Below are 57671 nucleotides of genomic sequence, written 5' to 3'. Positions count from 1 at the left end.
TAAAGTTGATGTTACAATTAGTGATTTTCAAGATTTAGAAGATACAGGAACTAAGGTTGTTGTTACACTTAAAAAAGATTAAATACAGCACCCAACTTCAAATTATATACTATGAAATTAAACGCCATAATTGTTGAAGACGAAGAAAATAGCAGGTTAATCCTTCGTAATTATCTAACGAAGTACTGTCCTAATATTTTAATTTTAGGGGAAGCGGCTAATATTGAAGACGCCTTAGTACTGATCCGTAATAATGATTTAGATGTGGTATTTTTAGATGTAGAAATGCCTTATGGTAATGCTTTTGATTTATTAGATAAAGTTGGTGATATTAATTTTGAAACCATATTTGTTACCGCTTATAACCACTATGCTATTGAGGCTTTAAATGCACACGCTTCTTACTATTTAATGAAGCCAATATCCATAGACGAACTAATAAAAGCGGTAGATTATGTAACGGAAATTAGAACAAAGGAAGAGGCTCTTCAAGATCAAATTTTAATACCTAAGACCAATACTGTAAATGGTAAGATTACAATTCCACAACAAGATGGTTTTGAAGTTTTAGAAACAGCAGATATTATGTATTGTAAAGCTGATGACAACTACACTGAAATTTTTTTAAATAACAATAAAAAGAAATTGGTGAGTAAAACATTAAAATACATAGAAGGGAGTCTTAAAGACTCCAACTTTGCCAGAGTACATAAAAGCTATTTAGTAAACGTAAATGAGATAGTAAAATACGTTAAAGGCAAAGGAGGAAGCGTAGTGTTAAGTAATGGCAAAGAGATTTTAGTTTCCGCTTCTAAAAAGTCCGATTTGTTATCTTATTTCAAGTAATTACATATGGTTATTATAACTGTTTAAATACTTAAATCTACAACCAAGCCTTCATTTGCTCTTACATTAAATACAGTATTATCTTCAAAAATTAAATATTGTCCTTTTATGCCTACTAATTTTCCCGAGTATTGCTGAGTTTTATTCAAATTGAGACTTTTAGGTTTCTCAGGATATTGAGAGACAGGGAATGAAATATGGGTTTCGGTATTATTTTCTATAAAATAAGGTAAGGCCTCTTCTGGAATATGTGATTTTAGTCGGTGTCTCCATTCTAATAAATCTTCATCTTTTATATCGTTTTTTAGCATAGTTCTCCAGTTTGTTTTGTCAGCTACAAAATCTTTTAAAGCGACTTCGGTAATGCCTGCTAAATAACGGTTGGGTACTTCTACAATCTCTATAGCTTCATGTGCACCTTGGTCAATCCATCTTGTGGGTACTTGACTTTTTCGTGTCACACCAACTTTTACATTACTAGAATTTGCTAAATACACTATATGTGGTTTTAGCTGAACATTCTTTTCGTATTCTAAATCTCTATCTTCTATACCTAAATGTGCTGTACTAAGCTCTGGTCGCATTATCCAATCTCCGGCAAGAGGTTTGTTAAAAAAACAAGTTTTACAGAAGCCTTGGCGGTAAATAGGGCGATCTAATCCACAGCTTAAACATTGATGTCCAACACGTTTTAAGTCTATGGTTTTGTTTAATAATTGATTGATGTGAATAAAGTCATTTTCAAAGACTAAATAGTACTGAATAGGTTCTAAAAATTCAGTTTGCATTTTAGTAAGGACTCCTGTATAAACCATGAAAGAAATTTAGTAAATTTAACTTTTCTTATTTAGAAAACTAAATCCGAAAATATAATTAAACGAATAATTGCAAAATGCCGTTTTAACGGCTAAAGATAGCTAATCTATGCCAATTCCTATTGTAAATTCTATTGCATCTTGGTTTTTAAAAAAACGATTTCATCAAATAGAGTTATTTCTAAAATATCCTAATGAGGTGCAGAATGAATTGTTATTCAGTCTGTTAAAACATGCTAAGGATACCGAAATAGGTAAACAATACGACTTTGATTCAATAAAATCTTATAGAGAATTTAACGAACGCATTCCAATAGTAAATTACGAAGAATTTCAGCCTTTAATTGAACGCTCACGAAACGGAGAACAAAATATCTTTTGGCCTAGACCTATAAAATGGTTTGCAAAATCTAGTGGTACAACTAATGCTAAAAGTAAATTTATTCCTGTAAGTTTTGAATCTTTAGAAGATTGTCATTATGCGGCAAGTAAAGATTTACTGTGTATGTATCTAAACAACAATGAAGACGCACAATTGTTTACTGGTAAAAGTTTACGCTTAGGTGGAAGTAAAGAGCTGTATAAAGAAAACGGTACTGTATTTGGTGATTTAAGCGCAATTCTTATAGACAATATGCCGTTTTGGGCAGAGTTTAGTAGTACTCCAAGTAATCGCGTGTCGTTAATGAGTGATTGGGAACACAAAATGCAGGCGATTGTTGAAGAAACGGTAGAGGAAAATGTGACGAGCTTAGCAGGTGTACCTTCCTGGATGTTGGTATTGCTTAATAACGTCTTGGAAAAAACGGGCAAAGATAGCCTTTTTGATATTTGGCCAAATTTAGAAGTGTATTTTCATGGAGGCGTTAATTTTAATCCTTACGTAGAACAATACAAAGCTATACTGCCATCCGATAAGTTTCGCTATTACGAAATCTATAATGCGTCTGAAGGTTTTTTTGCAATACAAGATCAAAACAATTCTAGTGATTTGTTATTAATGCTAGATTATGGCATTTTTTATGAGTTTATTCCTATGACTTCTTATGGAACGGAAGAACAAGTGGTCATTCCGTTAAGTGAGGTTAAACTTAATACCAACTATGCCGTTGTTATTACAACCAATGCCGGCTTATGGAGATATAAGATTGGAGATACTATTAGATTTGTAAGTTTAAGTCCACATAGAGTTAAAGTTTCAGGTAGAACAAAACACCATATCAATGCTTTTGGTGAAGAATTAATTATTGAAAATGCCGAAGAAGCATTGAGAAAGGTTTGTAAACATACTTCAGCTGAAATTGTGGATTATACGGCTGCACCTATTTTTATGGATGGCAAAGAAAAGGGAGCGCACGAGTGGATTATAGAATTTAAACGTCCACCTGTGGATATGGAGTATTTTGAGGAGTTGTTTGATACGTCTTTAAAATTGCTAAACTCTGATTACGAAGCTAAACGTCTTAATAATATGACGCTAAACAAACCAAAAATCCATAGTGCCAGACCCAATTTATTCTACGATTGGTTAAAGGAAAATAATAAACTAGGAGGTCAGCACAAAGTACCTCGTTTATCTAATAGTAGACATTATCTAGAAGCATTATTACAGCTCAATGCCATATAAAACGGTGTTGTGATTGTGTAAAGGTGAATTTTATATTGTAAGTTTTTATGCACAATGCACTTTGTCGCTAATAAAGACATTTGAATACACGATAACGGCATTCTTGAGGATTTTAACTAATAAAAAATTCAAATAAATGTTAGTTTAGTTTTAGCCTATATATTAGCGGTAAATAAATGTGTTATTATTTTAAAACTCCCTCAGTATATATAAAATATTGCGTGCAATATTTAATTAACTAATCCCTAACTAAACTAAAAACCACAATTTCTAATTTTGAAATTGTGGTTTTTTATATTAAAAAAAATGAAAGTTATGAAACGGCTTTCAGTTTTTTAATTGTAGATTTATTTAAACGATCTTCAGCGTAAGTCTTAGTAACGTTTAATTTTGTTTCATCTGAACTTGGTAAATCAAACATCGCTTCGGTTAATATTTCTTCGCAGAGCGATCTTAAACCACGCGCACCAAGTTTGTATTCAATGGCTTTTTCTACGATATAGTCTAGAGCTCCGTCTGTAATAGTAAAAGCGATATCATCCATTTCAAACAATTTCTTGTATTGTTTAATGATCGCATTTTTAGGTTCTGTTAATATGGCTTTTAAGGTTTTAGCATCTAAAGGGTCCATATGAGTTAGCACAGGTAAACGTCCTATTATTTCAGGGATTAACCCAAAATCCTTTAAGTCCTTAGGAATGATATATTGTAAAATGTTATCCTTATCTATATTGTCGGTTTTCATAGAGCTATAACCAATAGATTGCATATTCATACGTTTGGTAATAACACGTTCAATACCATCAAAGGCTCCACCTGCAATAAATAATATATTCTCGGTATTCACCTCAATAAATTTTTGATCAGGATGTTTACGACCTCCTTTTGGTGGAACATTAACCACAGTACCTTCTAAAAGTTTTAGCAAGGCTTGTTGTACTCCTTCACCAGAAACATCTCTTGTTATAGAAGGGTTGTCACTTTTACGTGCAATTTTATCAATTTCATCTATAAAAACAATTCCACGTTGTGCTTTTTCTAAGTTATAGTCTGCAGCTTGTAATAACCGTGTTAAGATACTTTCTACATCTTCACCAACATATCCTGCCTCTGTAAGAACAGTAGCATCTACGATAGCTAAAGGTACATTTAGCATTTTTGAAATGGTTTTGGCCATCAATGTTTTACCTGTACCAGTTTGCCCTACCATAACGATATTACTTTTTTGGATTTCAATATCATCGTCTGTTGGTGGTTGTAATAATCGTTTATAATGGTTGTATACGGCCACAGACATAACACGCTTAGTGTATTCTTGTCCAATAATATATTCGTCTAAAAAACCTTTAATTTCTTTAGGCTTCTTCAGCATTAATTCTGCACTTAAATCTGAATTTCCAGATTGTTTAGATTCTTCTATTACAATACCGTGTGCCTGCTCAATACAACGGTCACAAATATGTGCATCTAAGCCTGCAATAAGCAAGCTTGTTTCTGGCTTTTTCCTACCACAAAATGAACATTCTAATTCTTCCTTTGCCATTTTAAATATTAAGTTTAAAAGTTATGGTATTAGAGTTGTAAACCCTTTTTCCATTACTTTTTAATTTCTGTTTGTAAATTTTAGTCGTGAAAGATGCCAATTACTTTCGTTCTAAAATTTCATCAATCATTCCGTACTCTAAAGCTTCTGGAGAACGCATCCAATAATCTCTATCAGAATCTTTTTCTACCTGCTCTATAGATTTACCTGAATGATTAGCTATAATTGTATATAATTCTTCTTTTACTCTAATGGTTTCTTTTAACGCAATCTGCATATCGCTTAATTGACCTTGTGTTCCGCTACTTACCTGGTGTATCATTACACGAGAGTGTTTTAAAGCCGATCGCTTTCCTTTTTCTCCTGCGCACAATAGTACGGCTGCCATAGATGCTGCAATACCTGTACAAATAGTAGCTACATCTGGTTTTACAAATTGCATGGTATCATAAATACCCAAACCAGCATATACACTTCCTCCAGGAGAATTGATATAAATTTGAATATCTTTAGAAGCATCTACACTTTGTAAAAACAACAATTGTGCTTGGATAATATTAGCCACTTGGTCGTTTACTCCTGTACCTAAAAATATGATGCGATCCATCATTAAACGCGAAAACACATCCATTGCAACAGCGTTCATCTGACGCTCTTCGATAATGTTTGGTGTTAAGTTTGTAGGATTCATACTGGTAATTATTTTTTGGTAATAATTACTATTAATCCCTTGGTCTTTAGTGGCGAATTTTTCGAATTCTTTTCCGTAATCCATATAAGTAATAATTCTTTTAATTAATGAGTTCTATTAAGATTTTTAATCGTCTAAAAACTTACAGGTTGTAGAGAAAGTGTTAAAGATTAAAGCACTTTGACCGCGCTTAGTGTGTCATCAGATTTGTTGTAAAAAATAGATTCCAAAAAAAAGCGCAAAACCATACAGAGTTTTACGCCTTAAAGATACTAATAATTTTTAGCTTACCGTTTTCACAGTAACGACATTTTAACGTTTTAAGGCAAAGCCTTAACTTTATTAAATTAACTATAGAATTCTTTTACAAAATCATCGTAAGTGATGTCTTTTGTTTTAATGTTTGCCTCAGCTTTGTATAACTTTAGTAATTTTTGACTTACTAATTGCTCAGACATACGCTTAACTTCGTCTTGGTTTCCTAAGATACGAGCCGCAATGTCTTCTAACTCTTTGTCTGATGGATTCATTTGTCCAAACTGCGCCATTTGACCTTTAATCATATCCATAGCATAAGATTTCAATTCTTCAAACTGAACTTGTAAGTTGTGCTCTGTGATCAATTTACCTTCAATGAGTTGGTAACGCATGCTTTTTTCAGACTTTTCATATTCTTCTTTAGCTTGCTCTTCAGTCATTTCTTCTTCACCTGCCGTTTGCATCCATTTTTGTAAGAAACTAGCTGGTAAGTCGAATTTGGTGTTTTCTATTAAACTTTCGGTTACATCGTTTAATAATTTTTGGTCACCTTGTTGTGCAAATTGTTTTTCAGAATCTTCTTTGATTTTTTCTTTCAATTCCGTTACAGAAGTAACATTGCCTTTTCCGAATAATTTATCGAATAATTCTTGATCTAAATCTGCTAATTCACGTTCATTAATTTCAGTAATCGTAAAAGTTACTTCAATATCTAAACCATGAGCATCATCATGAGGTACTTTTAAGGCGTTCATTAAATCGTGGTCATCACTGAATAAGCCTTTAGTTTTTAATGTAATTACATCACCAACTTTGGCGCCAATAAATTTCTTAGGATTTGTTTTTCCTTTCAACTTATCTAAAGTAATCATTGTAGAATTCTCAATCTCCTTTTCTTCATTCTTAAAAGTTCCGGTAATTTCAGAATCTTTTGCCACTTCATTTTGAGACACAATTTTACCGTATTGTTTTTGGATGTTCTCAATTTGATCGTCGATCATCTTGTCATCGGCAACAATATTATAATGTGTTATTGCTTTTTTACTTTTTAAGTTAACATCGAATTCTGGTGCTAAACCTAATTCAAATTCAAAAGTAAAAGCCTCAGCATCCCAGTCTAAATCATCTTGAGCTTTTGGTAAAGGATTTCCTAAAACGTCTAATTTTTCTTCAACTAAATACTTGCCAAGAGCGTCTTGTAGTAATTTGTTCACTTCATCTACCAATACAGCTTTACCATATTGTTTCTTCACCATTCCCATTGGTACATGGCCTTTTCTAAAACCAGGAATGTTAGCGGATTTACGGTAATCTACTAAGATCTTCTCAACTTTATCGCTGTAATCTTCTTTTGCGATATCCACTTTTACAACTGCATTTAATGCATCGATGTTTTCTCTTGTAATATTCATTTTTTTGAAACTAAAATTGGGCTGCAAAAATACAATATTTTTTGCAACCCAACAACAGTTTTAAATCTTTGGCTTTGAGCTATTTTTTATCGTCTTTAAAGAAGGATTGTAACAACGATTGTAAAATGGATAAAAGCACACTAAAAAGGAGGGCGGTCCAGAAACTAGATACTGCAAATCCATCGATAAGTTTGTCTGCTAATAATATGATGAGTGCATTAATTACTAAAAGAAAAAGACCTAAAGTAAAAATTGTTGCAGGTAAGGTTAAAATAACCAAGATGGGTTTTACCAATAAGTTAAGAATAGCGAGTACAATAGCTACAATGATAGCGCCAACATAACCATCTACTGTGACACCACTTAATAGATGTGCCAAAATAAAGACAGCTAAGGCGTTTAATAAAAGTCTAATGATTAAATTCATGATTTTAGTATTTTAAATAAGTGTACCTAAGATACAAAATTCATTACAGCAATGTAGAATTCTTTTGGATTTTCAGCGTGTAACCAATGACCTGCATTAGAAATAGATATAATTTTTGAATTTGGAAAGTGACGATGAATAATAGCTTCATCGGCTTCTCCAATATATTCTGAACGGTCACCACGTAAAAACAAGGTGTCTTTTTGAAATGTAGCATGTACAGGAAGCGCTTCTCCAACTTCTGAAACGTTCTCCCTTAAAACCTTTAGATTTATACGTAAACCTAATTGCCCTTTTTCTACCCAGTATAAGTTTTTGAGTAAAAACAGTCGAGTTCCGGTTTCGTGAACATAATGGCTAAGAGCATCGTCTGCTTCACCTCGGCTTGTAATAGTAGAAAAATCTAGACTGCTTAAGCCTTCTAAAATAGCTTCATGATGCACTGGGTAATAACGCGGAGAGATGTCGGCAACAATCAATTTGTGTACTAATTTGGGAAATTTAGCAGCAAATAGCATTGCTGTTTTTCCACCCATGGAATGTCCTAATACTATAATGTCGCTTAATTTTTTGTCTTCGCAATACCGTTTTAAGTCGTCTGCCATGAGGTCGTAATCAAATTCGTTAGAATGAAAACTACGACCATGATTTCGCTGATCTACAAGGTGAACTTCAAAATCTGATTCTGAAAAGTGCTTCGCTAAGGTTTTCCAATTATCTCCCATACCTAAAAAACCGTGTAGGATTATAAATGGTTTTCCTTCTCCAATAATATTTGAATACAACGTCATACTTCGCTTTTCTTAATGTTTAGAAGGTAATTATTTTAATTTTTTTAAATACTGACCAATAACATTTTCTACACCCATATACAAACTTTCGGCAATTAATGCATGGCCTATAGATACTTCTAATAATCCTGTGATGTTTTCTTTAAAGAAGGCAATGTTATCTAGTGATAAATCGTGTCCGGCATTAATTCCCAATTGCAAAGTATTGGCTAAGCCTGCACATTCCATATAAGGTTTTATCGCGTCTTGGTTACCTAAGCTAAATTGGTGAGCAAAGGCTTCTGTATATAGTTCTATGCGGTCCGTGCCAGTTGCTTTTGCTCCTTCGATTTGATGTAAATCTGGATCTACAAATATAGATGTTCTTATACCATTAGCTTTAAATTCTTTAATGACATCTACTAAAAAATCTTTGTGTTTTAAAGTGTCCCAACCTGCATTAGATGTTATAGCGTTCTCAGCATCTGGAACTAATGTAACTTGTGTAGGTTTAATTTTTAAAACCATATCTACAAATTTCGGAATCGGATTCCCTTCTATATTATATTCGGTATAGACTTCAGATTTTAAATCGTATGCGTCTTGGTATCTAATATGTCTTTCGTCTGGTCTAGGATGTATGGTGACACCTTCTGCACCAAATCGTTGCACGTCTTTTGCAAATTGTACAACATTGGGTACATCACCTCCGCGGCTATTTCTTAATGTTGCAATCTTATTTATATTAACACTTAGCTTTGTCATTGTAATCGGTTTTGAATCACAAAAATACAAAGTAGGAGGTGTAATGTATGGTTATTTTTGATTAATTTGCAACATATTTAATACAGTTTAATGGAGCTTCAAGACTATATAATTAACGATATAAAACCTGTAAGTATAACCGATAAAGTAAGTGATTTAAAATTACTCTTTAATCAGTTAACCTATTCTCATATTCCTGTGGAAAAGGAAGGGGTTTATATGGGTTGTATTTCTGAAACAGATGCGCATTGCTTTGATGGTGCAATTACTCTTGAGGATTGTAACTATGCCATTGAGGGATTTTTTGTAAGGTCTTCCACAATTTGGTTAGATGTATTAGAAGCTTTTGCTCAAAATGATTCTAATATTATGCCTATATTAGATCAAAACAATAAATATCTAGGGTACTACGAGCTAAATGATATTATCCACCTCTTTAATGAAACACCTTTCTTTGCTGAACCCGGTGGAATTTTAATCGTAGAAAAAGGGATTAATGATTACTCTTTTAGTGAAATTAGTCAGATAGTTGAATCTAATGATACTAAACTTTTAGGAGCGTTTGTGTCTAAAATTGAAGGAGATTTAGCAACCATTACTTTAAAAATAAGCACAACAAGTCTTAATGAAATTATTCAATCATTTAGGCGCTACAGTTATAATATTGTCTCAGGTCATGAGGATGATTCTTATCTCGAAACTTTAAAACGACGTTCACAATATCTCGATAAATACTTAAATATGTAATTGTAAAAGGAGCATACTTAAAATTTTGTCAATCTCATACATTTGTAACAATAAACCGCATATGGCCATTAAAAAAATAGCATAGAAACCCACATGAAAGTAGCAATTTACGGTCAGAATTATATAAAAGAAACGACTCAGACAGCGGTTGAAAAGCTTATTGACGTTTTATTAGAAAAACATGCCGAAGTTTTTATAGAACAAGAGTTTTTATATACACAAATTGAGGAGATACAACAAAACCCTAAAATTGATACTTTTAATGCATTAGATACAAGTTTTGATTTGTTAATTAGTGTTGGTGGTGATGGTACAATTCTTAGAGCTATAGCTTATGTAGGAGATTTGGGTATCCCAGTAGTAGGTATTAATACAGGTCGCTTAGGGTTTTTAGCTACCATACAAATCGCTGATATAGAAACGGCATTAACTGAGATTTTTAATGGTGATTATAAAATTTCTGAACGGTCTTTGCTTAGTGTGTCTACAAACCCTGAGCATCAAGATATTTTAAACACGCATTTTGCTTTAAATGAAATTGCCATAAGTAGAAAAAATACCACGTCCATGATCACTATAGAGACACATCTCAATGGAGAGTTTTTAACCTCTTATTGGGCAGATGGACTTATCTTATCTACTCCGACCGGTTCTACAGGCTATTCTTTAAGTTGTGGCGGACCAGTGATTGCTCCTAATGCTAAGAATTTTGCTCTTACACCCATTGCTCCACATAACTTAAGTGCCCGTCCGTTGATTCTTCCAGATAGTACTACGGTAACATTAAGAGTTAATGGTAGAGAAGATCAATTTTTAATGTCCTTAGATTCTAGGATCGTTACACTTTCTAATACCACAACGGTAACGGTGAAAAAAGCAGACTTCGTGATAAAAATGGTAGAATTATTAGATGAAACCTTCCTTAGAACACTTAGAAAAAAATTACTTTGGGGCGAAGATCGCAGAAACTAAAGCAATTTTATACAATATTTACTTTCAAAAACTGTTTATCTGTAAGACTATTTGTGTCAAATTATTGCGCACAAATCAGAATTGTTATATTTGCAAACTTTGAAAACTCTATGAGGTATTTTTTTCTGCTATTATTATGTACTTTCATTCCTAGAAATGTTGATGCTCAGATTTATGAGGTTGGCATATTTGCAGGAGGAAGTAATTTTATTGGTGATGTTGGAGCTACGGATTATATTGCACCAAATCAGGCAGCATTTGGTATTTTAGCAAAATGGAATCGCAGTGCAAGACATTCATTCAGAGCTTCAGTTATTTTTTCAGATTTAGAAGGGATTGATGGAAAATCTGATGATCCAAGGAGAATAGAGCGCGACTACCAATTTAATACAAGTGTCATTGAGATTTCATTAGGTATGGAGTTTACATTTTTAGAATTCGATCTGCATACTATAGGAGCAAAAGGTACTCCATATTTATATTCTGGTATTACACTTGCTAATCACGATAATTATTATTTTACAACAACCGGCGAGTATACTTCAGAAAACACAAATAGTTGGGCCATGGGAATCCCAATGGTTTTGGGTTATAAAACGAATATTACTAATCAGTTAATTTTGGCTGGAGAAATTGGTGCACGTTATACGTTTTCAGATGAATTAGATGGTAGTGTACCTGATTCAAAAGACAGAGAAGCATTAAGTTTTGGAAATACTAACAATAACGATTGGTATATGTTTACAGGAATTACATTAACTTACACCTTTGGTAGAAGACCTTGCTATTGCAATTTTTAAATGAGTTTAAAAGATCAAATAAATAAAGAGAAACTTCCCGCCCATCTTGCAATTATAATGGATGGCAATGGTCGTTGGGCTAAAAAACAAGGGTTGATGCGTGTTGTTGGACATGAAAATGGTACAAAGTCTGTGAGACAAACCGTAGAGGCCAGTGCTGAGTTAGGTATAAAACATTTAACGCTTTATGCATTTTCTACTGAGAATTGGAATAGACCAAAATTAGAGGTTCAAACTTTAATGAAGCTTTTAGTAAAGTCGTTAAAGAAAGAATTGAAAACATTTGAGGATAATAATATTAAATTATGTGCCATAGGAAATCTAAACGATTTGCCTCAAAAAGCCCATAAAGAGCTGTTAGATGTTATAGAGAAAACAAAGAATAATACAAATATGACATTAACTTTGGCCTTGAGCTACGGTTCTCGTGAAGAAATTGTTAATGTTATTAAAGAATTGTCAGTTAAAGTTAAAAATAATATAATTTCTTCTGAAACTATTGACGAATCAATTATTAATAAGCATCTTTACACGCAAAATTTACCAGATGTAGACTTACTTATACGCACAAGCGGAGAGCAACGTATCAGTAATTTTTTACTTTGGCAAATTGCCTATGCAGAACTATATTTTACAGATATTTTATGGCCAGATTTTACAAAAGAAAATCTTTATGAGGCCCTCATAAATTATCAAAACAGAGAACGAAGATTTGGAAAAACAAGCGAACAACTTACCTAATGCCGCAAAATTGAAGTCATACATTAAACTTTTTTGTATGGCATGCCTTTTTACAATTTCATTTAACAGTTTTGCTCAAGTAGAGAGCGGAGAAACCTATCTGATTAAAGAAATTACAGTTACCGGAAACACTAATTTTAGTGCTCAAACGATTATAGCCTATTCTAAACTTAGAAAGGACGAAGAAATCCAAGTTGGTGGAGAAAAAATCGCCAACGCTGTAAAGACCCTATGGAAATCTAATTTATTTAGTAGTATAGATATTTATGTGGTTGACATTGATGGGGATACGGCAAATTTAGAGATTCATCTTAGTGATTTACCTGAGCTTAAAGATTTAACAATAGAAGGAGTTAAAAAAGGAAAAAAGGACGAAATTATTAACGAAAATAAGTTAAAGCCAGGTCAAAAAGTTACAGAAAATCTTATTGCAACTACTAAAAACTACCTTACAAATAAATACCGTAAAAAAGGGTTTTTAAATACGGATGTAAGAATCAGTACATCCGAAGTAATTGATTCAGTAGAGAAGGAGCGTGTAGATATGCGTATCGTTATTGATAAGGGTGAAAAGGTAAAAATTAAATCGATTAATTTTGAAGGTAATGAAAAAATAACGGATAAAAAGCTTCGTAAAGCAATGAAGAATACGAAGCAAAAGAAGTTTATTCGAATTCTAAAACGTTCAAAATATATTGAGGATGACTTTAGAGAAGATTTAGTAAGTGTTGTCGACTATTATAAGGAGAATGGGTATAGAGATGCTAGAATTATATCGGATTCTATTTCGTATTTAGATGATAAAAATATCAACCTTAATATTAAAGTAGAAGAAGGTGAAAAGTACACTTTTGGAAAAATTTCATTTGTTGGAAATACTATTTATTCAGATCAACAATTATCTAATCTTCTAGGTATTAAAGAAGGTGATACTTATAACGGTGTAGAATTAAGAGAACGTATTGCAGATGATACCAATCCAGATGCTAATGATCTAACTAATGCCTATCAAAACTTTGGTTACATGTTCTCTACTATTAATCCTGTAGAGGTAAGTGCAGAAGGCAATGTTATAGATATGGAAATCCGTATTTCTGAAGGTAAGCCAGCTTATTTTAACAATGTCACTGTTGTGGGTAATGACGTTACTAACGATCATGTGATCTATAGAGAAATCAGAACTCGTCCGGGTGAATTATATAGAAAATCTGATATTATTAGAACGATTAGAGAACTTGGTCAATTAGGATATTTTGATGCACAACAAATCGTTCCAGATATTAAAAATCCTAATCCAGTAGACGGTACTCTAGATGTAGAGTATGCTCTTGTAGAACAAGGATCTAGTCAAATTCAACTACAAGGTGGTTATGGTGGCGGAGGCTTTATTGGTACTTTAGGATTGTCATTTAATAACTTTTCTATCAAAAACCTTTTTAATAAGGATGCTTATACACCTGTACCTAGAGGTGATGGTCAAAGTTTAGCATTAAGATTGCAGGCTAGTCAGTATTTTCAAACTTATAGTTTCTCTTTTAGTGAGCCTTGGTTTGGTGGTAAAAAGCCATTTCAATTGTCATCATCACTTTCATATTCTCGTCAATTCTTATACGATTCAAGTACCGGAAGCGCTGATAAAAGTAAGAGCTTTAATATCTTAGGTTTAACGTTTGGTGTGTCAACTAGATTAGCAGAGCCAGATGATTACTTTATGTTATCACAAGCTATAAGTTATCAGCATTATGATCTTCAGAATTATAACACCGGATTGTTTACGTTTGGTGATGGTACAGCGAATAACCTATCTTATACTATAGGTTTGAGTAGAAGTGATGTTTATAATGATCCAATTTTCCCGACTGGTGGATCTAGCTTCTCAGTATCGGCTAAATTTTCATTCCCTTACTCATTAGTAAATGGTGTAGATTATTCAGCATTAAAAGAAGATAGAGCAGATCAGAGTGAAATTATAAGCGATTACCAATCAAATCCTAACCCTACACTGCAAGAAACGGCTATATATAACGATGCCACTACAAGGATTGCTGAGATTGACCAAGAGCGTTTTAATTGGTTAGAATTTTATAAAATTAAATTTAAAGCAGACTGGTACCAAGCCTTATCTAAGAAATTAGTATTGCGCCCTAGTATGGAATTTGGTTTCCTAGGCGCCTATAACAATGATAGAGGTGTTATTCCTTTTGAGCGTTTCTTCCTAGGTGGTGATGGGTTAGCTAACTATTCTTTAGATGGAAGAGAGGTTGTACAATTACGTGGTTATCCTAATCAATCATTGTCATCTGAAGATGGTGGGTCTATATATAGTAAATTCTCTTTAGAATTGCGTTACCCAATTACACTAGGTGCGCAAGCCAAAATTTATGCACTGTCATTTTTAGAAGCCGGTACATCAGTAAATGATTTTAAAGATTTCGACCCATTTAAACTTAGTAGATCTGGTGGATTTGGACTTAGAATCTTTATGCCAGCCTTTGGTTTACTTGGTATAGACTTCGGTCACGCATTTGATACATTGCCTGATGGTACTTCACCTAAAAAGTGGGAGACACACTTTATAATTGGACAGCAATTTTAAGTTTGGCACGATATTTTCTAATAGCTAAATAAGGATTTCATCATATTGTTAAAATTTTTAAGAATATATTTCGTTAAATTTGAAGATTAGTAACACTAAAATGATAACACATTGAGTTTTACACTTAAATGTCTCAAAACATGAAAACAAAAATGATGAAATTTAAAGTTCTTTTTTTACTAACAATCATAGCTCTCGCTACTCATAGTGTAAATGCACAGCGTGGTGTAAGAATTGGCTACATTGATACTGAGTATATACTACAGAATGTACCAGAGTATAAAGAAGCATCTTCTCAGTTAGATAAGAAAGTGCAACAATGGAAGACTGAAATAGAAACCAAGTTAAATGCCATCGAACAAAAAAAGAAAGAACTCGATAATGAAAGTGTTCTTTTAACTAAAGAGTTATATGATGAGCGCTATGAAGATATCACTTTTGAAGAAGCTGAAATTTTAGATTATCAACAAAAGCGTTTTGGGCCAGAAGGTGATTTAATGATTCAGAAACGTCAATTAATAGAGCCGATTCAAGATCAAATTTTCGCAGCAGTACAAGAAATTGCTGAGACTAAAAAGTATGATTTTGTGTTTGATAAATCGGCAGACGTTGTTATGTTATATTCTGCAGAGCGTTACGATATGAGCGAGCAAGTTTTAAGAACTATTACTAGAACCTCTAAACGTACGCAAGCAAAAAATAAGAAAGAGCGTAAGGAGTTAGAAGAGGAAGCAGTGGTGCCAGAGGTTAACGCTGATAAGGACGCACGCCAAAAAGTTCTAGAGGAACGTAAAGCACAACGCGAGGAACAATTAGCAGCAAAACGTTTAGAGCGTGAAAAGGCTGCAGAAGAAAGAAAGAAGGCACAACAAGAATTAAGAGATGCTAAGAAAAAAGAAGCGGAAGCGCGTCGTCAGAAAGTGATTGATGAAAGAAATCAAAGATCTGGATCTACTTCTGATAAAGATACAACAGTGGCTCGTGATAGTGCTGTTGCGGCAAAAACTAATGCTAGAGTTAAGACTACGGATGATAGTTTAAAAGTAGAAAACACTACAGTTAAAAAGGATACCATTAACTCTAAGACACCTAAGACAGCTGCAGAAAAAGCAGCAGCCGAACGTGCTAAAAAACTAGCAGATAGAGCTGCACGCCAAAAAGAGTTAGAAGAAAGAAAACAAAAAATAATAGAACAACGTAAAAAAGCACGTGAGGAGCGTGAAAGACAAGTAAAACGAAACGATTCTATAGCGAAAGCAAAGAAAAACGAAGACAATAATTAATAATTTATAACACGTAATACAATTAAAATCAAATGAAACATTTTAAAACTTTATTATTTGCAGCAGTACTTTTTATCGGAGCTACAAGTTTTACATCTGCCCAAAGCAAGGTTGCACATATTAATAAACAAGAATTGATAAAAGCAATGCCTGCATATTCACAAGCTCAAGCAGAAATTGAGAAGTTGAGACAAACATACCAAACTACATTTCAATCTTCACTTAAAGAGTTAGATGTAAAATTAAAGCAGTACGATGCTGAAGCTGAAACGCAAACAGAGCAGACTAACATGGAGCGTATGAATGAAGTTGAAGGTATTAAACAAAGTTTAGGTGAGTATCAACAACAAGCTCAAAAAGATTTACAAGAAAAAGAATTTAATCTTTTAAAACCTATCGTTGAAAAAGCGGATAATGCAATAAAAGCAGTAGCGAAAGCACAAGGAATACAGTATGTAGTAGATTCTGCAATGCTAATTGTAGCAGACGGTAAGGATCTTATGGCTGAGGTTAAAAAAGAATTAGGAATGTAATTATCCTTTTTTTAAATATGTAATTGAAAAGTCGCTTATTATTAAGCGGCTTTTTTATTTTTGTACTAATGAGCAATTCACCTATTGGCATTTTTGATTCTGGTATTGGAGGTACTTCTATCTTTAAGGAGATTCATAAGTTATTACCAAACGAAAATTGTATCTACTTAGCAGATAGCAAAAATGCACCTTATGGTAATAAGTCTAAAGCGGATATTATTGAGTTGAGTATTAAGAATACAGAACTTCTAATTAAAGAAGGCTGTAAAATTATTGTTGTAGCGTGTAATACCGCTACAACTAATGCTATAGATTATTTAAGAAAAACCTACAGTATTCCATTTATAGGTATTGAGCCTGCTATAAAACCTGCTGCTTTGAATACTCAGACTAAGGCGATTGGCATTCTAGCTACAAAAGGAACCTTAACTAGTCAGCTTTTTCATAAGACTACAGATTTATATTCTAAAGACATAAAAATTATTGAACAAGTAGGTGAGGGGATTGTACCTTTAATAGAGTCGGGTGAACTCCAATCTGAAATGATGACAGTCTATTTACAAACGTATTTAGAACCCATGTTAAAGCAGAATATAGATTATTTGGTACTTGGTTGCACACATTACCCTTATCTTATTCCTATGTTAGTTAAAATGCTTCCAGATCATGTTAAGATTATTGATTCTGGTAGAGCAGTAGCAAAACAAACTCAAGCTGTATTATCCCAATTAGATCTACGAAGTAATTCTACAGAAAAACCAAATATTCAATTGTTCTCAAATGCAGATATAGCAGTGTTAAACGCTATATTAGAAGATAAGTTTAACGTTTCTTATTTAGACTTTTAGAAAGGTTTAGTGTCTAAATCCTACTAAAGGAATCTATGAGATTACTCTTTGTTTATAATGCCAACTCAGGAAAATTGAATGGCTTTTTTGATGCTGGACACAAATTGGTTAGTCCTTCAACTTATAAGTGTACGTTGTGTGCCTTAACCCATAATACTTTTTTTGAAAAAGAGAGTTGGAAAAAATTTAGAACGGCATGTGACGTCCCTATGACGTTTTATCACAAGGATGAATTTAAAGTTAAATATCCTAACAACAATTTAATCTATCCTGTTATTTTAAAACAAAAAGAGCAACGTCTCTCTATTGTTTTAAATGCTGATGGTTTAAAGGAAATTTTCAGTGTGGACGATTTGATTACGAAATTAAAAAATCTACTAAAAGAGGAGTAGCCTGTATTTAGTCGTTAAGCCAACTCGAATATTCCACATAATTATTGGCAATTCTATCAATTTCACCAGAGATTAATTCTCTGCTAATCTCCTTTACCTTTTTGGCAGGAACACCAGCGTATATACTTCCAGATTCTACAATAGTGTTCTTGGTAACCACAGCACCAGCAGCAATGATGCTATTGCTTTCTATTATACAGTCGTCCATAATAATACTTCCCATGCCAACGAGTACATTATTGTTAATAGTGCAGCCATGAACAATCGCATTGTGTCCGATAGAAACATTATTACCAATGGTTGTCGGTGATTTAAGATATGTAGCATGGATCACTGCTCCATCTTGGATATTTACCTTGTTTCCTATTTTTATGTAATGTACATCTCCTCTGATTACCGCGTTAAACCAAATACTGCATTGTTTGCCTATGGAAACATCTCCTACAATTGTAGCATTTTCTGCAACATAGCAGTCTTCAGGAATTTGAGGGTGTTTTCCTCTTACAGATTTTATAATGGGCATAGTTTATGGTATTATACGTTACGACTTTATTTTACCCATAAAGATAAAGTGAAATTAGGTGATATAAGAATCTAAGAAATAAAAAAAGAGCAGCACATGTGCTACTCTTTTGTATTCTCTTGTATGAAAAAATATCTATATATCTTCAGCGTCTCTTAAACCTTGAATGTATTCAGCTTTCTGAATTTCTCTTCTTCTTTTAACAGAAGGCTTTGCGAAATAACGGTTTTCTCTTAAGTTTTGCATAATTTGCACATTTCTGTGTTTACGCTTGTAACGCTTAAGTGCACGCTCTATATTTTCTCCTTCTTTGATTTCGATTTTAATCATTATATCGATATATTTTTGTTAACTATTTCTTGCAAATGGTCGGCAAATATATGCTAACTATTTGAAAATAAAAAATTAAATGAAATTTTTCAGTATTAATTTTTAAGTTTAAATGTTTTTACGCTGCTAAAGCTAATAAAAAGTACTATAATACCTTAATTATAAGGTGCTTTTACGTTCTTTCTTTTAGCCTAAATACGTCTTTAAAATTTTACTTTTACTTGCGTGTCTTAGTCTTCTAATACCTTTTTCTCTAATTTGTCTTACACGCTCGCGAGTTAAATCGTAAATACTTCCAATTTCTTCAAGTGTCATTGGAGGCTGATCTCCAATACCAAAATTTAAACGAATGACATCGCTCTCTTTTTGGGTTAAGGTTTCAAGCGCACGTTCCACTTCCGTGTTTAAAGACTCTTTCATCAAATCTTTATCAGGTCTTGGTGATTCTCCTGAACTTACAACATCATATAAACTAAAGGTTTCTCCGTCTTTTAATGGTGCATCCATAGAAAGGTGGCGACCAGAGTTTTTCATTGATTGTTTTACTTCACGAACGCTAATGTCTAATTCGCCAGCAATCTCATCTGCATTTGGAGGTCTTTGGTTTATTTGCTCTAAATGTGAAAAAGCTTTATTAATCTTATTAATGGTACCAATCTTATTTAATGGTAAACGAACTATACGAGACTGTTCTGCTAACGCTTGTAATATGGCTTGTCTAATCCACCATACAGCGTACGAAATAAATTTAAAACCTCTTGTTTCATCAAAACGTTTTGCAGCTTTAACCAATCCGGCATTACCTTCATTAATTAAATCAGGTAATTTTAAACCTTGATTTTGATATTGTTTAGCAACCGAAACAACAAATCTTAAATTTGCGGTGGTTAGTTTGTCTAATGCAGCTTGATCACCTTTTCTTATTAATTGTGCTAATTCCACCTCTTCATCTGCAGTAATTAAAGGAATTTTACTGATATCCTGTAAATATTTATCTAACGATTTATCTTCTCTGTTAGTAACCTGCTTGGTGATTTTTAATTGCCTCATGTATCCTATTTGAAATTTAGTGAACCTTCAATGTAACCTAATTATTAAGAAAAGCAAATAAATCTGTAATTATTAACATAATTTGGGAAATTTTGTTTATTTTTTCAGTTCGTAAAATTATGATTTAGTAGAATCTGCGGCTTTTTTATTGTCACTGTTTTTCTTACCACTTAAGAGGCCGCCTAGGATATTACCCACTCCTTCCTTAACTTTATCTTCAGTAGTTTTAGTATTGCTATTGTCTTTTGTGGTGGTAGAATCTGTTTTTGTGCTTGTGTTAGTGTTTCCTCCTATTATTCCACTTAACAAATCATTAACCTTGTCTTTTCCTTTTCCTATTAATTTTTGCTTTTCAATTTCAATTAATTGTTGTGTTAAACTAGAAACCCCAGAAGTTAAATCAGTTTTTACATTAGGACTAGTAAATGTCCCACCGATATTAGCTGTGATAGGCACGGTTAGGTTATTAACTTCATCATCATTAATCTGACCGATTAAACGATTCACTTCACTACCTAAGTATTTAGCAGGTACTTGCAATACAGCATCGTAATTCATTGTATTTGAAAAACTATGTGATCCTGAAATTTCGATGGGAATATCTTTATAATTTATAGTAAATGGTTTTACAGAAACATTTCCGTTTTCAAAATTTAAATTGGTAACGATATCTTTTAAATCAATATTATCAAAATTCACAAAATCTAATTTGCTATTCAATGTGGATAATAATGGACTATTTTCAGTATTCACTTTATCTGTTAGGATTTTTGCAATAGCATTACCAGAAATTGTGGTTAAGTCTGGAGAAAAGCTACTATCTAAAAGCCCATTTATATCTATCGTAGAATTTAGTTTTCCTTGAAGTACTTTGGCAATAGGTGCTAAAGCTTTTAACATGTCTAAATCCTTGAAAGATTGTGAAATGTCAAAATTTTGCATTGCTAAACTCATGTCAAATGTTGGTTGAGTACCTTTAGTAGATACATTTCCAGAAAGTCCTAATTGACCATTAAATAGGTCTGTTGTCATATTTTTTAAGGTAGCCGTTTGGTCTTTTATTAGAAGTTCACCTTTTACATTTTTTAAGTTGAGATTATCATATATAACCGTTTTGGCATTTGCTGTTATGGTACAATCAAGAAAATCTGGAATTTTAAGTGTTTCACCTTCCGTTGTTGTAGTAGTTGGGGTGTCAGTTGCGGTTTCGTTTGACGCTACATCTTCAGATTCTGACATAAAATCTGAAATAGCAAACGTATTTGAGTTTAAGTTAAAATTACCCTCTAATTTTTTATCACTTAATAAGAAACCTAATAAATTATTAATTGTTCCAGTAGCAGAAAAATCACTTTGTCCTGTTAAGGCATCAAAACGATTTAAACTCACAGTGCCAGGTTTAAAGGCTAAGCTAGCTTCGTTAATTTGCACAGGGTTCGCCATATCTTCAGAAGAAAAGATAAAGTTCGAAATAGATACACTTCCAACATTTTTAATACGTTGGTAGGCATTAGTTTCGAGAGCATTCATATCAAAAGAAGTACTTACGTTACCTTTTAAGATACCACTGAGTTCGCTATCAAGCTCAACAGGATAGGCTTTTGTAATGTTAGCTAAATTTAATACACCATCCAATTTTGCCGAAATGAGCATATTTTGAGTGAGATTTTTAATTGAAGCTTCAGATTTAAAAATATCTTCATCAACCTGAAAATTCAATTTATCAATATTTACATAGGTGTCGTCAACATTTCCTGTGGTATTTTTTACAGAAGCATCGATAGCTATATTTTTTACACTCTTAGGGAGGTCTGGATATTTAAATGAGGCATTGTTAGAATTTAAACGGATGTCTAGTGTTGGAATCGTTTCTTCTGAAACCAAACCTTTAACTATGCCATTAACAGTAAAGTTCCCTGTAGTACTTACATTTTCAATATCCTTGGTGTAAGCTTTAGGAATCACAGCCAAGAAATCTTTAAAAGTAGCTCCTGGGTTTTTAAATGTGATATCAATGTTTTGGCCAGCTTCAACCAATTGTATAAAGCCATCGAACTCTAAAGGCAGAGCGTTAATGTAAGCCTTGTTTTCTTTAAATGTATATTTCTGTTGATCTAAATCTAAGTCTATTAGAGCATCTAGCTTAATACTATTATTACTAAAGTACTCTGTGCTATCCATAGCAAAAGTAACATTAGCTTCAGTATTAGTATCAAGTTGAGATGTGTTACCAGAAAATAGACCTGTACCGTTGTGATTAATTTCGGTTAAATAAAACTTTAAGTTAGACGTGTCGTCAATATAGGTAAAGGCACTATTATTAAGTTCGTAATGCTCTATATCGAAACTAAAGCCTCCAGAGCTTTCTGTTTCCTCTGGTGTAGTAGTGGTGTCGCTTTCTTTTACAATATCGTAATTAGATGTTCCTGTTTTATTGGTTTTTATAACAAGAAGTAATTCATCTGCTATAATCTCAGTGATTTCTAAAGGGTCTTCTGTGCTATTTAATAATTGCATCATGCCCATTTCAAAAGATAAAGACTTTGCAGTAGCTAAAGTTTCTCCTTTAAACGGAGCACGGTTAGTGATTTTTAAATTCTCAACACTTACTTCGGCTTTTGGAAAACTACTAATGAGACTTAAACTAATATCGTCAAAGGATAAATCAGCATCTAGGTTTTCGTCGGCATAATTTTGAACGATGGTGTCTATTTTAGACTCTAATACAAATGGAATAGCAATAAGAATCGCTATAAAAATAAGCACTACAATTCCAATGATTTTTAAAAATTTCTTCATAAGGTTTAGTTCTGTTTTGGTAACAACATAATATATACGCAAAATTCTGCATAAAAGTTGCTAATACCACCAAGTTTAAGAAGATTTTAATGTTTTGTTTAGTTGTTATAATAAATTTATTTCCTCATTTAATCGAAGCTTAAAGCGTTTCTTAAAAAGGAATACTCCAAGATATAAAAATGGAGTGTCAATGATTGCGATGATAACTTTGAATAAAAAACCGCTAATAAGTAAACCTTTAAAATTAGCCCAATCTATAATTCCAAAAGAACAAAGCAAAAACACAATAGTAAACGTGTCTATAAATTGAGAAAACCAAGTGGAAAAATTATTACGTAACCACAAATGTTTGCCTTTAGTAAGGCGTTTCCAAAAATGATAGATCTGAATATCTATAAATTGTGCAAATAGATAAGTTAGCATACTTGCAAAAACCGCTACGGTAGAATTACCAAAAACGGTGTCAAATAAACTGTCGTTAACAGGCGACCAAGATGTTGCAGGTACAGACGAAGCCGTGTAAATAATTAATAAGGAGAATAAGGAAGCGAAAATTCCGAAAACAACAATATCATTGGCCCGTTTTTTACCATAAATCTCACTGATTAAGTCGGTAATAAGAAATGTAATAGGATAGGGTAAGATGCCTACGGAAATTTCAAATAATTTAGAACCAAAAATTTCGACATCTACAGGATACCAATAAAAAAATTTCTGAAAAATTAAATTAGAAACCACAAGCGATGTCATAAAAAGTGCACCGAGTAAAAAATAAATACGCTGAGCTAAAAGCTTGTCTTTTAATGACATTGAAAATGGTTAATAAATAGTTGTTGTAAAGATAAAGTAATAAAATTTGTTTTAGTTATTTTGTTGCTTCGATGAAACCTGTAAAAACCATTCACATAGCATTAGGAAGTAATAAGGGCAACAAATTGCAATTTTTGCAAGCTGCGGTAGATGCCATATTTGTAAACGTTGGTGTTATTAAAAAGATTTCTAAAGTGTATAAAACACCAGCCTTTGGCTTTGAAGGTGATGATTTTTACAATGCTTGTATTGCTGTAGAAACAGAATATAAGCCTAAAAAAGTATTGAAATTACTGCAAGATATAGAGCTTAAATTAGGCAGAGTATCAAAAACAACAACGGCTTATGAGTCGAGAGAGATTGACTTAGATATTTTGTTTTTTGAAGCGGAGGTTGTTGAGGAAAACAATTTAGTAATTCCGCATTCGCAACTTCAAAATAGAAAATTTGTATTGCAGCCACTTTTAGATATTGCTAAAGATTTTAAGCATCCTACTTTAAATAAAACGATTGAAGAATTAGATAGAGATTGTAAAGACACTTCTGAAATTGAACACGTTAATATTTGGCTTAAGAATCCAAGAAAAGCATATACTTTTAATAACTATAACTACTTAGCTATTGAAGGAAATATTGGTGCAGGAAAAACCAGTTTAGCAAATAAAATCTCTCGAGATTTTAATGCTAAATTGATATTAGAACGTTTTGCAGACAATCCGTTTTTGCCTAAGTTTTATAAAGCGCCAGAACGATATGCGTTTACTTTAGAAATGTCGTTTTTAGCCGATCGTTATCAGCAAATTTCAGACGATTTATCGCAACTCGATTTGTTTAAAGATTTTATGGTGAGTGATTACGACGTTAATAAGTCGTTAATATTCTCAAAAGTGACTCTGCCAGAAGACGAATTCAGACTCTATAGAAAGCTGTTTTATCAGGTGTATAAGGATATTGCAAAGCCAGACTTATACGTCTATCTTTATCAAAACACTGAAAGATTACAGGCTAATATTAAAAAAAGAGGTCGTAACTATGAAAAGAATATTAAAGACGATTACCTTGAGAAAATAAATACAGGTTATCTTGAATTTCTTAAAAGTCAGCCCAACATGAATGTAAAAATCATAGATGTTTCCGATAAAGACTTTGTTAAGAATCGTGAGGATTATTTGTGGTTACTCAATGAGATAAATAGTGCTGAAGTTGATGGTTGAGTTTGGTGTTTAATTCTTAAGGCACTTTAAAATTTTATAAGTTATAAAGTGTAGTGACAATGACTCCTTTATTAGTTCCTAAATTAATTGCTGTTAGTCGTGTTTCTTCTTCAATTTTTAAATTAAAAGGAGCTTTTAGCAAATTAACACCACTGTTTTTTTTAAGTCGTATGCCTTGACCAGAAATGATGTCTTTGTTCGCTTCAAAAGTGTCATTGGGTAAATGTTCGGTAAGTATAAGATATTTATAACGAGAAAGTTTTTTTACAATATTTTGAATTTCGGCATTAGATAAGTGTTGTAACACCTGTCTTAGAAAAACAACATCTGCTTTAGGAAGTTTGGCTTTTACAATATCTAAGCAGTGAAATTCTAAATTTTCATCTTTAAATAAAGTTTTATTTCTTTCAATAAGGTTGTCTACAATATCAATTGCGATATAGTGTTTAGTGAATTTGAGGAGTTGTTTTCCAATATTAAAATCACCACAACCTAAATCGCAAACCGTTAGTTGGTAATGATGAGATTTAAAAAAATCAATAACAGCGTCTACATAGGGTTGCGTAATTTTTTCATCATGAGAGCCAAAACCCGAATAAAAATCAAACTCTTTTCCTCCCCAAAGATGTAATTCGTAAATCTGACGCATGGCGTCTTTTGTTGGCCAAGGTGTTTTAATTTTCTTTTTCATGTTTTGGCATTCCTGTAACGGCAGGAATCTATTTGTCTTTGTTCTGTAATATTTGGATTCCTGATTTCGCAGGAATGACATTTTGAGTGAAAGTCTTCCCTTTGGAAAGATTTAGATGGGCTTTTTCATTTTACTAAAAACATCCCAAACTACAACACCACAACTAACTGAAATATTCAAAGAATGTTTGGTGCCATATTGAGGAATTTCTATAACTACATCACTTGCGTCAACGACCTTTTGGTCAACACCTTTTACCTCGTTACCAAATACAAAAGCGTATTTTTGATTTGGTTGAGGTATAAAAGCATTGAGCATTGTAGCATTTTCGGCTTGCTCAATAGCGCAAAGAGTGACATCTTCAGCTTTTAGTTTTGTGATAACGTCTAAGGTATTCTCTGCATATTCCCATGCTACAGTTTCTGTGCTGCCTAAGGCCGTTTTTCTAATGTCGTTATGAGGTGGCTGTGCCGTGATGCCGCAGAGGTATATTTTTTCAATTAAAAATGCATCACTTGTTCTAAAAACTGACCCAATGTTGTTTAAACTTCTAATATTATCTAAAATAATGATGATAGGTGATTTTTTAGCATCCTTAAATTCAGATACTTCTAACCGGTCTAATTCTTCGTTTTTTAGTTTTCTGCTTTTAGTATACTTCTGTGTCATCGAATATATTTGTCATTCCTGCGAAAGCAGGATTCTATTTGTTATCTAATGTCTTTACGGATTCCTGCATTACTCAATGATTCATATTTTCTTTAATGAATCTGTGAATCTTTAATTTTGCAGGATTCACAGCTTATTTCACTTATTAACACCTGTAAATAACTTCTAGTTCTTAAGCTTTATTAAGCCTCAAAATATAAGTAATTTAGCAAACTTGCAATTCTGAAATATTGTTAGGCAAAAGTATAATTTAAAACGCGATTACCATTGGCTAAGAAGGCAAAAAAAGTAACACCATTAATGAAACAGTATAATGCCATAAAGGTGAAATATCCTGATGCCCTTTTGCTGTTTAGAGTTGGCGATTTTTACGAAACTTTTGGAAGTGATGCGGTAAAGGCAGCCAAGATTTTAGATATAATTCTTACCAAGCGTGGTGCAGGTAGCGAGAGTGAAACTGAATTGGCCGGATTTCCACATCATTCCTTAAACACCTATTTGCCAAAATTAGTTAAAGCTGGTGAGCGTGTTGCTATTTGCGATCAGCTAGAAGATCCGAAACAAACTAAAACTATTGTAAAACGTGGAGTTACGGAATTGGTGACACCAGGAGTAGCGTTTAACGATGATATTTTGCATTCTAAATCTAACAATTTTTTAGCTGCAGTTTATTTTGAAAAGCAACGGATCGGAGTTTCTTTTTTAGATATTTCAACAGGTGAGTTTTTAACCTCTCAAGGAGACGCTGAATATATCGATAAATTACTTCAGAATTTTAATCCAAGTGAAGTCTTAATTTCTAAACAAAGCCGAAAAGTCTTTTCTGACACTTTTGGTACCGATTTTCATACCTTTTATTTAGAAGATTGGGTGTTTCAAGCCGATTATGCTCATGAAACCTTAACCAAGCATTTTAACACTAAAACTTTAAAAGGTTTCGGGATTGAAGATTTATATGAAGGGATTATTGCTTCGGGAGTTGTATTGCATTACTTAGGAGAAACTCGTCATAATAAGTTAGAACATATAGCTACTATTTCGCGAATAGCAACAGATGATTATGTATGGATGGATAAATTCACCATTCGCAATTTGGAGTTGTATCACTCCACCAATGCCAATGCGGTGACTTTAATTAATGTCATTGATAAGACCATTTCTGCTATGGGAGGACGCACATTAAAACGTTGGTTGGCCTTGCCTCTAAAACAGGCGGAAAAAATAAAGCAACGGCACGAAGTGGTAAATTATTTGTTAGAAAATGATTCCGTACTTCAAGAGATTCAAGGGCAAATAAAGCACATCGGAGATATTGAACGTCTTATTTCAAAAATCGCTACGACCAAGGTGAGTCCACGTGAAGTGATTCAACTTAAAAATTCGTTAGAAGCAATTGTGCCTATAAAAGCAACTGCAGAAACCTGTACCAATGAGGCTTTAAAAGTCCTTGGTGATAATTTGCACCGCTGCGATTTACTACGCCAGAAAATAAAGGAAACGCTAAATGAAGAAGCGCCAGTAAATGTTTTAAAAGGACATACCATTGCTAGTGGTTTTTCTGAAGAGTTAGATGAATTAAGAGGTTTATCTCAGTCTGGGAAAACGTATCTAGACAATATGCTGAAGCGTGAAAGTGAACGTACAGGAATTACGTCTCTTAAGATAGCTTCTAATAATGTGTTTGGGTATTATATTGAAGTTAGAAATTCTCATAAAGATAAAGTTCCTGAAGAATGGATACGTAAGCAGACTTTGGTGAATGCGGAGCGTTACATTACCGAAGAATTAAAAGAGTACGAAGCAAAAATTTTAGGCGCTGAAGAACGGATTTTAGCGATTGAACAAAAATTATTTGCAGAATTAGTGGCTTGGATGCATCAATTTATAATTTCGGTACAGCAAAATGCGCAACTTATAGGGCAACTAGATTGTTTGTGTGGGTTTGCAAGTTTAGCAAAGGCTAATAAGTATGTCTATCCGCAAATTGATGATAGTTTTGATTTAGCAATAAAAGGAGGCCGTCATCCCGTCATAGAAAAGCAATTGCCAATAGGTGAACCATATATTGCCAATGACGTGTTCTTAGATAGAGACACGCAACAAATTATTATGATTACAGGTCCTAATATGTCTGGTAAGTCAGCCATACTAAGACAAACCGCGTTAATTGTGTTGTTAGCGCAAATTGGAAGTTTTGTGCCAGCAGAAGAAGCACGAATTGGCTTAGTAGATAAAATATTCACCAGAGTAGGAGCTAGTGATAATATTTCTATGGGTGAATCTACTTTTATGGTAGAAATGAACGAAACGGCGTCTATTCTCAATAATATATCTGATCGAAGTTTAGTGTTGTTAGATGAAATAGGAAGAGGTACCAGTACCTATGATGGTATTTCTATTGCTTGGGCTATAAGTGAGTATTTACACGAGCATCCTTCTAAACCCAAAACATTATTTGCTACACATTACCATGAGTTAAATGAAATGACCGAAACATTTGGGCGTGTTAAAAATTTCAACGTTGCGGTAAAAGAATTAGAAGATAATGTGCTTTTTGTTCGTAAACTTGTTGAAGGTGGGAGTGAACATAGCTTTGGAATTCATGTTGCAAAAATGGCGGGAATGCCACAACAGGTCATTAGACGTGCCAATAAAATTTTAGCAAAATTAGAGAAGTCACATTCAAGTGAAGAGCTTACTGATAAGGTAAAAACGATTAAAGACGATTTACAATTAAGCTTCTTTAATCTCGATGATCCACTGTTAGAGGATATTAAGGACGAAATTTTGCACACAGATATCGATACATTAACACCTGTTGAGGCTTTAATGAAGCTCAATGAAATAAAGCGTATGTTACTTAAGAAAAAGCAGGCATAAATTTTTTTAAATTATTTTTAAAAAAGGCTTTGGTTTTAAGAATTAAATTTTAAATTTGCATCCGCTTTTAGGGCGAAAAGTTCTTTAAAACATTTGCGAAAGTAGCTCAGGGGTAGAGCATCACCTTGCCAAGGTGGAGGTCGTGGGTTCAAATCCCATCTTTCGCTCGATATAAAATATACCAATATTTAGTTACTGTCCGTAACTAAGATGCTGAAGTGGTGGAATTGGTAGACACGTTGGACTTAAAATCCAATGTCCATTAGGACGTACGGGTTCAAGTCCCGTCTTCAGTACAAAAGCCGAAAACGCAAGTTTTCGGCTTTTTTGTTATGTATACTTTTTCAAATTTAGATTTTAACGCGATAAATGCTTGAGGTTGGTTTAGTCATCCTGATAAATTTTTGTTCAGATCTATGTTTAGTCCTTATATTTATTAATTTTATCTTATAGCAATAGTTCAATTTTAGTAAAAAGCGTGTTTACAATATTTAAACACGCTTTTTCTATAATATAACTTTATGATGTTTTAATTTAGTGGTACCTAAATCATTATTAAATTACAATAGCGTAAAAATTGTATGCTATTTATGGATATGGCATACTAAAAATAGATAACGGTTGTAATTCAAAAGGTTTGTAATTGGCATGTGAAAGCTCTATCGTATCTTTCGCGTTAGAATAAAAAAGATAATATGACGACACTCAAAGAATTAGCGGCACTTTTAAATATATCAGTTTCAACAGTTTCAAAAGCTTTAAATGATAGTCATGAAATTAGTGAAAACACAAGAGTAAGAGTTAAGGAATTAGCAACGAAGCTAAACTATAAGCCTAATCGCATAGCACAACAACTAAAAACGAATAAGACTAAGATTATAGGAGTAATCCTTCCAACTGTAACTAATCCGTTTTTTGCAGAAGTGCTACATGGTATCGAAAAAACAGCAACTAATAATGATTACGATATTATTGTGTGTTTGTCTAATGAAACGTTGCATAAAGAAAAACGAAGTTTAGATTTACTGGCAAACGGTAGCGTTGATGGTTTTATAATTGCGGTCGCTAGAGAGAGCCAGGTAAAAGCACAAACCAAACATATTCAATCGGCTATTAATAGCAAATTACCAGTTTTAATGTTTGATAGAGTCGTAAAGGATATAGATTGTAATAAAGTTATAGTAGATGATTTTCAGTCTGTTTATGAAGCCACAGAACATTTAATCGTTACTGAAAAACGTAAAAATATTTTATTAGTAAGTAATATTGAAGAGCTCAGCGTTGGTCAACTTCGAATTGGAGGCTATACCAAAGCATTAGAAGATTATAATTTAGAATCCAACATTCTAAAATTAGATAATGCTGTTGATCTCGATGTTGAAAAGAAAATCTTTAACTATTTAGATGAAAACAAGTCTATTGATGCTATTCTGTCAATAGATCATGTTACAGGAATTGTGGCAATTAATATGGCTAAAAAATTAGGAAAAGAAATTCCAAAAGATTTATCAGTTGTTGGTTTTGGTTATGAACATACGCAAGTATTATCGAGTCCAAAAATCTCAATTATACATCAAAAAGCACATAAAATTGGTGAAATGTCCACTAAGTTGCTCATTGAAAATATTAAAGATGACACCCTAGAATTACAAACTATTGTAGTGCCAAGCGAGTTAAAACTAAGTGAATCACTGAAAAATAAATCCTAAAAATTAGACATAAAAAAAAGCTTGATGGATATCAAGCTTTTTTATTTTTTAAGTTGGTTTGTATTACATACCTTTTACTTTGTCTGCTGCTTTATTTACGGCATCGTTACCAGCTTTCTTAGCTGAGTCTACGGCGTCATTTCCTGCTTTTTTTGCACTATCAACAGCATCGTTAGCTGCATCTTTTACATCGTTAGCCATGTCATTAGCACCTTCTTTAGCGCTGTCAACCGCATCACCTGCAGCGTCTTTGGCATCATCCATTGCTTCACCGGCAGCGTTAGAAGCATCTTCCATTGCATCACCTGCATCATTAACCGTGTCTTCAATAGCTTCACCAGCTTCGTTTGCAGTGTCTTCAATGGCTTCACCAGCATCATTTAAAGCATCACCTGTAGTCTCAGTAGCATTTTCTACTGCATCGTTAGCCTTATCAGCAGTTTCTCTACAAGATGTAAATGATAATCCTAATACAGCAACTAGTGCTAAACTTAATACAACTTTTTTCATGTTATTTGTTTTAGTGTTAAATTATGTTAAAATACGAAAATAGTAATTTCAATGACATTCCATCATGTTTTATTAATTTATTCGTCGCATATCCTTGTTATATACGTATGTAGCTATGAATTTGGATCTTATTTAATGCGTTTTTTTAATTAAATACATTGTTAAAATTATACCATTTAAACTATGGCAGGTATAGAAAGTTTCTTGGAATTTAACTAAATGATAGATGCTCTATATTAATTTCCATACAGTATTATAGTTCACGAGATAAATAATTTTTGAAATTGTAGCCTATGTATGTAACTACGTTTTTAAAGTGTGTAGAAGTGTTCTTCAGGCGTAATTTAAAGTCCTAATTGTAACAAGTTATGACGCTATTCAACCATCAAAATGAATATATTTACCAAGAGAAACCATTAAAATAGATTTACCATGATTTCAAAACTACAGTATAAATATTCACTTTTTATTATCGTTCTATGCATTTCCATTTTAGGTGGTGCTCAAAATAATAGAAAGGAAAAGCAAATTATTAAAGCAGTTGATAACTACACCGCAAGTGCCATAGATTTAATTAAAGAATCTGTAAATATAAATAGTGGTACAATGAATTTTGAAGGTGTAAAAAATGTGGGACGTTTATTTCAAAAGGAATTAGATAAACTAGGTTTTAAAACAGTGTTAACAGATGGAGAGGAGTTTGGTAGAGCAGGACATTTAATGGCGACTAGAACAGGAAAAAAAGGACCTAAAATTTTAATGATAGGTCATTTAGATACCGTTTTTGAATTAGATAGTTCTTTTCAGGAATATAGTATGCTCAATGATTCTATTATGAAAGGACCTGGCGTGGCTGATATGAAAGGTGGTAATGTTATTATTATTTTAGCGATGCAGGCTTTAAAAGAAGCCGGACTTTTAGATGAAATGTCTATAGAAATTGTAATGACTGGAGATGAAGAAAAAAGTGGTACACCTTTAGCTTTGTCTAAAAAAGCTTTAATAGATGCAGCTAAACGAGCTGATATTGCTTTAGGCTTTGAAAATGGTGATAACAATCCCAAAACAATTGTGGTTTCGCGAAGAGGTTCTACAGATTGGCAATTAAAGGTTACGGGAAATTCTGCACACTCTTCTCAGGTTTTTACGGAAGCTACTGGTGTAGGAGCGATCTATGAAACTTCTAGAATTTTAAATGCATTTTATGAACAGTTAGCAAAAGAAAAGGATCTAACTTTTAACCCTGGATTTATAATTGGAGGTACAACGTTGCAACCCCATGAAGATGGCACAGGTGGGCACGCTTTTGGTAAGACCAATGTGGTTTCTCAACAAACTATTGTTCGCGGTGATCTAAGAGCAGTGTCTTTAGAACAGTTGCAAAAAGCGAAATCGACCATGCAAAATATTGTGTCTAATAATTACCCTAAAACTAAAGCCGAACTAACTTTCTCTTCAGGCGGCTATCCTCCGTTAACAAGAACAGAGGGTAATCTAACTTTATTAGGATATTACAATACCGTAAGTCAAGATTTGGGTTTTGGCTCTGTAACAGCTGTAAATCCTAGAAACGCAGGTGCCGCAGATATTTCATTTACCTCTGCTTATGTCGATATGGCTATTGACGGTATGGGGCTTACAGGAGGAGGAGGCGATCATACCATTAATGAAACAGGTGACTTAAATACAGTAGCTACACAAGCTAAAATAACAGCAGTGTTACTGTATCGCTTAGTAAATTCTAAATTTTAAAAATTACAAGTTTAAATAATTCATAATCTTATCGACAGCTCCAGTGTTAGATGTAATGTAAGTGCGCGTTATCTCACCTTGTTTTTTTCTTAATTTTTGATCTGTGAGTAATGCCTCTAAAATTGAGTCGAAGGCAGAGGAACTGGCTACACTAGTAACGCCACCTAACGATATAAGTACTTTAGCTTCAGGGAATTTGTTGTAATTTTTGCCAATAAGAATCGGAATTCCAAAGACAGCAGGCTCTAATATATTATGTAAGCCAGTTGTTCCGGCTCCGCCACCTACATAAGCAATATCGGCATAACTGTAGACTTTACTTAAATATCCGATAGTATCTAAAATAAAGACTTTATAATCGGCTAAATTTGAATTTTCATGCAATTCTGAATAACAAATTGTTTTTACTTGTAACTGATATTTTAATGAAGCTATGTAACTAGATTTAACATTATGAGGTGCAATTATAAATTTTACATCTGAATTTTTATAATTATTTATAAAATTCATAAATAGTTTGTCATCTTCAGGCCAAGTACTACCAAAGGCAATACACATCTTCTTATCTTTAAATGCTTCAATAAAAGAAACAGTATTATCTACTTTTAATTGATTTGAAACTCTATCAAACCTAGTGTCTCCTGACACAGAAACCTTATAATAATTAATCGTATTCAATAAAATTTTAGAATTGTCGTCTTGAGTGAAAATATGATTAAAAGAAAATAAAGCAGATTTAGTATAGCTTCCGTACCATTTAAAAAAAGAATGATCTCTTCTAAATACGGCAGATATTAATATGGCTTTTAAGTCGCGCTTTTTAAGTTCGTGTAGAACATTGGGCCAGATTTCATATTTTACAAACAAGGTATAGTCAGGATGTACCAAATCTAAAAAACGCTTGGCGTTGGCAGTTGTGTCTAAAGGCATATAGACAACGACATCTGCAATTTTTGCATTTTTTCTAATTTCAAATCCAGAAGGAGAAAAGAACGATATTACCACTTTGTAATTAGGTTGTTTTGCTACTAAGGCTTCAAATACAGGTAAGCCTTGTTCATATTCACCTAAAGAAGCACAATGAAACCAAAATGTTTTGTCGTGTGGTTTAATTGCGTTTTCAAGTTTAGTAAAGGTCTGCTTTCTGCCCAATACACCTTGTTTCAATTTAGAATTGAAGAGGGCAGCAATCTTAATAATAAAACTGGCTAAATAGATTCCTATGGAATAGAGTCCTTTCAAAAACAAAGTTTTGTGCTAAAATACATTTCTTTCAATTAATTGCGTTGTCATAGCGCTTACAATTTTGTATTTTCGCTAACAGCATTACGCTTTTATATATATACACTAAAAGAATGAAAAAAATACAAATGGTTGACCTTCAAAGTCAATATGCCAAAATTAAAGATTTAGTAGATCCTTCGATTCAAGAAGTGATGGATAACGCTTCGTTTATTAATGGACCGAGGGTACACGAATTTCAAAAAAATCTTGAAAATTACTTAGGAGTTAAACACGTTATTCCTTGTGCCAACGGCACAGACGCCTTACAAATTGCAATGATGGGTTTGGGTTTAAAACCTGGAGATGAGGTTATCACTGCAGATTTTACATTTGCAGCTACTGTTGAGGTTATTGCATTATTACAATTAACTCCAGTTTTAGTAGATGTTGATCCTGTGACGTTTAATATCGATGTAAATGCCATAAAAAAAGCGATTACCCCAAAAACAAAAGCTATTGTTCCTGTGCATTTGTTTGGGCTTCCTGCTGATATGGATGCTATTATGGAGCTAGCAAAAGAACATAATTTATTTGTTATTGAAGATAATGCGCAAGCAATAGGCGCAAGTTATACCCATAAAGATGGTACTAAAACAAAAACAGGAGCCATTGGAGATGTGGCATCAACGTCATTTTTCCCCTCAAAAAATTTAGGATGTTATGGTGACGGTGGAGCTATTTTTACAAATGACGATGATTTAGCACATACCATCAGAGGTATTGTAAATCACGGAATGTACAAACGTTATCATCATGATGTGGTTGGGGTAAACTCTCGCTTGGATTCTATTCAAGCTGCTGTCTTAGATGCTAAATTACCGCATTTAGATACTTATAATAAGGCAAGACGCACTGCAGCAAAAAAGTATAATGAAGCTTTTAAAAATCACCCTAATATAGTAACACCAACGGGTTTAGGCGTTAACGATGCTGACGATTTTCACGTATTTCATCAATATACGCTAAATTTAAAAGCTGTAGATAGAGATGCGCTAGTAGCTCATTTGCAGTCTAAAAATATTCCATGTGGCGTTTATTATCCAATTCCGTTACACAGACAAAGAGCATATATGGATGATCGTTATGATGAAGCGGATTTTGAGGTGACCAACGCATTAATACAATCGGTTATTTCGCTTCCAATGCATACCGAATTAGAAGACGAACAAATTTCTTACATTACGAGTACAATATTAAATTTTATAGCATCACACAAATAATATGAAAGTTTTAGTAACAGGAGGTTTAGGTTTTATTGGGTCGCATACCGTTGTAGAATTACAAAATGAAGGTTATGAGGTCGTTATTATAGATAATTTATCTAACTCTTCGGTTGAGGTTTTAGAGGGTATCACTGCAATAACAAATAAGAAGCCTCATTTTGAAAAAATAGATTTACGCGTTAAGGCAGATGTTCAAGATTTCTTTAAACGTCATAACGATATTGTTGGTGTTATTCACTTTGCCGCAAGTAAGGCTGTAGGAGAAAGCGTGGCAGAGCCATTAATGTATTATGAAAATAATATTACGACGTTAGTGTATATGCTTCAAGAGTTAAGTGGATTGAGTAAAAAGAATTTTATTTTTAGCTCATCGTGTACAGTGTATGGCCAAGCAGATGAGCTGCCAATTACAGAAAATGCTCCGGTAAAACCAGCTGAATCTCCTTATGGAAATACAAAACAGGTTGGTGAAGAAATCATTAGAGATACTTGCAGAGTAAATGGAGACATTAAAGCCATTGCGTTGCGTTATTTTAATCCGATTGGTGCACATAGCTCAACTGAAATCGGAGAATTACCTATAGGAGTGCCTCAAAATTTAGTACCTTACATTACACAAACAGCTATAGGTATACGAGAACAGCTTTCCGTATTTGGTGGTGATTATCCTACGTCTGATGGTACATGTGTAAGAGATTATATTCATGTCGTGGACTTAGCAAAAGCACATGTTGTGGCTTTACAGCGTCTTATAGATGGTAAAAATGATTCTAATTTTGAGTTTTTTAACCTCGGAACCGGAACCGGAAGTACAGTTTTGCAAGCCGTTCAGTCTTTTGAAAGGGTTTCAGGGAAATCCTTAAATTACAAAATTGTAGATCGACGAGAAGGTGATGTTGTTGCTGCCTACGCAGAAACCTCTAAAGCGAATGATGTTTTAGGCTGGAAAACAACATTAACTTTAGACGATGCTATGGATTCGGCTTGGAAGTGGGAGCAAAAAATTAGGAAGAAATAAACTGATATCATATGAGAACTTTAGTCAGCATTTTTGTATTGGTTTGTGCCCTTACCTCATCGGCTCAGAATACCTATATACATTGTGGAAATTTAATTGACACGGAATCTGGTAAAGTTCTCAAAGAGAAAACGATTATTGTTTCTGGGAATAAAATTATTTCGGTTAAAAATGGCTACGTTACACCCGTAAACCCAGAAGATGTTTCGGTAGATTTAAAATCAAAAACGGTAATGCCAGGTCTTATAGATATGCATGTGCATATTGAAGGCGAAACCAATCCAAAATCTTATTTAGAAGCTTACACTTTCAATGAGGCTGATGTAGCGTTTGCATCTGTAAACTACGCTAAAGTAACATTAATGAGTGGCTTTACAACCGTAAGAGATTTGGGTGGTTCAGGAGTAAATATAGCATTAAGAAACGCTATAAACTCTGGAACCATTGTTGGACCAAGAATTTTTACCGCAGGAAAAGCACTTGCTACTACAGGAGGTCATGCAGACCCTACAAACGGATCTAGTTACGAACTTATGGGTGATCCTGGTCCAAGAGAAGGAGTGGTAAATGGAGTAGAAGATGCTAAAAAAGCGGTAAGGCAACGTTATAAAAATGGCGCAGATTTAATTAAAATTACCGCCACAGGTGGAGTATTGAGTGTAGCTAAAAGCGGGCAGAATCCACAATTTACAGTCGAAGAAATTAAGGCCATTTGTGAGACCGCTAAGGATTATGGGTTTCATGTGGCAGCTCATGCACATGGTGATGAGGGTATGCAGCGTGCTATTCTAGGAGGTGTAAAAACGATAGAACACGGTACTTTAATGAGTGCTGAAACTATGGCATTGATGAAAGCACATAATGTGTATTTAGTACCTACAATAACTGCAGGAAAATTTGTGTCGGACAAAGCTAAGATTGAGGGATATTATCCTGAAATTATTGTGCCTAAAGCTTTAAATATTGGTCCTAAAATACAGAGTATGTTTAAGAGGGCATATAAAGCTGGGGTTGGTATTGCCTTCGGAACAGATGCAGCAGTATTTTATCATGGAGATAATGCTAAAGAATTTGGGTTTATGGTTGAAGCAGGTATGCCAGCCATAGAAGCAATACAAAGTGCCACCATAACCAACGCTATCATTTTAAAAATGGAAGACCAAATAGGACAAATAAAATCTAACTTTATAGCGGATATAATTGCGGTTAATGACAATCCGTTGACTTCTATTTCTACCATGGAAAACGTCATTTTTGTTATGAAAAATGGTGTTATTTACAAAAACTAACCAAATTTTAGTGATTTTGAGCTTATTGATTGTGTAATCAATAAGCTACAACGTTAAGAATATGATAATCCTATTAGTGTCTGATTTTCAATATGATAATATCGGGAATTGTTAACCCGGTTTTAACATGAATTTCTTGGAGTTGGTTATCAATCTTCGTTGCTTTGTAGTGAATGATAATTGAACAACATGAAATTGATAAGCATTAAAAGAGAGACCAAAACTGAAGGTCGCTTCACTAAAAAAATGGGTGTATTACAAACTAATGTCACCTACATCAAAAAACAATTTTTAAGTATTCCTTACAAAACACTTCACAAGTATCGTGAGACCTATTATGGCGAGGTTAAAGATTGTGAAGATTGCCAACTAGCACGTTAAGTTGTTTTTTCCTTTTTCTTACCGCTAAGAATACCACTAAAAAGTAATACAATCATACCTGCGGTAACAGACATATCTGCAACATTAAAGATTCCGGTTTTAAAGACTCCACCGAGATCTATATAGAAAAAGTCAGTGACTTGGCCAAAGACAATACGGTCAAAGACATTGGCTATGCCTCCTCCTACAATACAACAAAATGCAATAAGACTCATACGGTCTAGTTCTTTTGTTTTTACGATATAATAAGTGACGTAGGCTAAAACAATGGCAGGTAACACTAGTAAGAATACTAATCTTAATGTAGGATTCATATCACTACCCATACCTAAAAAGGCACCTTTGTTTTCAACCCATATAAGTTGAAAATAATCTTGGATGACATTAATTTGCCCTTTCCCTCCTCTAATCATTGTAGATCTCACAATGACTTTAGATATTTGGTCTATCGCAATATTAAAAGCGACGAGTAGTATAATAAATAGATTTCTATTCAAAGCAGCGATATTTAGGCGTTTTTTTCAAGAGTAGCTGAAGTTGTTTCCGCCTCACGATGTATTTTCTTTACTAATCCTTGTAATACTTTCCCTGGACCCACCTCTGTAAAATGAGATGCACCATCAGCTATCATTTGTTGTACTGATTGCGTCCAACGCACAGGAGCCGTTAATTGTGAAATTAAATTAGCTTTAATCTCGGTTTCATCTGTAATGGCAGAAGCGGTTACATTTTGATATATAGGACAGTTAGGTTTGTTAAACGTTGTATTTTCAATAGCAGCAGCTAATTCTTCACGTGCAGGCTCCATTAAGGGAGAATGAAACGCGCCTCCAACAGGTAATACTAGAGCGCGTCTGGCACCAGCTTCTTTTAGAGCTTCACATGCTTTGTTGATCGCTTCAATTTCACCAGAAATTACTAATTGACCTGGGCAATTATAATTAGCAGCTACCACAACACCTTCAGTCGTTTTACAAATATCTTCCACCACATTATCCTCCAAACCTAAAACGGCAGCCATTGTGCTAGGTTGTAATTCACAGGCTTTCTGCATGGCTTGTGCACGTTGAGAAACTAATTTTAGTCCATCCTCAAATGTTAAAGCTCCAGCAGCAACTAAAGCAGAAAATTCTCCTAGAGAATGCCCAGCAACCATATCTGGTTTAAAACTGTCTCCCAGTGTTTTAGCTAAAATTACAGAATGTAAAAAGATTGCTGGTTGGGTAACTTTAGTTTCTTTTAAATCTTCTTTAGAGCCTTCAAACATAATATCGGTAATATGAAAACCGAGTATGTCATTGGCTTTTTCAAATAATTCTTGTGCTAAAGCTGAGTTTTCGTAAAGGTCTAGTCCCATCCCTGAGAATTGAGCACCTTGACCTGGAAATATATATGCGTTCATTTAGGTTTCAATTTAAGATGCGAAAATAATAATAATTTATTTAAGTGACTGTTATAGCTGTTGGATTCACAGCTTTAATTTTGGTGATATAAAAGAGCTTTAGATTTTTATTTTAATCTAAAAAAAAAAAGGATGTTTTGAAAAAAACATCCTTTTAAGCTAACCTCTTATTCCCTACAACAAAAAGTTACCTGATTTTTATCGTTATGTCTTCCGTACGCTTAAGCTTTAAGTAGTACAGCTAAATATTCTGTGTTACAATCTGGTTTCAATTGGTATATACTACCTATGTCAATTCTATCATGAATCTCTATTCCCATTAAAATCAATACTTGTGCTGCAATCAGTGATACGGCAAATAAAATGAGTACAAATACTAATAAAGATTTCTTCTTCACAATTAAGTAGGTTAATACTAACAATATTATAGCAATATTAGAAATCGTGAAAAAAAATGTCGTGAAGTGAAGAGTTTTGTACGTGTAAATATTTTTTACACCCTCTTAAACAGTTATCAATCGCTCAATGAGCAAAACAGGCTTATTTTGGTGTGTTTTAACCTATAATACATTATATGATTTTGTAAATGCTTCCTTATAGGTATGAGAGATTGGGATTTCTTGTTGTTGAATATAAATTACAGATCCTTTTACGCTGTCAATGTTTTCTAATTTAACTGCATAAGAGCGATGTACACGTGTAACTCCTTTTAATTTATTAGTCTTAATAAAGTTATCTATAGAATCTCTTTTAAGGTATTTTCTGGTTTTGGTTTGAATTTCTATATATTTATCTGAAGACATAATGTAGAGCAAATCACTGTCTTTTACTTTATGAATTTCATGACCTATTTTAATGGCGAAGTAACTGTTGTTTTGTTGATGTCTTTTTAAAACAATATTTAAAGTTGAAAATATTGTAGCTTCATTAAAAGGTTTTAGTATATAACCATCAGGTGTGAGTTTAGAGGCTTCATTTACAGTGGATTCATCTGCAAAGGAAGTTAGAAATACAAATGGTATATTTAAATGTTGTCTAATGTATGAAGCAATTTCAAAACCTTGATTTTTACCATGCATATGTATATCTAGTATAGCAATATCTGGAGTTTTAGACTGTAAGGCTTTTATAGCACTTTCAGCATTAAAAGCTATTTCTGAAACTTTGTAATCCAATTCTTCTAAAATGCTACAAAGCTGTTCTGAAATGAATACATCATCATCTACAATTAATACTTTTGTTTTCTTTCTATCTGGCATTAAATGTAATATTTAGTGCAAATCCGTTTGCATTATTCGTTTCTATTTTACCGAGCAATTGACGCGTTGAAAGTGAATAAACCAATTTCATTCCAAAGGATTTAGTCGTTTCTATATTAAAGCGTTCTGGCAAACCTTCACCATTATCTGTATAATTAAACGTAATGGTGTTAGTACCGGTTTTAGCAGCTCTAATATCAACTTGCTTTTGGTCTGTTTTACGCCAAGCGTGTTTAATGCTATTTGCAATTAATTCGTGCAAAATAAAGCCTAAAGCTTGCGCCTGTTCTACATCTAACCATAAAACTTTCCCATGTACTTCAAAACGGTCTTCAGGAGATTGAATCGGTTTTAATAACAAATTTACAATATCATTAAAATATTCTAAAACATCAATTTGTTGGTAATTCCCTTTTTGATACATTTTTTGGTGTACCAACTGCATGGCATCAATTCTTTTCTTACTATCGCTTAACGCTTCTTTTGTGACATCGTCCTCTGTACTTTTTGATTTCAAATACAAAATAGAAGACACAACTTGCATATTGTTTTTAACGCGATGATGAACCTCTTTTAAAAGTATCTCTTTATCCTTTAATGCGGCTTTAATTGCTTTATTTTTTGCGGCAAGTACAGCAGCAGTTTTTTTATTCTCAAAATAGTAATACGTAATGCAAAGCACTATTAGAATAAGAGCTAGTATACTCGTGATAGCGATATAGTTTTTTAATTTACTACGCTCTTCTTTTTTATTGTATTCAAATTGAAGCTGCTTAATTTCGTTAACTTTATTAATACTGTCTTTAAACGATTTTTGCTTGTATGTGTCTTGTAGATCTAACCGTATAATATCTTTTATATCTTCTTCATCTCTAATTTTATTATTGTACGTATTAAATTCTTTATGATATTTCACAGAATTTAATAAATCACCACGTTTTTCATGAGTTAGAGCCAAACCTTCGCTAGCTAATTTTAAGGTCTGTAGTAAATTAGATTCTTTAGCAAGATGATACGCTTTTTGGTAATAATTGTGACTTTCCGATATTTGGTTGCGTTTGCTATAAATATTGGCAGCAATGATATAAGCTTTATCTAAATCGTCTTTAATTTTTAAATTCTCGAACTGATTTATAGCTAATGAAATGTACTCTAAAGCAGAGCGCGTATCATTTTGTAACAAATAGGTGTGTGCCAAATTTGCTCTTATTTTAGCTTGCGAAACATACGCTTTTCTGGTTGTAGCAATGTGCAATGCTTGCTTAAAATAAGCTGATGCTGTTATTAAATTGTTCAGCACAATATGTAATTCTCCTAACTTATTTAAGGAATGAATAAGACGATTGTTGTTATTGAGACGTTTCGCATAGTCAACGGCAGTAGTATAGTTTTTTTCGGCAGTTTTATATTCTTTAATACTTAGATTAATATCTCCAAGACTTTCATAAATGGATGATTTAAAGCCAACCAATTTATTAATGTGGCAGTAGTTTAATGCTTCCTCAAAGGTTTCTATACTTAGTTTGTATTTGCCTTGGGCTTCATATATTTCTCCGATATTAATTTGAGCTCTAGCATATTCAATACGTAGATTATAGGTCTGGGAATGCTCTAAGCTTTTATAGTGGTAGGCTAACGCAAGCTCAGAATTTCCTAGACTATTATTGAGATTTCCTAGATCTCCATTCAATTCGGCAATACCATTATGATAATTGTTTTTTATTGCATTATCTAAACCTTCTTGTAAGGTTTTAGAGGCTTCATCAAACAATCCTAGCATCATTTGAGAATGCCCTAAATAATGATAAGCTTTAGATGTCATCTTGTAATCTGAACTTGTTTTAGCAAATTCTAAAAATGCAATGCTATGTTTTAATCCTTGATTAAAATCGACATATATTGTCTTCCAAGCACAATACTTGTAAGCTTTTAATCTTACGTCAATAGAGTTTTTAGGATTTATTGCTACGTGATGAGATGAGTCAATAGCGCGTTGTTTTTTTTGGTCAACTTGAGCATAGCTAGTTGTTGTAAAAAATAAGGCAATTAAAATATAGATCAATTTCATGCGCTATGACGAATTTGGCAACTTTTCATTTAATAGAATTAGGTTGTAGCAGTAGCAGCTTCTGCACAGCGCTCTCCATCCATGGCAGCTGAAATTATACCACCAGCATAACCACCACCTTCTCCACAAGGGAATAAATTGGTAATTTCAGGGTGTTCTAAAGTTTCGGTTCTAGGAATATTTACTGGTGAAGACGTTCGTGATTCTACACCAATAACATTGGCTTCTTCTGTATAATAGCCTTTCATTTTTTCTCCAAAAGCCTTAAACCCTTTTCTTAATGATCCTCCAATTATTTTTGGTAATAATGAATGCAATGGTGCCGATGTTAATCCTGGTTGATAAGACGTTTCGTTTAAGCTTGACGACAGTTTGCCTTCTACAAAATCTGTAAGTTTTTGAGCAGGTGCCGATTGTCGTCTGCCTCCAGCCGTAAAAGCCAAGCGTTCTAAGTTTTTTTGATATTCTAAGGCTTTTAAAGGGCCAAATTGCTCATATTTATAGAGGTCTTTATCGACATTAATTTCTGTAACGATCCCTGAATTCGCGAACTTATTATTCCGCTTAGAAGGTGACATACCATTGACTACAACTTCACCATTTGCAGTTGCTGCTGGTACAATAAAACCACCAGGACACATGCAAAAGGAATACACACCTCTGTGATTTATTTGCTCCACCAAGCTATAAGATGCTGCGGGTAATAATTCATCGCGTTGCTGTCCTTTGCAATGGTACTGAATACCATCTATAATGTCTTGAGGATGTTCTACACGTACACCCATGGCAAACGACTTTGCCTTAAGCTTTATTTTTTTATCGTTAAGTAAATAGAAAATATCTCTAGCAGAATGGCCCGTGGCTAAAATTACTTTATCTACCTGTAACTCGTTACCATCTTGCAATTGAATAGCCGTAATGTTTTTATTTTTAATAGTGAAATCTGTTACACGACTTTCAAAATGAACTTCACCTCCATATTTAATAATATTTTCTCTAATATTTTCAACCACTTTAGGTAACTTATTGGTTCCGATATGGGGATGCGCATCGACTAAAATCTGATCTGTAGCTCCGTGGTAAACGAGATTTTCGAAAATTCTACGAACATCGCCACGCTTTAAGCTTCGGGTGTATAATTTGCCATCAGAATAAGTGCCAGCTCCACCTTCACCAAAACAATAATTAGAATCTTCATTAACAAAATGATCTTGGTTAATGGCTTTTAAGTCGCGTCGACGATCTTGCACATTTTTACCACGTTCTAAAACTATAGGTTTAAAACCTAGTTCTATACAGCGCAAGGCAGCGTACATTCCTGCTGGTCCAAAGCCAATAATATGAATAGGTTTCCCTTTAGAAACATCTTTATAGTCAAAATGATACTCTGAAGTTTCTGGCATGGGTTCATTGATATAAACTTCAACCTTATAGTTAAACATTATATTTCGCTTACGCGCATCAATTGATTTTCTCAGGATTCTGATTCCTGAAATTTCAGAAGGTTGCAGGTCTAAATCATAAGCTGCTTTTTTTAGTAACCCATCAGCTTGTCTTTCTTGTTGTAAATTGATACGTAGTTGTAAGGCTTTTATCATGCGACAAAATTAAATAAAAGAAATGGTATTAAAGGAGCTTGATAAATAGTTTGTTGTGGATTATAATGCGTAAGGAAAACAAAAAACCACGTTTTTAAACGTGGTTTTTTTTAAGTGAATATCTAATATTTAGCGAATACCTAATTAAGATTTTGTCTTAGGACGATCTCTATTTATCTCCGTGATATCAATTTCAGTGGCTTCTACACCTAGTAAGTGTTTGCTAAAATGATCTGCTCTAAGCCAAAAGGAATATTCAGTCATGTTTCCAAAACTATGACGTTGTCCAGGCATAAGCATAAAATCGAAACGTTTATTTGCTTTAATGAGTTCGTTAGCCATTCTTATTGTGCCTCCAGGATGTACATTGTTATCTACATCTCCAGTAATAAGCATCAAATTGCCTTTAAGATTTTTAGCTAAGGATTGGTTGTTGTCAATAAGGTATTTGTATTTTACGTTGCCGTCATCATCCATTTCTTCTTGCACTCCGTGGTGTGTTTCACTCCACCAGCTGTTGTAAATGTTATTGTCGTGATTTCCTGCAGAAGATACGGCAGCTTTAAAGAAATCTGGATATACTAACATGGCAGCTGTAGACATAAATCCACCACCAGAATGGCCGTAAATTCCCACTTTTTCGATATCAATAAAATTATGTTTGTCCGCTAATTGTTCAGCCACGTGTCTTTTGTCTGCTAAACCGTAGTCTCTTAAGTTTCCATAACCGTAATTATGATACCATTTAGAACGGTCTGGATGGCCACCACGATTACCCATTGTTACTACAATAAATCCTACTTGCGCCATGCGGTCTAAACGATCCATTCTTACAGAAAATGATTTGTTAACAGCTTCGGTTTGTGGCCCAGGATAGACATATTCTAATAAGGGGTATTTTTTTGTTTCATCAAAATCAAAAGGTTTATACATTACTCCGTAAATATCAGTAATACCATCATCAGCTTTCATTTTAAATGTTTCAGGAAATTGATAACCTGTAGCCATTAGCTGCGATAAATCGGCTTCTTCTAATTCCATAATGAGTTTACCAGTACTTGATCTTAATTCAGATTTAGGTACTGTATTTACCCTCGAATAATTACTAACAAAATACGCATTGGAATCCGCCATGCTTGTACTGGTATTAAAATCTCCAGGATTTAAAGCTTGTAAGCCAGAACCGTTGAGGTTAATTTTATAAAGATGTTCGTAATAGGGATCTTGGTCTTTTGGAATGCCATGTGCCGTAAAATAAAGCGTCCTACTTTTATCGTCCACTCCGATAGCGCGTTCTACATGATAAGATCCAGAGGTTACTGCATTTTTGAGGTTGCCTTCTGTATCGTATAAATAATAATGTGCCCAACCAGAACGTTCTGCCCAATGTAACATTTCAGTTTCGTTATTTATCAGCACTAAAGGGCGCGATTCGATATAAGTATTAAAACGTTCTTCAATTAATACTTTGGTTTCACCTGTTTGGATGTCTGCTACACAGATGTCTAATTTTTTACGATCTCTACTGATGGTACTATAGTAGATTTTACCTTTTTTTGATAACAATAAAGAAGGTGTAAAATCGTCATCATAACTCGATCTTTTTCTCGGTTCACGATACACCTGAACGCTTTGCTGCTTCACTGTATCTAATTGTACCTGAATGCTGCTTTTTGATGGTATATCGAAAACATGAAGTTCAGTTTTGTAATATTCATCTTCGCCTGGCATATGATATTTATATGTTTCTAAAGTAGGGCGTTTACTAGATGTTGTATTTATAACCCATAAATCTTTAATATGTCTAGAGTCTGTTCTCTGGAATACAAATTTCTTAGAATCATGAGACCAAACACCACGAACATATTTGCGTTTGTCTTTATTCTTTAGTTTGGTTTCATTGTTTTCACCACGACTACTGCCTCCGTAACCATAATGCTCTTCACCATCGGTAGTCCATTGATTTTCTACAATAGTAGAGTCTTTTTCGTTTTTAACAGCTTTAAGAAAATTGTCTTTATCCATCCAATACAAATTGTGATGTTTAGAAAATAAGACCACAGAACTATCAGGTGCTATATTGGCCCACTTTTTCCAACTTTCTTTATCTTTCTTTTTATTACTGATAACGGTTAAGCCATTACTACCAAGTTGGTATTCAAAATGATATACTTTATTTACTTTTTTAGCTTTTTTGGCCTTTCCTTTTTTCTTAGTTTTAGTAGAATCGGTGTCTTTTGATACCTTGTCTTTCTCATCTTTGACTTCATCTACTTTTTCAGTAGAGGTGACGTAAAAACGAATTGCGGTTTCATTTTTTACAAATTCAAAATCAAATTTTGGTAAATGCTTAGCATCATAAGGATCTTTGGTGATTTCTGTCAACCATTTGGCCATTTTTTCATTATCAAAAAGTTCTTTTTTACTACGTTTATCTGCATCGACAATGTAATATTTTGAACCTTCTGTAGTTTTATATTGATACCAAAAACGATTTCCGTTTTTTAACCAGTGTGGTCTCACGGATGTAGAGTGAACTAGCTTGGCTAAATTGGTTGGAGAGTATTTAGCTGCAGCTCTATAATTGGGTGTTGGAATGGTGTTTTCTTGGTCGTTGTTCTGTGCTTTTATTAAACTGAAGGATAAGCTAAAAAGTAGTAGAAAAATTAATTTTTTCATGCCTTGTGCATTGGTTTTAGTTAGGTTAGTATCTCGATTTGACTAAAATAGGCTGAATATTATAAAATTGGTAAATATTTAACATTAGGCTAACGAATTAGAACTGCATGTTTTTGAGGTCAGCATTACAAAATTGTAATCTCTTCCTGAATAAAAAGATAAACAGATAGCTAACATTGAATTTTCCGTCAGTATTTACTTGCTTTTTAACTGAAAGTTCTATTTTTATGTAGAGATTTATTAAATTATAAAGTATCTTACTTTTTTTAAGAGAAACATAAATGCCCATTTTTAAGAAAGATCCTTTACAAATTATTGCATTTCAGAGTTATGGAACAGATTCTCACTTTTATGCTCGAGGTAGAGCCTTAGAAGATGAGTCTATAAATTTGGATGCCAAAAGTACATGGCAACTTATTCTAAATTCATGGAAGCGTTTTGGAACTGATGAAATAAAAAACATTGATTTAAATTTAAAACTGTCTAATAACGTTGTTTTAAAAGCGACTACAGATCACAAAGGCTATTTTAGAATTGAAGCACAGTTAGACGATTTAAAATCATTGACAAATGAAGAAGGTTGGTTGTTTTTTGAATTATCTTATGACAATCAAAACATAACACATCCTATTCAGAATCAAAATCGTTTTCCTGGAGAATTACTAATTCCTTCTAGTAAAGCACAGTTCGGCGTTGCAAGTGATATTGATGATACTATTCTACATACAGGAGTCGTTTCGCTTTTAAAATGGAGATTAATATATAATAGTTTGTTTAAGAGTGCTATAAGTAGGATTCCTTTAGAGGGTTCTGTAGAGTTTTTTCATAAGCTACATCGTGGAGTCTCTGGTGATAATGCAAATCCTATTTTTTACGTAAGCCATAGTCCATGGAATCTATACCGTTACCTAAAACTCTTTTTAAAACAAAATAACTTTCCTAAAGGCCCTATTCTATTGCGAAGTGTTAGTGAAGCATTAAAGAAAAAACAAAAGGGTGAAAAGCCTCAAAAACAAAAGGAAATTTTGAATCTTCTTAAAACCTATCCTCACTTGCCCTTTATTTTAATCGGTGATAATGGCGAGCATGATCCGGATATTTATATGGAAATTGCGAACGAATTTCCAGACAGAATATTAGCCATATACTTGCGTAGTGTAAAGCATAAAAAGAAAATGTTACGGGTTAGAGGAATTATAGATCAATATAAGACCACACCAATGTTACTCGTTGAAAACAGTCAGCAAGCTATTGAACATGCTAGAGAGAACGGATTTATAGCGCAGTAAAGCCATAAACTACAGTTCAAGGATAATAAAAGATGATCAAAAGTCATCGTTAGAATAAGCCATTTATTTCGGCATCAATTCTATTAATGATATCTCCTAAATCTTCAGGGTTAGCAACAAAATCGAGATTATCAACGTCAATGATAAGTAAGTTACCTTTATCATATTTAGTAATCCATGCTTCGTAGCGTTCATTTAAACGACTTAAATAATCAATACTAATGGTATTTTCATAATCCCGACCACGTTTGTGAATTTGGTTCACTAAATTAGGAATAGAGCTGCGAAGGTAGATTAATAAATCTGGTCCTTTTACAAAGGATTCCATCAATTCAAAAAGAGAAGAGTAGTTCTCAAAATCGCGATTGGTCATTAAGCCCATGGCATGCAAGTTAGGTGCAAAAATATGGGCGTCTTCATAAATCGTTCTATCTTGGATGATGTCCTTTCCGCTATCGTGAATTTGATTGACTTGGCGAAACCTGCTGTTTAAGAAATAGACTTGCAAATTGAAGCTCCAACGTTCCATTTGATTATAAAAATCATCTAAATACGGATTGTCAACCACGTCTTCTAATTGTGCCTCCCATTTAAAATGTTTAGCGAGTAATTTTGTGAGCGTTGTTTTTCCAGCTCCTATATTTCCTGCAATAGCAACGTGCATAATCTATTCTATTTTTAAATGGTATTGACGTAGTAAATTTTCGTGGTAAATATACACTGTTTCGTTGGTTACCAAAAACTGTTTTATTAACAAATTTGGATGTTTTATAGGTTTAATATCAGAAGCATTTTTTTCTAAAATAAATAGAGATTTTTCTTTTTTTAAAATTAAGTGAGCTTCGTTAAAGGCTAAACTTTCATAGCCTGAATTTTCTATTTTTCTAATTAAGCTTCCGAAATAATTATAGACGTATAAATAGTTTTTAGTCAGCAAGTAACAATAATTATAATCGCTTTTTAAATCTAGAACTTCAGATTGCACAGGTACGGTTTTGAGTTTAATTTTATTCGATTTAAAATCGTATAATTCTAAATATTGAAAATCTTGATTAAATAGCCATATTGAATTGTCGTAGCCAGATGAAACAAAAGAGACGTTTTTATAAGGCTGAATAGTATTGAAATCTATTTTTTTTATTTCTGCCAAACGGTTATCTAGTACTACAACTGTATTAAAATCTCTGTAAAACAAATTTATTTTTAAAGGATTAAAAGTATTTGCAGTAGTAATATCTCCTAATTGAAAATTGGCATAGGTTATAATAGTGTCCTTTGTTTTTTTATGAAATGAATTATTTTCGGTAGCATAATAGAGCGTTCCAAAATTATCAATCCCAAAAATAGCTTTAGCTTCAAGTTTTGTGGAATCTCTTAGTGTCGCTGTAATTTGCTTTGATGAGTTTTCTTGAGAAAAACCAACTAAACATAAAAAGAGAAATAAAAAAACTAATTTTTGCATAGCTATGGGCGAATAATATTGAAAAGTACAAAAATTGTTTCAGTTTAGAATCGTAGGTAGTGTAGGTTTTTAATTCTAGTGACAATTAGCCATCTAATAACGATGGAAAAGCACAACTTAAACCGTTAACTTATACCCAAATCCACGAACATTAATAATCTGAATACGCTTATCTTTTATCAGTTTTTTTCTGAGTTTACTGATAAAAACATCCATGCTGCGCGCTGTAAAAAAGTCGTCAGTTCCCCAGAGTTTATTTAATATTAAAGAGCGATCTAAAACCTGATTTTTATTTTTTATAAGATGAAACAACAAATGTGCTTCGCGATGGGTGAGTTGCACAAAGTCTTCATCCTTAAATGTAAGATGTTGTTTAGGAAACTCGAAGGTATAGTCTCCTATTCTTATAATATCAGATTTTTTTTGAGTTTTGGTACGAGACAACAAATTGTGTACTCTCACGATGAGCTCTTCCATACTAAACGGTTTTTTTAGATAATCGTTTCCTCCAATAGAAAACCCTTCAACCACATCAGCAGTTTGAGATTTAGCGGTTAAAAATATAATAGGAATATCATCGTCAATAGCTCTAATGTTTTTTGCTAAAGTAAATCCATCTAGTTTAGGCATCATGACATCTAAAACTAAAATTTCTGGTTTTTCCGTGGTGTATTTTTCAAAGGCTTTTTCGCCATTTTCGCACAGCATAACTTCAAAATCTCGAGTTTCTAAACTTTCTTTTACAATTTGTCCTAATGCGGCTTCATCTTCAGCCAATAACAATTTAATTTTATTAGCCATTTGGTAGTGTTATTTTAAATGTGGTTGCCTTCTTATCTAGCTCTAAAGCGATATTACCGTGATGTTTATTAATTATGGTTTTGGTGTAGTACAGACCAATTCCAAAACCTTTTACATTATGAGTATTACCTGTAGGAACACGATAAAATTTATCGAAAATCTTGCTTTTATGCTCGCTTGATAAACTATTACCATTATCAGAAATTAAAATATGAAATGTCGTTTTACTTGCTTTTAACTGTATAGTAATAGTATCTCCTCCATACTTTATAGCGTTATCTAAAATGTTGTTCAATGCATTTTCTAAGTGAAAATTATCTGCATTAATGATTAGGCTTTGGAGTGGAATGTCGCTATAAAATGTTTTGTTTGGAAATTGAATGATATACCGCTCTATCAACGCTTTGAGCATTGTAATAAAATCATAATCTGTTTTGTTTAGTTTTAGACTACCACTGTCTAATGTTGCGGTTTCTAAGAGTTTTTCTACCATGATATTCAATTTGTTTAATTGTACGGTAGACATGCTGAGGTATTTCTTAGTTTTTTCTTTGTTATCAATAGTATTAAAGTTACTAATGCTTTCTAAAGCGGCACTAACCGTTGCAATAGGTGTCTTAAATTCGTGAGTGATATTGCTAATTAAATCATTTTTTACTTCGGCTAATTGCTTTTGATGTTTTATGATTTTTAAAAGATAAAAAAGACAGCTGATTACGGCTAATACTAAGAGTGTTGAAATTAAAATACCACCGAGAATTCGATTTAAAATCACCTTTGTAGTGTTGGTAAAAAGAATCGCTAAGGAAGTTCCACCAGGCAAAAATGTAGAGTTTGTTTTGGTTTGTAAATAGCCTTGAGATTGATATTTAGAATCTAATTCTGGTTTGTATTGTTGTATTAAGGAATCCGTTTTAAAAAGGGTTGGGTCGTCATAGTTCAAGAAAAAATCAACGTTAATGTTTTTGCGCTCTAATTCTTTCGAAACCCTTTGCTCAACAGCTTTAACATCTAGAGTGTCATTATTTATAGAAATCATCACCTTGGAGGTTAAGAACTCAGCATTTCTGAATTGAACCTCTTTGTTATCGATTTTAAAGCTATTACTATCGTGATTGAAATCCGCTTTTTTTAGGGGTTTTTCTTTTTTAGAAAGTTGTTTAGACATTGAATCTGCCTTATGCCCTCTAAATATCGTTATGCCTTCAATACCATCTACATCTAACGAATCGAGATGACGAAAGCCTTGTTTAGATTCATCAATACGCTCAAAAAAATGTTCTAATTCTCCACCTTCTTTAAAAGCGTTCTTTTGCATATCTCCTTCAAGAAACACACCAATTGTTGTACGTTCTGCTAAATCTGCGTAATAATCATCTACAGCTTTATCCAAACTAATTTGCACCTCATTGATGAGCTGTTGTTTATTGGTTTGGTAGTTTTTGTAATTCCAGTAGATCTGTATACCAATTGTAATAATAATTACGGTGACGATGGTATATAAAATCCATTGATATCGTTTGTCATTCATATGCCAAATGTATAAAGTTAATCTTTAAGTTATGCGATTGGTTAACACACGTTAACACTGGTTAACCTAAAAGCCAAATTGATGTTGAGATATTTGTAGAGCAATAACTTTAAAAGAAAACCATCCATATGATTACAATTTATAAATCTTACAAGTCTAATAAATTCAAAACGTTAAAATATGCTTGTTTAAGCATACTCATTGTAATGTCTATGATTGGGTTTAGTCAGTCTGAACATAAATCTAAGTACGATAGACCAATTGCAGAAATTGAGCACCATGCACTAAATATAGTGGTCACTGTAGATTCGTTACAAGAATTGCAATCGGAACTCATTTTGACTGATTTCAACGTATTATTAGAGGAAGCTAAAGCGTACCAGAATCTCTCTTTTGAGCTGGTTTGCAATGTAAAAGGTCTTTCTAAGGGATACACTAAATCCATGACCTTAAAAATTGAAAGTACAACAGAAAATAAAGATTACTTTTTAAGCCGTATAAAAAAGCTTAAGGAGGTCGCTATTAATTATTATACTCACAAAAATTAAAAACCAATAAAATGATAATGTTAACAAGAATTATAATAATGACCCTTATGGTGGTGCTACCAACTGTAAATGCTCAAGATTTTCAAGGAGTAGCCACCTACAAAACTCATCGCGATTTTGATATTAAAATGGATAGTACTAAAGTAAATGATGCGATGCAGAAACAAATGATTGAAATGATGAAAAAGCAATTTCAAAAAACATATACTTTAACTTTTAATAGATCAGCATCTGTATATAAACAAGAAGTAGCGTTAGATAAGCCTCAAGTTGGTAGCGGTTTTCAGATGTCTTTTAGTAGTGGTGGGTCTGATGTGTTTTACAAAAATATACAACAGAAAACGTACATAGATCAAAAGGAAACTATGGGTAAAAAATTCTTAATTAAAGATACTATAGTACCTATAGATTGGCAGCTTCAATCCGATACTAAACATATTGGTGAATATATGTGCTTTAAAGCTACCTATACCAAACAAGTGCCTAAAGTGAATTTTAATTTTAACAGTGGTTCTAATAAAAAAGAGGATAATACAGAAAAGGAAAAAGAGCCAGAAATGACCGAACGTACGGTAACCGCGTGGTATACTCCACAAATTCCGGTAAGTAATGGGCCTGCAAAATACCAAGGACTCCCAGGTTTAATTTTAGAGATTCACGATGGTAAGCTCACCGTTATTTGTAGTAAAATTGTAATTAATCCTGAAGAACAAATTAAGATTGAAGCACCAACGAAAGGTAAAGAAGTGAATCAAAAAGAATACGATATAATTATGGATAAAAAACAAAAAGAAATGATGGAGCGTTATGCACCGAGTAGAGGATCTAAGGATGGAGCAATTCATATCACCATAGGAGGTTAATTTCCTTAACACAAGTTTAACATATCTCAATTTAACTTTTCTTCATTTGTAGAGTCTTATGGTTAAGATTAACACAACTATTATAAAGTTTAACTATACTATTTAAAATGAAGAAATTACCACTCAAGATTGCGTTACTATTAATTGTTCTTATTTCTGGATCAAATTTGTTTGCTCAAGATTTTCAAGGAAAAGCGTCTTATATGTCTAAAACAACTATGGATTTAGACCAGTTTGGAGGTCAAGACATGACACCAGAACGTAAAAAGCAAATTGAAGAACGCATGAAGAGCTTTTTGGAAAAAGAGTACACATTAACTTTTAATAAATTGGAATCCATTTATAAAGAAGAAGAAAAATTAGCTGCTCCTGGAACAAGAGGTGGAAGAGGAGGCTTTGGATCTAGCTTAACAGGTGGTCCAATCTATAAAAATGTGCAAACTAAAGAGATGCTAAAAGATGAAGAGTTCTTTGGAAAACAGTTTTTAGTTAAAGATGAATTAAAAGCTATTGAATGGCAGATGGGTACTGAAACTAAAACGATTGGACAATATACTTGTTTTAAAGCCACGGTAACTATAGAGCCACAAGGGGTAGATTTTCAAAGTTTCAGAGGTCCTAGAGGGCCAAGGTCAAAAGATAACGGTGAAGGTGCCAAAGACTCTACAGATGCTAATAAACCAGCAGAACCTAAAATGATAGAAGTTGTAGCATGGTATACACCACAAATTCCAGTGAACCAAGGTCCAGGTAATTATTGGGGTTTACCAGGTTTAATTTTAGAGGTAAATGCGGACCGTACAACGATATTGTGCACTAAAATTGTATTAAATCCAAAAGAAAAAGAAACCATAGAAAAGCCTAAAAAAGGTCAAGAAGTAACACAGAAAGAATATACCGAAATTACGACTAAAAAAATGGAAGAAATGAGAGAGATGTATGGTGGCCGTAACAGAGGTGGTGGACGAAGACGAAACTAAATTCTAATGACGTCATTGCCATAGAAAACTAACTAACAAAATACCATAACCAAATTATATGAAAAATATTTTAGCACTGCTATTTACTTTAGCGGTAATGAGTTCTTTTGCTCAAATTAAAATGCAAGGAGTTGTTAAAGATAGTATTGGGGCGCCATTAGAGTTAGCCAATATCATAGCTATTAACAAAGAATCTAATACCTTAGAGTCTTACGCCATTACTGATGCCGACGGAAAATATGTTATTTCATTAGGTAAAAATGGAACATATAGTATACAAATCAGTTATATTGGATTGAAATCCGTAAATGAAACTGTTGAGACTAAAGATGTTGATATTACCAAAGATTTTAGCATGGTTGCAGATAATATGTTAGATGCTGTTGAGCTAACATACGATATGCCAGTCACCGTTAAAGGAGATACTCTTATCTATAACGCAGATTCGTTTAAGAGCGGAACAGAACGAAAACTTGAAGATGTTTTAAAAAAATTACCTGGCGTAGAAATTACCTCAGAAGGTAAGATTGAGGTCGAAGGAAAAGAGGTGAGTAAACTTATGGTGAATGGTAAAGACTTCTTTGATGGTGATACAAAATTGGCGACTAAAAATATTCCTTCAAATGCTGTCGATAAAATTCAAGTTTTACGTAATTATGCTGAAGTAGGACAATTAAGTAGCGTTCAAAATAACCAAGATAATGTGGCTATCAATATTAAATTAAAAGAAGGAAAAGAAAACTTTTGGTTTGGGGATGTTACAGCAGGTGGAGGAGTGGCACCATCTCCAAATGATAATCTGTATCTAGTACAACCAAAGCTATTTTACTACAGTCCTAAATACAGTATTAACGTTATTGGTGATATTAATAATATTGGTGAAGTGGCCTTAACAGGAAGAGATCTTCGAAATTTTGGAGGAGGTTTTAGAAGTCCTAGTTCTAGCAGTGGTACAAGTCTTAATCTTGGAGATAACGGATTAAGTGGTATAACAAATGTAGACGATTCTCAATCGGTTGAGTCTAAGCTAGCCGCAGTTAACTTTAGTTATTCACCAAATAAAGCTTTAGATTTAAGTGGTTTTTTAATCTATAACAGTAATAGGCTAAATACTAGAGAAGAAAGTTTTGTAAGATATACTAATTCAGAGCTTGGTATTCCAGATGAAGAAACCATCCAAACTGGTAGAGAAGCTACTAACCAAGGATTAGCAAAGTTAAGCGCAGCCTATAAGCCAAACGCTAATAACCAATTAAACTATGATGTTTTAGCACGTATTTCTGATGATTCTGAAACTCAAAATGAATTTTCATCTGTAGTGGGTAATACATTTCAAGTAGACGAAGCTAAACCTTATAGTATAAATCAAAATGTAAATTATTACTATACCCTAAATGAGAACAATATTTTTGCTTTTGAGGCGCAGCACTTATTAAAAGATGAAGATCCATTTTACAATGCAATATTGGTAAATGATCCTTCTAATAATTTTGCTACAGACCCAGAAGAACGCGATGCTTTTGATAATACAGCTGATGAATTAGGATTGGATTTAGATCAATTAAGTTATGATTTAAATCAAGATAGACGTATAAAATCGAATCAATTAGATGCGAAATTAGACTATTATAATATTTTGAATTCAAAAAGTAATATTAACCTTACTTTAGGGACTATTTTAAGTACACAGAAGTTTAATTCTAATATTTTTCAATTTTTAGATGATGGTACTTATTATGATCCTATTTCAACCGTTACAACAGAGGAAGGTGAAGTATTACGAAATGAAAATGATACTGAGTATAATTTTAGCGATATTTATTTGGGTTTTCATTACCGATTAAAAACAGGTAAGTTTACCATTACACCAGGGTTTTCGGTACATGCTTATGGTAATAAAAACACGCAATTTGGGGAGACTTACGAAGATAATTTCTTTAGAATATTACCAGACTTCGAAACGCAAATTCAATTTAAAAAGAGTGAGAGTTTAACGTTTAGATACAATATGCAAAACTCATTTACAGATGTTACAAGTTTAGCTGAAGGTTTGGTTTTAAACGATTATAATAGTCTTCAGTATGGTGAACCAAACTTACAGAATTCACTTTCACATAATTTAAGTTTACGATATTTTAGTTTTAATTTATTTAATTATACCAATGTTTTTGCTTTCCTAAATTATAACAAGAATATTGACCAAATAAGATCGTTCACTAACTTTGATAATGTTATTAGAACTAGTACGTATTTTAATTCAAATTTTGCAGATGAGAGCGTTTCTGCGAGTGGTCGTGTGCAACGAACTTTCGGGAAATTAAAAGCTAGTATGCGCTTAAGTTATAATTACAGCAAGAGTAATCAATTTGTGGAAGATGTAAGATCGGTAAATGAGACTTTTTCTCAAACTTATTCGCCAGAAATAAGCACTAATTTTAGAGAGGCACCAAATGTAACTTTAGGGTATAGATATAGCGTTTCTGATACAAAACAAGGAGAGAACGATACGCAATTTATTACAAATGCTCCATCAGTAGAGTTTGATGCTTACATATGGAATGCTTTTACATTTAGAACTGATTATTCATACACCAGTCAAAGTAGTAATGTAAACGAAACACAGTCCTATCAAACTTGGAACGCAAGTTTATCTTATAGAAAAGATGAAGATGCTAAATGGGAATACCAAATTAAGGCGACGAATTTATTAAATATAGATTCTGAGGTTAATAATGGTTCTAGTAATATTTCAGTTTACAGTTCAGAAACCTTTATTTTACCTCGTTTTGTTACCTTTAGATTGACTTATACTCTATAATTGATAATAACAATTTAAAAGCCTCACTTCTTTAAGAAGTGAGGCTTTTTTTATATGTATAAAATAAGATTTTAATTATCCCTCAAAACATGTACCATTCCACTAATAGTATGTGTGTTTCCTTCATAATCTTCGTATGTTCCATTAAAATTGATGTCAATATATTCTCCAACGC

Annotated in this window: 53 protein-coding genes and 2 tRNA genes (2 of these 55 cut by a window edge); 27 read left to right on the top strand and 28 right to left on the bottom strand. The window is 33.2% G+C overall.

What is annotated here, in order from left to right; genetic code table 11:
• Together C8N41_RS00805 and C8N41_RS00800 are read left to right on the top strand one after the other, a co-directional pair.
• Positions 1-82: the end of a tetratricopeptide repeat-containing sensor histidine kinase gene (locus C8N41_RS00805; protein WP_249033210.1), read on the top strand. 2060 nt of this gene lie to the left of the window's left edge; only the last 82 of its 2142 coding nucleotides appear in the window; the start codon falls outside the window, past its left edge; it ends in the stop codon at positions 80-82.
• Between the two features lie 29 nt (positions 83-111).
• The gene (locus C8N41_RS00800; RefSeq protein WP_115837786.1) at positions 112-846 is read left to right on the top strand and encodes a LytR/AlgR family response regulator transcription factor; all 735 of its coding nucleotides are present in this window, start codon (positions 112-114) and stop codon (positions 844-846) included.
• 23 nt (positions 847-869) lie between these two features.
• On the opposite strand, the gene C8N41_RS00795 is transcribed toward C8N41_RS00800, so the two are convergent.
• Positions 870-1661, bottom strand: a complete 792-nt coding sequence (locus tag C8N41_RS00795; protein ID WP_115837784.1) for a DUF2797 domain-containing protein — start codon at positions 1659-1661, stop codon at positions 870-872.
• Between the two features lie 109 nt (positions 1662-1770).
• Between C8N41_RS00795 and C8N41_RS00790 the strand changes: the two genes are divergently transcribed.
• Positions 1771-3288: a GH3 auxin-responsive promoter family protein gene (locus tag C8N41_RS00790; protein ID WP_115837782.1), complete on the top strand. Its 1518-nt coding sequence runs from the start codon at positions 1771-1773 to the stop codon at positions 3286-3288.
• Positions 3289-3601: 313 nt separating this feature from the next.
• Here the strand turns inward: C8N41_RS00790 and clpX are convergent, their stop codons facing one another.
• The 6 genes from clpX to C8N41_RS00760 form a co-directional block, all read right to left on the bottom strand.
• Entirely contained in the window at positions 3602-4831 is a 1230-nt protein-coding gene (gene clpX, locus C8N41_RS00785; RefSeq protein ID WP_115837780.1) for an ATP-dependent Clp protease ATP-binding subunit ClpX, read from the bottom strand.
• 100 nt (positions 4832-4931) lie between these two features.
• Entirely contained in the window at positions 4932-5606 is a 675-nt protein-coding gene (locus C8N41_RS00780; protein WP_092446580.1) for an ATP-dependent Clp protease proteolytic subunit, read from the bottom strand.
• A gap of 263 nt (positions 5607-5869) precedes the next feature.
• Positions 5870-7192 (bottom strand): trigger factor, encoded by a 1323-nt coding sequence (tig, locus tag C8N41_RS00775; protein ID WP_115837778.1) that lies wholly within the window; start codon positions 7190-7192, stop codon positions 5870-5872.
• Between the two features lie 79 nt (positions 7193-7271).
• Positions 7272-7619: a phage holin family protein gene (locus C8N41_RS00770; protein WP_115837776.1), complete on the bottom strand. Its 348-nt coding sequence runs from the start codon at positions 7617-7619 to the stop codon at positions 7272-7274.
• A gap of 26 nt (positions 7620-7645) precedes the next feature.
• Positions 7646-8410 (bottom strand): alpha/beta fold hydrolase, encoded by a 765-nt coding sequence (locus tag C8N41_RS00765; protein WP_115837774.1) that lies wholly within the window; start codon positions 8408-8410, stop codon positions 7646-7648.
• Between the two features lie 30 nt (positions 8411-8440).
• Positions 8441-9154, bottom strand: coding sequence for a pyridoxine 5'-phosphate synthase (locus C8N41_RS00760; protein ID WP_092446584.1), 714 nt, complete (start codon positions 9152-9154; stop codon positions 8441-8443).
• A 90-nt stretch (positions 9155-9244) separates the two neighbouring features.
• On the opposite strand from C8N41_RS00760, the gene C8N41_RS00755 reads away from it, so the two are divergent.
• The 9 genes from C8N41_RS00755 to C8N41_RS00715 all read left to right on the top strand — a co-directional run bounded on the left by C8N41_RS00755 (position 9245) and on the right by C8N41_RS00715 (position 18066).
• On the top strand, positions 9245-9901 hold the full coding sequence (locus C8N41_RS00755; protein WP_092446585.1) for a CBS domain-containing protein: 657 nt from the start codon (positions 9245-9247) through the stop codon (positions 9899-9901).
• Positions 9902-9994: 93 nt separating this feature from the next.
• Positions 9995-10873 (top strand): NAD kinase, encoded by an 879-nt coding sequence (locus tag C8N41_RS00750; protein WP_115837772.1) that lies wholly within the window; start codon positions 9995-9997, stop codon positions 10871-10873.
• A gap of 110 nt (positions 10874-10983) precedes the next feature.
• A complete protein-coding gene (porG, locus tag C8N41_RS00745; protein WP_092446587.1) occupies positions 10984-11673 on the top strand; it encodes a type IX secretion system protein PorG in 690 nt (229 codons plus the stop codon).
• Positions 11674-12414, top strand: a complete 741-nt coding sequence (locus C8N41_RS00740; RefSeq protein WP_092446588.1) for an isoprenyl transferase — start codon at positions 11674-11676, stop codon at positions 12412-12414.
• Between the two features lie 37 nt (positions 12415-12451).
• Positions 12452-15010 carry an outer membrane protein assembly factor BamA gene (bamA, locus tag C8N41_RS00735; protein WP_249033209.1) on the top strand — a complete coding sequence of 853 codons (2559 nt, stop codon included), beginning with the start codon at positions 12452-12454 and terminating at the stop codon, positions 15008-15010.
• A 140-nt stretch (positions 15011-15150) separates the two neighbouring features.
• Positions 15151-16293, top strand: coding sequence for an OmpH family outer membrane protein (locus C8N41_RS00730; RefSeq protein ID WP_249033208.1), 1143 nt, complete (start codon positions 15151-15153; stop codon positions 16291-16293).
• Between the two features lie 32 nt (positions 16294-16325).
• Positions 16326-16826, top strand: a complete 501-nt coding sequence (locus C8N41_RS00725; protein ID WP_092446591.1) for an OmpH family outer membrane protein — start codon at positions 16326-16328, stop codon at positions 16824-16826.
• Positions 16827-16894: 68 nt separating this feature from the next.
• On the top strand, positions 16895-17674 hold the full coding sequence (murI, locus tag C8N41_RS00720) for a glutamate racemase (protein WP_115837768.1): 780 nt from the start codon (positions 16895-16897) through the stop codon (positions 17672-17674).
• 35 nt (positions 17675-17709) lie between these two features.
• Positions 17710-18066, top strand: a complete 357-nt coding sequence (locus C8N41_RS00715) for a GTPase (RefSeq protein WP_115837766.1) — start codon at positions 17710-17712, stop codon at positions 18064-18066.
• A 7-nt stretch (positions 18067-18073) separates the two neighbouring features.
• Here the strand turns inward: C8N41_RS00715 and C8N41_RS00710 are convergent, their stop codons facing one another.
• The 5 genes from C8N41_RS00710 to C8N41_RS00690 form a co-directional block, all read right to left on the bottom strand.
• Entirely contained in the window at positions 18074-18589 is a 516-nt protein-coding gene (locus tag C8N41_RS00710) for a gamma carbonic anhydrase family protein (RefSeq protein ID WP_115837764.1), read from the bottom strand.
• Positions 18590-18724: 135 nt separating this feature from the next.
• Positions 18725-18919, bottom strand: a complete 195-nt coding sequence (gene rpsU, locus C8N41_RS00705; protein ID WP_092446595.1) for a 30S ribosomal protein S21 — start codon at positions 18917-18919, stop codon at positions 18725-18727.
• A gap of 186 nt (positions 18920-19105) precedes the next feature.
• A complete protein-coding gene (locus tag C8N41_RS00700) occupies positions 19106-19969 on the bottom strand; it encodes a sigma-70 family RNA polymerase sigma factor (protein WP_092446596.1) in 864 nt (287 codons plus the stop codon).
• A gap of 117 nt (positions 19970-20086) precedes the next feature.
• Positions 20087-22768 (bottom strand): AsmA-like C-terminal region-containing protein, encoded by a 2682-nt coding sequence (locus C8N41_RS00695; protein ID WP_115838752.1) that lies wholly within the window; start codon positions 22766-22768, stop codon positions 20087-20089.
• A 105-nt stretch (positions 22769-22873) separates the two neighbouring features.
• Positions 22874-23578, bottom strand: a complete 705-nt coding sequence (locus C8N41_RS00690) for a queuosine precursor transporter (protein ID WP_092446598.1) — start codon at positions 23576-23578, stop codon at positions 22874-22876.
• A gap of 71 nt (positions 23579-23649) precedes the next feature.
• Between C8N41_RS00690 and folK the strand changes: the two genes are divergently transcribed.
• The gene (gene folK / locus C8N41_RS00685) at positions 23650-24792 is read left to right on the top strand and encodes a 2-amino-4-hydroxy-6-hydroxymethyldihydropteridine diphosphokinase (RefSeq protein ID WP_115837762.1); all 1143 of its coding nucleotides are present in this window, start codon (positions 23650-23652) and stop codon (positions 24790-24792) included.
• A 34-nt stretch (positions 24793-24826) separates the two neighbouring features.
• Here folK and C8N41_RS00680 read toward each other — a convergent pair whose 3' ends face one another.
• Together C8N41_RS00680 and C8N41_RS00675 are read right to left on the bottom strand one after the other, a co-directional pair.
• Complete coding sequence (locus tag C8N41_RS00680) at positions 24827-25483, bottom strand: class I SAM-dependent methyltransferase (protein ID WP_115837760.1); 657 nt, start codon at positions 25481-25483, stop codon at positions 24827-24829.
• 111 nt (positions 25484-25594) lie between these two features.
• The gene (locus C8N41_RS00675; RefSeq protein ID WP_092446601.1) at positions 25595-26152 is read right to left on the bottom strand and encodes an RNA methyltransferase; all 558 of its coding nucleotides are present in this window, start codon (positions 26150-26152) and stop codon (positions 25595-25597) included.
• 267 nt (positions 26153-26419) lie between these two features.
• On the opposite strand from C8N41_RS00675, the gene mutS reads away from it, so the two are divergent.
• The 4 genes from mutS to C8N41_RS00655 all read left to right on the top strand — a co-directional run bounded on the left by mutS (position 26420) and on the right by C8N41_RS00655 (position 30741).
• Positions 26420-29032 carry a DNA mismatch repair protein MutS gene (gene mutS, locus C8N41_RS00670; RefSeq protein WP_115837758.1) on the top strand — a complete coding sequence of 871 codons (2613 nt, stop codon included), beginning with the start codon at positions 26420-26422 and terminating at the stop codon, positions 29030-29032.
• A gap of 95 nt (positions 29033-29127) precedes the next feature.
• A tRNA-Gly gene (locus C8N41_RS00665) sits at positions 29128-29199 on the top strand.
• Positions 29200-29244: 45 nt separating this feature from the next.
• Positions 29245-29328: transfer RNA gene (locus C8N41_RS00660), tRNA-Leu, on the top strand.
• A 399-nt stretch (positions 29329-29727) separates the two neighbouring features.
• Complete coding sequence (locus tag C8N41_RS00655; protein WP_115837756.1) at positions 29728-30741, top strand: LacI family DNA-binding transcriptional regulator; 1014 nt, start codon at positions 29728-29730, stop codon at positions 30739-30741.
• A 63-nt stretch (positions 30742-30804) separates the two neighbouring features.
• Here the strand turns inward: C8N41_RS00655 and C8N41_RS00650 are convergent, their stop codons facing one another.
• Positions 30805-31251, bottom strand: coding sequence for a hypothetical protein (locus tag C8N41_RS00650; protein WP_115837754.1), 447 nt, complete (start codon positions 31249-31251; stop codon positions 30805-30807).
• A gap of 432 nt (positions 31252-31683) precedes the next feature.
• Between C8N41_RS00650 and C8N41_RS00645 the strand changes: the two genes are divergently transcribed.
• Positions 31684-33003, top strand: coding sequence for a M20/M25/M40 family metallo-hydrolase (locus C8N41_RS00645; protein WP_211318175.1), 1320 nt, complete (start codon positions 31684-31686; stop codon positions 33001-33003).
• A 3-nt stretch (positions 33004-33006) separates the two neighbouring features.
• On the opposite strand, the gene C8N41_RS00640 is transcribed toward C8N41_RS00645, so the two are convergent.
• Positions 33007-34245 carry a 3-deoxy-D-manno-octulosonic acid transferase gene (locus C8N41_RS00640; RefSeq protein ID WP_170137067.1) on the bottom strand — a complete coding sequence of 413 codons (1239 nt, stop codon included), beginning with the start codon at positions 34243-34245 and terminating at the stop codon, positions 33007-33009.
• A 113-nt stretch (positions 34246-34358) separates the two neighbouring features.
• Between C8N41_RS00640 and C8N41_RS00635 the strand changes: the two genes are divergently transcribed.
• The 4 genes from C8N41_RS00635 (at position 34359) to C8N41_RS00620 (ending at position 38198) form a co-directional block, all read left to right on the top strand.
• Complete coding sequence (locus tag C8N41_RS00635; RefSeq protein WP_115837750.1) at positions 34359-35507, top strand: DegT/DnrJ/EryC1/StrS family aminotransferase; 1149 nt, start codon at positions 34359-34361, stop codon at positions 35505-35507.
• 1 nt (position 35508) lies between these two features.
• Positions 35509-36528 (top strand): UDP-glucose 4-epimerase GalE, encoded by a 1020-nt coding sequence (gene galE / locus C8N41_RS00630; protein ID WP_092446607.1) that lies wholly within the window; start codon positions 35509-35511, stop codon positions 36526-36528.
• An 11-nt stretch (positions 36529-36539) separates the two neighbouring features.
• Positions 36540-37817: a metal-dependent hydrolase family protein gene (locus C8N41_RS00625; protein WP_115837748.1), complete on the top strand. Its 1278-nt coding sequence runs from the start codon at positions 36540-36542 to the stop codon at positions 37815-37817.
• A 189-nt stretch (positions 37818-38006) separates the two neighbouring features.
• Positions 38007-38198: a hypothetical protein gene (locus C8N41_RS00620; RefSeq protein ID WP_092446609.1), complete on the top strand. Its 192-nt coding sequence runs from the start codon at positions 38007-38009 to the stop codon at positions 38196-38198.
• Here the strand turns inward: C8N41_RS00620 and lspA are convergent.
• The 7 genes from lspA to C8N41_RS00585 all read right to left on the bottom strand — a co-directional run bounded on the left by lspA (position 38195) and on the right by C8N41_RS00585 (position 47204).
• On the bottom strand, positions 38195-38695 hold the full coding sequence (lspA, locus tag C8N41_RS00615; RefSeq protein WP_115837746.1) for a signal peptidase II: 501 nt from the start codon (positions 38693-38695) through the stop codon (positions 38195-38197). The genes C8N41_RS00620 and lspA overlap by 4 nt on opposite strands.
• 11 nt (positions 38696-38706) lie before the next feature.
• Positions 38707-39600, bottom strand: coding sequence for an ACP S-malonyltransferase (gene fabD / locus C8N41_RS00610; RefSeq protein WP_115837744.1), 894 nt, complete (start codon positions 39598-39600; stop codon positions 38707-38709).
• A gap of 221 nt (positions 39601-39821) precedes the next feature.
• On the bottom strand, positions 39822-39998 hold the full coding sequence (locus C8N41_RS16850) for a hypothetical protein (RefSeq protein ID WP_170137066.1): 177 nt from the start codon (positions 39996-39998) through the stop codon (positions 39822-39824).
• Positions 39999-40160: 162 nt separating this feature from the next.
• Complete coding sequence (locus C8N41_RS00600; protein WP_115837739.1) at positions 40161-40859, bottom strand: LytR/AlgR family response regulator transcription factor; 699 nt, start codon at positions 40857-40859, stop codon at positions 40161-40163.
• Positions 40849-42927, bottom strand: coding sequence for a tetratricopeptide repeat-containing sensor histidine kinase (locus C8N41_RS00595; RefSeq protein ID WP_092446614.1), 2079 nt, complete (start codon positions 42925-42927; stop codon positions 40849-40851). Before C8N41_RS00595 ends, C8N41_RS00600 begins: the two co-directional genes overlap by 11 nt.
• Positions 42928-42965: 38 nt before the next feature.
• Complete coding sequence (locus C8N41_RS00590) at positions 42966-44525, bottom strand: NAD(P)/FAD-dependent oxidoreductase (RefSeq protein ID WP_092446615.1); 1560 nt, start codon at positions 44523-44525, stop codon at positions 42966-42968.
• Positions 44526-44669: 144 nt separating this feature from the next.
• Positions 44670-47204 (bottom strand): S9 family peptidase, encoded by a 2535-nt coding sequence (locus C8N41_RS00585; RefSeq protein ID WP_115837737.1) that lies wholly within the window; start codon positions 47202-47204, stop codon positions 44670-44672.
• Positions 47205-47485: 281 nt separating this feature from the next.
• On the opposite strand from C8N41_RS00585, the gene C8N41_RS00575 reads away from it, so the two are divergent.
• Entirely contained in the window at positions 47486-48493 is a 1008-nt protein-coding gene (locus C8N41_RS00575; RefSeq protein WP_115837733.1) for an App1 family protein, read from the top strand.
• Positions 48494-48542: 49 nt separating this feature from the next.
• Here the strand turns inward: C8N41_RS00575 and C8N41_RS00570 are convergent, their stop codons facing one another.
• From C8N41_RS00570 to C8N41_RS00555, 4 genes are all read right to left on the bottom strand, one after another.
• Positions 48543-49157 (bottom strand): deoxynucleoside kinase, encoded by a 615-nt coding sequence (locus C8N41_RS00570; protein WP_092446618.1) that lies wholly within the window; start codon positions 49155-49157, stop codon positions 48543-48545.
• Positions 49158-49160: 3 nt separating this feature from the next.
• A complete protein-coding gene (locus C8N41_RS00565; RefSeq protein ID WP_092446619.1) occupies positions 49161-49955 on the bottom strand; it encodes a hypothetical protein in 795 nt (264 codons plus the stop codon).
• A 117-nt stretch (positions 49956-50072) separates the two neighbouring features.
• Complete coding sequence (locus C8N41_RS00560; RefSeq protein WP_115837731.1) at positions 50073-50756, bottom strand: response regulator transcription factor; 684 nt, start codon at positions 50754-50756, stop codon at positions 50073-50075.
• Positions 50749-52287 (bottom strand): sensor histidine kinase, encoded by a 1539-nt coding sequence (locus C8N41_RS00555; RefSeq protein WP_115837729.1) that lies wholly within the window; start codon positions 52285-52287, stop codon positions 50749-50751. Before C8N41_RS00555 ends, C8N41_RS00560 begins: the two co-directional genes overlap by 8 nt.
• 128 nt (positions 52288-52415) lie before the next feature.
• Between C8N41_RS00555 and C8N41_RS00550 the strand changes: the two genes are divergently transcribed.
• From C8N41_RS00550 to C8N41_RS00535, 4 genes are all read left to right on the top strand, one after another.
• The gene (locus tag C8N41_RS00550; protein WP_115837727.1) at positions 52416-52835 is read left to right on the top strand and encodes a hypothetical protein; all 420 of its coding nucleotides are present in this window, start codon (positions 52416-52418) and stop codon (positions 52833-52835) included.
• A gap of 11 nt (positions 52836-52846) precedes the next feature.
• Positions 52847-53698 (top strand): GLPGLI family protein, encoded by an 852-nt coding sequence (locus C8N41_RS00545; RefSeq protein WP_115837725.1) that lies wholly within the window; start codon positions 52847-52849, stop codon positions 53696-53698.
• Positions 53699-53805: 107 nt separating this feature from the next.
• The gene (locus C8N41_RS00540) at positions 53806-54678 is read left to right on the top strand and encodes a GLPGLI family protein (protein WP_115837723.1); all 873 of its coding nucleotides are present in this window, start codon (positions 53806-53808) and stop codon (positions 54676-54678) included.
• Positions 54679-54736: 58 nt separating this feature from the next.
• Positions 54737-57496, top strand: a complete 2760-nt coding sequence (locus C8N41_RS00535; protein WP_115837721.1) for a TonB-dependent receptor — start codon at positions 54737-54739, stop codon at positions 57494-57496.
• A 71-nt stretch (positions 57497-57567) separates the two neighbouring features.
• Here C8N41_RS00535 and C8N41_RS00530 read toward each other — a convergent pair whose 3' ends face one another.
• Positions 57568-57671: the end of a hypothetical protein gene (locus C8N41_RS00530; RefSeq protein WP_115837719.1), read on the bottom strand. Its footprint extends 1720 nt past the window's final position; only the last 104 of its 1824 coding nucleotides appear in the window; the start codon falls outside the window, past its right edge; the stop codon is at positions 57568-57570.

The organism is Winogradskyella sediminis (genome assembly GCF_003387355.1).
Taxonomy (GTDB): Bacteria; Bacteroidota; Bacteroidia; order Flavobacteriales; family Flavobacteriaceae; genus Winogradskyella; species Winogradskyella sediminis.
This window is presented reverse-complemented; position numbering and strand designations above follow the sequence as displayed.

Coding starts and splice junctions, on each gene's coding strand:
- C8N41_RS00555 (WP_115837729.1), bottom strand. CDS start 52,287: ATGAATGACAAACGATATCAATGGATTTTATATACCATCGTCACCGTA.
- porG (WP_092446587.1), top strand. CDS start 10,984: ATGAGGTATTTTTTTCTGCTATTATTATGTACTTTCATTCCTAGAAAT.
- C8N41_RS00600 (WP_115837739.1), bottom strand. CDS start 40,859: ATGCCAGATAGAAAGAAAACAAAAGTATTAATTGTAGATGATGATGTA.
- C8N41_RS00650 (WP_115837754.1), bottom strand. CDS start 31,251: ATGAAAAAAGTTGTATTAAGTTTAGCACTAGTTGCTGTATTAGGATTA.
- galE (WP_092446607.1), top strand. CDS start 35,509: ATGAAAGTTTTAGTAACAGGAGGTTTAGGTTTTATTGGGTCGCATACC.
- C8N41_RS00700 (WP_092446596.1), bottom strand. CDS start 19,969: ATGAGGCAATTAAAAATCACCAAGCAGGTTACTAACAGAGAAGATAAA.
- C8N41_RS00635 (WP_115837750.1), top strand. CDS start 34,359: ATGAAAAAAATACAAATGGTTGACCTTCAAAGTCAATATGCCAAAATT.
- C8N41_RS00740 (WP_092446588.1), top strand. CDS start 11,674: ATGAGTTTAAAAGATCAAATAAATAAAGAGAAACTTCCCGCCCATCTT.
- clpX (WP_115837780.1), bottom strand. CDS start 4,831: ATGGCAAAGGAAGAATTAGAATGTTCATTTTGTGGTAGGAAAAAGCCA.
- C8N41_RS00755 (WP_092446585.1), top strand. CDS start 9,245: ATGGAGCTTCAAGACTATATAATTAACGATATAAAACCTGTAAGTATA.
- C8N41_RS00535 (WP_115837721.1), top strand. CDS start 54,737: ATGAAAAATATTTTAGCACTGCTATTTACTTTAGCGGTAATGAGTTCT.
- murI (WP_115837768.1), top strand. CDS start 16,895: ATGAGCAATTCACCTATTGGCATTTTTGATTCTGGTATTGGAGGTACT.
- C8N41_RS00595 (WP_092446614.1), bottom strand. CDS start 42,927: ATGAAATTGATCTATATTTTAATTGCCTTATTTTTTACAACAACTAGC.
- C8N41_RS00645 (WP_211318175.1), top strand. CDS start 31,684: ATGATTTCAAAACTACAGTATAAATATTCACTTTTTATTATCGTTCTA.
- C8N41_RS00770 (WP_115837776.1), bottom strand. CDS start 7,619: ATGAATTTAATCATTAGACTTTTATTAAACGCCTTAGCTGTCTTTATT.
- C8N41_RS00780 (WP_092446580.1), bottom strand. CDS start 5,606: ATGGATTACGGAAAAGAATTCGAAAAATTCGCCACTAAAGACCAAGGG.
- bamA (WP_249033209.1), top strand. CDS start 12,452: ATGGCATGCCTTTTTACAATTTCATTTAACAGTTTTGCTCAAGTAGAG.
- C8N41_RS00800 (WP_115837786.1), top strand. CDS start 112: ATGAAATTAAACGCCATAATTGTTGAAGACGAAGAAAATAGCAGGTTA.
- C8N41_RS00690 (WP_092446598.1), bottom strand. CDS start 23,578: ATGTCATTAAAAGACAAGCTTTTAGCTCAGCGTATTTATTTTTTACTC.
- C8N41_RS00750 (WP_115837772.1), top strand. CDS start 9,995: ATGAAAGTAGCAATTTACGGTCAGAATTATATAAAAGAAACGACTCAG.
- C8N41_RS00675 (WP_092446601.1), bottom strand. CDS start 26,152: ATGACACAGAAGTATACTAAAAGCAGAAAACTAAAAAACGAAGAATTA.
- C8N41_RS00760 (WP_092446584.1), bottom strand. CDS start 9,154: ATGACAAAGCTAAGTGTTAATATAAATAAGATTGCAACATTAAGAAAT.
- C8N41_RS00540 (WP_115837723.1), top strand. CDS start 53,806: ATGAAGAAATTACCACTCAAGATTGCGTTACTATTAATTGTTCTTATT.
- C8N41_RS00765 (WP_115837774.1), bottom strand. CDS start 8,410: ATGACGTTGTATTCAAATATTATTGGAGAAGGAAAACCATTTATAATC.
- C8N41_RS00545 (WP_115837725.1), top strand. CDS start 52,847: ATGATAATGTTAACAAGAATTATAATAATGACCCTTATGGTGGTGCTA.
- C8N41_RS00550 (WP_115837727.1), top strand. CDS start 52,416: ATGATTACAATTTATAAATCTTACAAGTCTAATAAATTCAAAACGTTA.
- rpsU (WP_092446595.1), bottom strand. CDS start 18,919: ATGATTAAAATCGAAATCAAAGAAGGAGAAAATATAGAGCGTGCACTT.
- C8N41_RS00715 (WP_115837766.1), top strand. CDS start 17,710: ATGAGATTACTCTTTGTTTATAATGCCAACTCAGGAAAATTGAATGGC.
- C8N41_RS00560 (WP_115837731.1), bottom strand. CDS start 50,756: ATGGCTAATAAAATTAAATTGTTATTGGCTGAAGATGAAGCCGCATTA.
- C8N41_RS00710 (WP_115837764.1), bottom strand. CDS start 18,589: ATGCCCATTATAAAATCTGTAAGAGGAAAACACCCTCAAATTCCTGAA.
- C8N41_RS00730 (WP_249033208.1), top strand. CDS start 15,151: ATGAAAACAAAAATGATGAAATTTAAAGTTCTTTTTTTACTAACAATC.
- C8N41_RS00620 (WP_092446609.1), top strand. CDS start 38,007: ATGAAATTGATAAGCATTAAAAGAGAGACCAAAACTGAAGGTCGCTTC.
- C8N41_RS00680 (WP_115837760.1), bottom strand. CDS start 25,483: ATGAAAAAGAAAATTAAAACACCTTGGCCAACAAAAGACGCCATGCGT.
- C8N41_RS00565 (WP_092446619.1), bottom strand. CDS start 49,955: ATGCAAAAATTAGTTTTTTTATTTCTCTTTTTATGTTTAGTTGGTTTT.
- C8N41_RS00655 (WP_115837756.1), top strand. CDS start 29,728: ATGACGACACTCAAAGAATTAGCGGCACTTTTAAATATATCAGTTTCA.
- folK (WP_115837762.1), top strand. CDS start 23,650: ATGAAACCTGTAAAAACCATTCACATAGCATTAGGAAGTAATAAGGGC.
- C8N41_RS00570 (WP_092446618.1), bottom strand. CDS start 49,157: ATGCACGTTGCTATTGCAGGAAATATAGGAGCTGGAAAAACAACGCTC.
- C8N41_RS00625 (WP_115837748.1), top strand. CDS start 36,540: ATGAGAACTTTAGTCAGCATTTTTGTATTGGTTTGTGCCCTTACCTCA.
- C8N41_RS00790 (WP_115837782.1), top strand. CDS start 1,771: ATGCCAATTCCTATTGTAAATTCTATTGCATCTTGGTTTTTAAAAAAA.
- fabD (WP_115837744.1), bottom strand. CDS start 39,600: ATGAACGCATATATATTTCCAGGTCAAGGTGCTCAATTCTCAGGGATG.
- C8N41_RS00725 (WP_092446591.1), top strand. CDS start 16,326: ATGAAACATTTTAAAACTTTATTATTTGCAGCAGTACTTTTTATCGGA.
- tig (WP_115837778.1), bottom strand. CDS start 7,192: ATGAATATTACAAGAGAAAACATCGATGCATTAAATGCAGTTGTAAAA.
- C8N41_RS00575 (WP_115837733.1), top strand. CDS start 47,486: ATGCCCATTTTTAAGAAAGATCCTTTACAAATTATTGCATTTCAGAGT.
- C8N41_RS00590 (WP_092446615.1), bottom strand. CDS start 44,525: ATGATAAAAGCCTTACAACTACGTATCAATTTACAACAAGAAAGACAA.
- C8N41_RS00695 (WP_115838752.1), bottom strand. CDS start 22,768: ATGAAGAAATTTTTAAAAATCATTGGAATTGTAGTGCTTATTTTTATA.
- C8N41_RS00585 (WP_115837737.1), bottom strand. CDS start 47,204: ATGAAAAAATTAATTTTTCTACTACTTTTTAGCTTATCCTTCAGTTTA.
- C8N41_RS00795 (WP_115837784.1), bottom strand. CDS start 1,661: ATGGTTTATACAGGAGTCCTTACTAAAATGCAAACTGAATTTTTAGAA.